The organism is Bradyrhizobium diversitatis (assembly GCF_016031635.1).
GTDB classification, from domain to species: Bacteria; Pseudomonadota; Alphaproteobacteria; order Rhizobiales; family Xanthobacteraceae; genus Bradyrhizobium; species Bradyrhizobium diversitatis.
The window spans coordinates 115,105-172,775 of the sequence record NZ_JACEGD010000007.1 but is presented as its reverse complement, the minus strand read 5'-3'; the positions used below and the strand labels follow the sequence as shown (position 1 = coordinate 172,775).

47 protein-coding genes and 1 pseudogene (2 of these 48 only partly in view) are annotated in these 57,671 nt (G+C 59.1%); 28 read left to right on the top strand and 20 right to left on the bottom strand.

The features are described 5' to 3' along the window. The 3 genes from nifA to H1B27_RS08895 all read left to right on the top strand — a co-directional run. On the top strand, positions 1–637 hold the 3' portion of the coding sequence (gene nifA, locus H1B27_RS08905; RefSeq protein WP_197965777.1) for a nif-specific transcriptional activator NifA. 1,130 nt of this gene lie to the left of the window's left edge; 637 of the gene's 1,767 nt are visible here — the last part of the coding sequence; the start codon falls outside the window, past its left edge; its stop codon occupies positions 635–637. Between the two features lie 186 nt (positions 638–823). Continuing rightward, positions 824–1,666, top strand: coding sequence for an electron transfer flavoprotein subunit beta/FixA family protein (locus H1B27_RS08900; protein WP_197965776.1), 843 nt, complete (start codon positions 824–826; stop codon positions 1,664–1,666). A gap of 118 nt (positions 1,667–1,784) precedes the next feature. Then, positions 1,785–2,033 (top strand): hypothetical protein, encoded by a 249-nt coding sequence (locus tag H1B27_RS08895; RefSeq protein WP_197965775.1) that lies wholly within the window; start codon positions 1,785–1,787, stop codon positions 2,031–2,033. 3 nt (positions 2,034–2,036) lie between these two features. On the opposite strand, the gene H1B27_RS08890 is transcribed toward H1B27_RS08895, so the two are convergent. The 4 genes from H1B27_RS08890 to H1B27_RS08875 all read right to left on the bottom strand — a co-directional run bounded on the left by H1B27_RS08890 (position 2,037) and on the right by H1B27_RS08875 (position 4,708). Beyond that, complete coding sequence (locus H1B27_RS08890) at positions 2,037–2,219, bottom strand: hypothetical protein (protein WP_197965774.1); 183 nt, start codon at positions 2,217–2,219, stop codon at positions 2,037–2,039. 415 nt (positions 2,220–2,634) lie between these two features. Beyond that, positions 2,635–2,958 (bottom strand): hypothetical protein, encoded by a 324-nt coding sequence (locus tag H1B27_RS40000; protein WP_246515293.1) that lies wholly within the window; start codon positions 2,956–2,958, stop codon positions 2,635–2,637. Between the two features lie 328 nt (positions 2,959–3,286). Next, a complete protein-coding gene (locus H1B27_RS08880) occupies positions 3,287–3,547 on the bottom strand; it encodes a hypothetical protein (protein ID WP_197965773.1) in 261 nt (86 codons plus the stop codon). 633 nt (positions 3,548–4,180) lie between these two features. Then, a complete protein-coding gene (locus H1B27_RS08875) occupies positions 4,181–4,708 on the bottom strand; it encodes a transglutaminase-like cysteine peptidase (RefSeq protein WP_246515291.1) in 528 nt (175 codons plus the stop codon). Positions 4,709–7,943: 3,235 nt separating this feature from the next. Between H1B27_RS08875 and H1B27_RS41365 the strand changes: the two genes are divergently transcribed. Further along, positions 7,944–8,363, top strand: a complete 420-nt coding sequence (locus H1B27_RS41365; RefSeq protein ID WP_446479872.1) for a DUF7694 domain-containing protein — start codon at positions 7,944–7,946, stop codon at positions 8,361–8,363. A gap of 117 nt (positions 8,364–8,480) precedes the next feature. Here H1B27_RS41365 and H1B27_RS08870 read toward each other — a convergent pair whose 3' ends face one another. Together H1B27_RS08870 and H1B27_RS08865 are read right to left on the bottom strand one after the other, a co-directional pair. Continuing rightward, the gene (locus tag H1B27_RS08870) at positions 8,481–9,164 is read right to left on the bottom strand and encodes a hypothetical protein (protein WP_197965821.1); all 684 of its coding nucleotides are present in this window, start codon (positions 9,162–9,164) and stop codon (positions 8,481–8,483) included. Between the two features lie 53 nt (positions 9,165–9,217). Beyond that, positions 9,218–9,967, bottom strand: coding sequence for a P-loop NTPase family protein (locus tag H1B27_RS08865; RefSeq protein WP_197965771.1), 750 nt, complete (start codon positions 9,965–9,967; stop codon positions 9,218–9,220). Positions 9,968–12,667: 2,700 nt separating this feature from the next. On the opposite strand from H1B27_RS08865, the gene H1B27_RS08860 reads away from it, so the two are divergent. Beyond that, complete coding sequence (locus H1B27_RS08860) at positions 12,668–13,393, top strand: helix-turn-helix transcriptional regulator (RefSeq protein ID WP_197965770.1); 726 nt, start codon at positions 12,668–12,670, stop codon at positions 13,391–13,393. A 272-nt stretch (positions 13,394–13,665) separates the two neighbouring features. Here the strand turns inward: H1B27_RS08860 and H1B27_RS08855 are convergent, their stop codons facing one another. The 5 genes from H1B27_RS08855 to H1B27_RS08835 all read right to left on the bottom strand — a co-directional run bounded on the left by H1B27_RS08855 (position 13,666) and on the right by H1B27_RS08835 (position 19,782). After that, entirely contained in the window at positions 13,666–14,619 is a 954-nt protein-coding gene (locus H1B27_RS08855) for a hypothetical protein (RefSeq protein WP_197965769.1), read from the bottom strand. 437 nt (positions 14,620–15,056) lie between these two features. Continuing rightward, a complete protein-coding gene (locus H1B27_RS08850; protein ID WP_197965768.1) occupies positions 15,057–16,160 on the bottom strand; it encodes a branched-chain amino acid ABC transporter substrate-binding protein in 1,104 nt (367 codons plus the stop codon). Between the two features lie 601 nt (positions 16,161–16,761). Then, positions 16,762–17,472, bottom strand: a complete 711-nt coding sequence (locus H1B27_RS08845; RefSeq protein ID WP_197965820.1) for a MerR family transcriptional regulator — start codon at positions 17,470–17,472, stop codon at positions 16,762–16,764. 56 nt (positions 17,473–17,528) lie between these two features. Next, complete coding sequence (locus H1B27_RS08840) at positions 17,529–17,807, bottom strand: hypothetical protein (protein ID WP_197965767.1); 279 nt, start codon at positions 17,805–17,807, stop codon at positions 17,529–17,531. Between the two features lie 1,009 nt (positions 17,808–18,816). Further along, on the bottom strand, positions 18,817–19,782 hold the full coding sequence (locus tag H1B27_RS08835; RefSeq protein WP_197965766.1) for a LysR family transcriptional regulator: 966 nt from the start codon (positions 19,780–19,782) through the stop codon (positions 18,817–18,819). A 454-nt stretch (positions 19,783–20,236) separates the two neighbouring features. On the opposite strand from H1B27_RS08835, the gene H1B27_RS08830 reads away from it, so the two are divergent. The 15 genes and pseudogenes from H1B27_RS08830 to H1B27_RS08760 all read left to right on the top strand — a co-directional run bounded on the left by H1B27_RS08830 (position 20,237) and on the right by H1B27_RS08760 (position 34,020). Then, entirely contained in the window at positions 20,237–20,395 is a 159-nt protein-coding gene (locus H1B27_RS08830; protein WP_197965765.1) for a hypothetical protein, read from the top strand. 53 nt (positions 20,396–20,448) lie between these two features. Continuing rightward, entirely contained in the window at positions 20,449–21,084 is a 636-nt protein-coding gene (locus H1B27_RS08825) for a NodA family N-acyltransferase (RefSeq protein WP_197965764.1), read from the top strand. Continuing rightward, positions 21,081–21,737, top strand: coding sequence for a chitooligosaccharide deacetylase NodB (gene nodB, locus H1B27_RS08820; RefSeq protein ID WP_376708976.1), 657 nt, complete (start codon positions 21,081–21,083; stop codon positions 21,735–21,737). Before H1B27_RS08825 ends, nodB begins: the two co-directional genes overlap by 4 nt. Before the next feature lie 15 nt (positions 21,738–21,752). Next, positions 21,753–23,087, top strand: coding sequence for a chitooligosaccharide synthase NodC (gene nodC, locus H1B27_RS08815; protein ID WP_197965762.1), 1,335 nt, complete (start codon positions 21,753–21,755; stop codon positions 23,085–23,087). 5 nt (positions 23,088–23,092) lie between these two features. Further along, on the top strand, positions 23,093–23,740 hold the full coding sequence (gene nodS, locus H1B27_RS08810; RefSeq protein ID WP_210343283.1) for a nodulation methyltransferase NodS: 648 nt from the start codon (positions 23,093–23,095) through the stop codon (positions 23,738–23,740). A 179-nt stretch (positions 23,741–23,919) separates the two neighbouring features. After that, positions 23,920–24,879: a nodulation factor ABC transporter ATP-binding protein NodI gene (gene nodI / locus H1B27_RS08805; RefSeq protein WP_246515301.1), complete on the top strand. Its 960-nt coding sequence runs from the start codon at positions 23,920–23,922 to the stop codon at positions 24,877–24,879. 3 nt (positions 24,880–24,882) lie between these two features. Next, positions 24,883–25,671, top strand: a complete 789-nt coding sequence (locus H1B27_RS08800; protein WP_197965759.1) for a nodulation factor ABC transporter permease subunit NodJ — start codon at positions 24,883–24,885, stop codon at positions 25,669–25,671. A gap of 187 nt (positions 25,672–25,858) precedes the next feature. Continuing rightward, positions 25,859–26,606: pseudogene (locus H1B27_RS08795) on the top strand (sulfotransferase domain-containing protein). A 503-nt stretch (positions 26,607–27,109) separates the two neighbouring features. Next, complete coding sequence (locus H1B27_RS08790; protein WP_197965819.1) at positions 27,110–27,904, top strand: SDR family NAD(P)-dependent oxidoreductase; 795 nt, start codon at positions 27,110–27,112, stop codon at positions 27,902–27,904. A gap of 304 nt (positions 27,905–28,208) precedes the next feature. Further along, positions 28,209–28,814 carry an LOG family protein gene (locus H1B27_RS08785; protein ID WP_197965758.1) on the top strand — a complete coding sequence of 202 codons (606 nt, stop codon included), beginning with the start codon at positions 28,209–28,211 and terminating at the stop codon, positions 28,812–28,814. A 1,720-nt stretch (positions 28,815–30,534) separates the two neighbouring features. After that, the gene (locus tag H1B27_RS08780) at positions 30,535–31,266 is read left to right on the top strand and encodes a Fic family protein (protein WP_311976934.1); all 732 of its coding nucleotides are present in this window, start codon (positions 30,535–30,537) and stop codon (positions 31,264–31,266) included. A gap of 318 nt (positions 31,267–31,584) precedes the next feature. Next, entirely contained in the window at positions 31,585–31,767 is a 183-nt protein-coding gene (locus H1B27_RS08775) for a hypothetical protein (protein WP_027532989.1), read from the top strand. 419 nt (positions 31,768–32,186) lie between these two features. Further along, positions 32,187–32,489, top strand: a complete 303-nt coding sequence (locus tag H1B27_RS08770) for an HU family DNA-binding protein (RefSeq protein WP_197965757.1) — start codon at positions 32,187–32,189, stop codon at positions 32,487–32,489. A gap of 953 nt (positions 32,490–33,442) precedes the next feature. Further along, a complete protein-coding gene (locus tag H1B27_RS08765) occupies positions 33,443–33,610 on the top strand; it encodes a vWA domain-containing protein (RefSeq protein WP_197965825.1) in 168 nt (55 codons plus the stop codon). A 17-nt stretch (positions 33,611–33,627) separates the two neighbouring features. Beyond that, the gene (locus tag H1B27_RS08760) at positions 33,628–34,020 is read left to right on the top strand and encodes a hypothetical protein (RefSeq protein WP_197965756.1); all 393 of its coding nucleotides are present in this window, start codon (positions 33,628–33,630) and stop codon (positions 34,018–34,020) included. A 343-nt stretch (positions 34,021–34,363) separates the two neighbouring features. On the opposite strand, the gene H1B27_RS08755 is transcribed toward H1B27_RS08760, so the two are convergent. The 3 genes from H1B27_RS08755 to H1B27_RS08745 form a co-directional block, all read right to left on the bottom strand. After that, the gene (locus H1B27_RS08755; protein ID WP_197965755.1) at positions 34,364–35,155 is read right to left on the bottom strand and encodes a hypothetical protein; all 792 of its coding nucleotides are present in this window, start codon (positions 35,153–35,155) and stop codon (positions 34,364–34,366) included. Beyond that, positions 35,152–35,370 (bottom strand): hypothetical protein, encoded by a 219-nt coding sequence (locus tag H1B27_RS08750; RefSeq protein ID WP_197965754.1) that lies wholly within the window; start codon positions 35,368–35,370, stop codon positions 35,152–35,154. Before H1B27_RS08750 ends, H1B27_RS08755 begins: the two co-directional genes overlap by 4 nt. 583 nt (positions 35,371–35,953) lie before the next feature. Next, positions 35,954–37,210 carry a pectate lyase family protein gene (locus tag H1B27_RS08745; protein WP_197965753.1) on the bottom strand — a complete coding sequence of 419 codons (1,257 nt, stop codon included), beginning with the start codon at positions 37,208–37,210 and terminating at the stop codon, positions 35,954–35,956. Between the two features lie 611 nt (positions 37,211–37,821). On the opposite strand from H1B27_RS08745, the gene H1B27_RS08740 reads away from it, so the two are divergent. Beyond that, positions 37,822–38,028, top strand: coding sequence for a cold-shock protein (locus H1B27_RS08740; RefSeq protein ID WP_197965752.1), 207 nt, complete (start codon positions 37,822–37,824; stop codon positions 38,026–38,028). 403 nt (positions 38,029–38,431) lie between these two features. On the opposite strand, the gene H1B27_RS08735 is transcribed toward H1B27_RS08740, so the two are convergent. Both H1B27_RS08735 and H1B27_RS08730 read right to left on the bottom strand, forming a co-directional pair. Beyond that, complete coding sequence (locus H1B27_RS08735; RefSeq protein WP_197965818.1) at positions 38,432–39,799, bottom strand: M16 family metallopeptidase; 1,368 nt, start codon at positions 39,797–39,799, stop codon at positions 38,432–38,434. Continuing rightward, positions 39,799–41,214: a M16 family metallopeptidase gene (locus H1B27_RS08730; protein WP_197965751.1), complete on the bottom strand. Its 1,416-nt coding sequence runs from the start codon at positions 41,212–41,214 to the stop codon at positions 39,799–39,801. The genes H1B27_RS08735 and H1B27_RS08730 overlap by 1 nt, the downstream gene beginning before the upstream one ends. A gap of 1,065 nt (positions 41,215–42,279) precedes the next feature. Between H1B27_RS08730 and H1B27_RS08725 the strand changes: the two genes are divergently transcribed. The 4 genes from H1B27_RS08725 to H1B27_RS08710 all read left to right on the top strand — a co-directional run bounded on the left by H1B27_RS08725 (position 42,280) and on the right by H1B27_RS08710 (position 48,002). Further along, entirely contained in the window at positions 42,280–44,376 is a 2,097-nt protein-coding gene (locus H1B27_RS08725; RefSeq protein WP_197965750.1) for a prolyl oligopeptidase family serine peptidase, read from the top strand. 1,110 nt (positions 44,377–45,486) lie between these two features. Further along, positions 45,487–46,068, top strand: coding sequence for a GNAT family N-acetyltransferase (locus H1B27_RS08720; protein ID WP_197965749.1), 582 nt, complete (start codon positions 45,487–45,489; stop codon positions 46,066–46,068). 1,251 nt (positions 46,069–47,319) lie between these two features. Then, complete coding sequence (locus H1B27_RS08715; protein WP_197965748.1) at positions 47,320–47,844, top strand: PilN family protein; 525 nt, start codon at positions 47,320–47,322, stop codon at positions 47,842–47,844. Next, positions 47,844–48,002 carry a hypothetical protein gene (locus H1B27_RS08710; RefSeq protein ID WP_197965747.1) on the top strand — a complete coding sequence of 53 codons (159 nt, stop codon included), beginning with the start codon at positions 47,844–47,846 and terminating at the stop codon, positions 48,000–48,002. The genes H1B27_RS08715 and H1B27_RS08710 overlap by 1 nt, the downstream gene beginning before the upstream one ends. Positions 48,003–48,170: 168 nt before the next feature. Here H1B27_RS08710 and H1B27_RS08705 read toward each other — a convergent pair whose 3' ends face one another. From H1B27_RS08705 to H1B27_RS08695, 3 genes are all read right to left on the bottom strand, one after another. Continuing rightward, the gene (locus H1B27_RS08705) at positions 48,171–49,079 is read right to left on the bottom strand and encodes a LysR family transcriptional regulator (protein WP_197965746.1); all 909 of its coding nucleotides are present in this window, start codon (positions 49,077–49,079) and stop codon (positions 48,171–48,173) included. A 589-nt stretch (positions 49,080–49,668) separates the two neighbouring features. Beyond that, entirely contained in the window at positions 49,669–50,856 is a 1,188-nt protein-coding gene (locus H1B27_RS08700) for a diaminopropionate ammonia-lyase (RefSeq protein WP_197965817.1), read from the bottom strand. 85 nt (positions 50,857–50,941) lie between these two features. Next, the gene (locus tag H1B27_RS08695; protein WP_197965745.1) at positions 50,942–52,483 is read right to left on the bottom strand and encodes an acyl-CoA synthetase; all 1,542 of its coding nucleotides are present in this window, start codon (positions 52,481–52,483) and stop codon (positions 50,942–50,944) included. A gap of 312 nt (positions 52,484–52,795) precedes the next feature. On the opposite strand from H1B27_RS08695, the gene H1B27_RS08690 reads away from it, so the two are divergent. The 3 genes from H1B27_RS08690 (at position 52,796) to H1B27_RS08680 (ending at position 57,311) form a co-directional block, all read left to right on the top strand. Further along, positions 52,796–53,407 carry a TetR/AcrR family transcriptional regulator gene (locus tag H1B27_RS08690; RefSeq protein WP_197965744.1) on the top strand — a complete coding sequence of 204 codons (612 nt, stop codon included), beginning with the start codon at positions 52,796–52,798 and terminating at the stop codon, positions 53,405–53,407. 367 nt (positions 53,408–53,774) lie between these two features. Beyond that, on the top strand, positions 53,775–54,158 hold the full coding sequence (locus tag H1B27_RS08685; RefSeq protein ID WP_197965743.1) for an acyl-CoA dehydrogenase family protein: 384 nt from the start codon (positions 53,775–53,777) through the stop codon (positions 54,156–54,158). Between the two features lie 45 nt (positions 54,159–54,203). Next, on the top strand, positions 54,204–57,311 hold the full coding sequence (locus tag H1B27_RS08680) for a MexW/MexI family multidrug efflux RND transporter permease subunit (RefSeq protein ID WP_197965742.1): 3,108 nt from the start codon (positions 54,204–54,206) through the stop codon (positions 57,309–57,311). A 131-nt stretch (positions 57,312–57,442) separates the two neighbouring features. Here H1B27_RS08680 and speD read toward each other — a convergent pair whose 3' ends face one another. Then, positions 57,443–57,671, bottom strand: the 3' portion of a protein-coding gene (gene speD, locus H1B27_RS08675; protein ID WP_197965741.1) for an adenosylmethionine decarboxylase. Its footprint extends 188 nt past the window's final position; the window shows 229 of its 417 coding nt (coding positions 189–417); the start codon falls outside the window, past its right edge; its stop codon occupies positions 57,443–57,445.

Below are 57,671 nucleotides of genomic sequence, written 5' to 3'. Positions count from 1 at the left end.
GGCAGTAGCAAATAACGGGTTCCGCGCTGACCTCTATTACCGTGTCAGCGTCGTTCCCTTGCTGCTGCCGCCATTGCGCGAAAGGCGCAGTGACATTCCGCTGCTGGCCGCGGAGTTTCTCAGGAAGTTCAACAGTGAAAACGGCCGCACGTTGACGTTCGATCAAAGTGCGACGGACATCCTGATGAATTGCGGGTTTCCGGGTAACGTCCGCGAACTCGAAAATTGCGTGCAGCGGACAGCAACCCTCGCCCCAGGCCCCTCAATCTGCAGAGAGGACTTTGCCTGCTGCCATGGCCAGTGCCTTTCGGCGATGCTGTGGAAGGGCGGATCGGAAGACGTGCCGCTGCATGCGCGGCCGGCCGGCGCAGGGACCCCAAAGGCGAACAGCGCCGGGGTTGAAGCTGGTCGGTCAGTTGCGGGCGTTGTCCCGCCTGTCCGGGACGAGCAGGCTGGGCTGGGGCCAGCCGGCGCGGCACTCGTAAGTACCGGACAGATGACCGATCCCGAGCGCGTCATCGCGGCCATGGAGCGATCGGGTTGGGTTCAGGCAAAGGCGGCGCGCCTGCTTGGTGTTACTCCCCGCCAGATCGGCTACGCGCTGAGGAAATACGGCATCGAGATCAAGCGCTTCTGAGCGGTGTGGTGTCGCTGCGCACACAGCGCTGTCGCGATGACGACGAATGTCCGAAATGCACCTGCACGTGTTGGAGCACGTCAGGCCCCCAGAACTCCCTGTTTTCATCGACTCATGCCTTGAACGGCCAAATGGTACGACATTTGCTGTGCTCTCTCCGGATTTCGAAAGTTCCTGGAGGGGCACATGCACAACGTCGTCTGCATCAAGCAGGTCCCTGATTCCGCACAGATCCGCGTGCACCCTGTGACCAACACGATCATGCGCCAGGGCGTGCCAACCATCATCAATCCTTACGACCTGTTCGCGCTCGAAGCTGCGCTCGATCTGCGCGACAAGTTTGGTGGTGAGATCACCGTCCTTACAATGGGCCCACCCTCGGCCGAGGACACTCTACGGAAAGCCCTGACTTTTGGCGCCGATCGCGCGGTGCTGCTGACCGACCGTTGCTTCGCGGGTGCGGATACCCTGGCAACCACCTACGCACTCGCGACCGCCATCCGCAAGATCGGCAAGGATTATGGCCAGCCTGACCTCATATTCACGGGCAAGCAGACGATCGATGGTGACACCGCGCAGGTCGGGCCAGGTATCGCAAGGCGGCTTGCTGTGCAACAGCTAACCTATGTCGCCAAGATCATGACCATCGATCTCACCGCCCGCACAATCGAAGCGGAGCGGCGCTCCGAGGGCGGCACCCAGGTGCTGCGCGCAAGCCTGCCGTCGCTCATCACCATGATGGAGGCGACCAACCAGATTCGCCGTGGCGCAATGGCAGATGCTTTGCGCGCAGCCCGAGCGCCGATTGTAAAATGGAACGCCCAGGAGGCGGGCGTCGAGGATATCTCCAAATGCGGTCTCAAAGGTTCTCCGACCGTTGTAAAACGCGTTTTCGCGCCCTCAGCGCGCGCTGAGAAGGCAGCCATCGTGGATGCTGCCGAGCAGCCGGCGCAAGCGTTGATCGACGCCATTTTCAAGCAGAAGCCCAAGCTTGAAACCGAGCTTGCCGCTCTGGCCCGAGGCTTATGATTCGGGGAGAGGTTCGGGCGATCAGCAATGACGAGCAGCGGCCGTCGACGAGCTTGCGCCGGGCAGAGTAGGTGGGTGGAAAGAGCGTTAAGCCGAAAGTTGCAGGCTAAGACTGGCGATGATCCTGCGATTCCACTGCGCCGTTGAGCATTTGGACGTGTGGAGTGCAAGCGGAAATGGCTTCTCCTTCGTGATCGCTTATGCGAGCCGCGCAGGCCACGGCTTTCACGGACGTCCCGGCTATGTAGCGTCATGGCGCCCGCTTCATCGAAGTCGTAGCGCAATCAAGATCGCTGGCTCGCCCTTCACAACGTTCGCCGATGCCGAGCAAGCCTGCAACTCGATGCTGAAACATCTGACAACCTGAAGCTCACAGCCAATGCGCTGCACCGAGCCGGAGCGTCAACGACATGGCGTCATCGGCCCCCACCAGGTCGATCTGAAGATGTTTCGCACATTTGCGGCCAAGACGTTCCGACCTGCGGCCATTGACCACGTTGCTCGTCGGCTCCGGCTTCTCGGTGCAATTGGAGACATCGGGCACCGAAGCCATTCAGGCGAATCCCTCCACATGGGTGACGGTCAGCCCGAAGATCGGCATGCCGGGTCGGCGATCTGTTCTGGGTGAGGCTTTGCGGCGCGCCCATGAGATCAAACACCCGGGGCAAGCCTGCCGACATCCAAAACCTGCTGAGCTTCCCTATCGATCACGCGCTCAAGCCAGTGATATGGCTACAACCGTTGAGCCAGGACCGGGAAGCGACGGAGCTGTGCATCCGAGAGGCAACTGCACGCAACTGGCGCGTCAGCATCCAGACGCACAAGTTTATCGGCGTGCGGTGACGCTCGCTAAAGAAGCTGCCACAAGGTCCATGTTTGCTACCGCGGAAATGCTTGTGAATTCGGACCACTTCACCGAGACGCGGGCTCCGCGGCAAACCGAGCAGGAGCCGGGCGACACAAGCCGCTTATTGGCTTCTCACAGGGGTCTTGAAAAATCCTTCTTTTGCCAGGCGAAGATGTCTGTCCAGTGTCGTGTGCAGTGACGCACGAAGCTCAAGCGGGATCGAGTCGTCTGTGTCGATCAGTTCCCGAATCTTCAGAAACATGCGGTCGATTGAGTTGAGCGTGGTCGTCATTCGCCCCGGTATCATCGGTTCTTCCTTAGCAACAGCCGCAGACGTCAAGCGAATAGCCAGATGCTCTGGCGGCTCAATGATCTCGGCGGTGGCAGGCCAAACCAGCTTTCGCCGCACCCGCAAGCCTACAATCTTACGCAGCGTAAGGTTCAAGCCCTTTCGATGGGCAGGTGGAGCTTATTTCAATCTGAAAACAACCAAATGCGCTCCTCGCTCACCGGCATTGAGGGGACAAGCGGCTCCATAGTCATGGCTGCGGTCGAGACCACGTCTGCGGGCATTTCTACACGCGCCGTCAAGTTCCGACCGGGCGGGCCTCAGGTTTGCAACGCGTCACCGATTCTTGACAGACATCAGCCCGTCCCGCACGCCAGTGTGCTTGAAATCGGACATCAGTGTCCGAACCGTTTAGAACCTGGAACGAGACACCAAACGTGTCTGATTCCGCGAGAACGGAATCAGGTATGTCGACGGAATCACGTCAGGGGCGCCTGATTGTCAGACCTGCATCCTCTATTGCTTGGAGAATCTTGCTCGCAATGGCCCGCGCGTCAGGCTGGCCCTCACCGATCAAGTCAGCCGCCAACACGCGGGCAATGACATCGTGCGCGTCTTCACGTTTGAGCGCCTCGGGCTCGGCATATTCGCCGCAGATCCTGCAGGCGAGCACTGGCCGACCGTTCCAGGGATCGTGAGTTGCAACTTCGTACCATTTGTCGGCCTCACATTTCGGGCAGCGCATCGGTGAACTCTCCTGGTACGGTTCAGCGCAATTGATCCGCTCAAAGAACTGCGTTTCGCTCCAAACCACGCGTCTCGTTTGCTGCTCACAGCAGCCCGTCGGGGCTGAGAAGCCGATCTCCTCGAGATCCTTCGGGGATACAATGCGCGGGCACAGGGATAGCAAATCCGTTCCATCAGTTTTGGGGAGGACAATACTGACGGCACTGCAAACAGCGGCCCATGCGAGCGTCCGATCGGCCCTGATGTTTATTCATTGTGATGATCCATATTTCCTGGAGCGGCCAAAAGAGGCGTGATGTCCGCCGGCCCTCCTTACGAAGCTCCGCAGATCCAAGGCGCCCGACCACGTCAGGCAAGTATCCAAGGAATAGGGAGAATGGATGAACAAGATCGGGCCTGGAGAGATAGCGATCCCGCCAGCGGCACGATGCTGGCTGATTTCAGGCGATATCGTCATAGCTGACGGCCCCGATTGGAGCGCTGGACCACAGATCAGTTACGGCGCCGGTCGAAGATCGGCGAGTGGCGCGCTGAACGAAGTGACCCAAGGGGTCGGTCGTCTGCAGTGCGCCGGTGGCGCTGCAAGCCGGGAACATTTCCGATCTGCTCCGTACTACAATTGGTAAGTCGCCTACTCGCCGCGCTGTGCGACAGTACGCCAATATCGCGGATTGTCTGGCGACTGAAGTCGAACCCAGTGATAGGGAGCGCGCGACCACGATCGGATCTGCGGAGTTAAATTGTCCAGCACAAGGTCGCCGCTCTTAGTCCTTACCACCAGAACCAGATGATGTTGGCCCGAAGCGGTCACGACCTCGCCGAGCAGTAGGGTTCGCGACGGCCATCCCCGCTGTAGAAGCTTGTGGCGCTTGCTGACAGCGTAGTCGTTGCAGTCGCCGCGCTCCGGATCGATGAGCCAGGCTTCCACCGGCGGACCGGGTTCACTGGCTTCCGGGATAATGGCCCTGTTCACGCTCTGGTTGGCTTCTTTCAGATCTGCCCACCGTGCCTCGGTCAGGCGGATCGGACCGCCGCGAAACAGGAGGCGGACGCGGCAGTCATCCTGATAGCGCAGGCAAAACATTGTGTATGCCATGGGAGCGAGCGCCGGACCGTCGAGTTTGAGGTGCGGAGACGCCGACACCGCGATCGTCGGCATACCCGACAATTTTCCATCGGCCGATCGAGCGGTCGTCATCGTTTGAGAGGCGATTGTGGCGACTGCGCCTGCAGCCAGCATTAACGTCCTGCGCATGCTGTAGCTGACGGACGCCCGATCAGACCCGAGGTCACGAGCACGAAGGGACAGATCGACTGCCGTGGAGGTGAGCGACCCAGGGACCGACGGAACGCCGCCGTCCGCAGCGCGTGCGCGGTGACCCCAAAACTGCAAAACATGTGCGACCCTTGTGACTGCGCGGGAAGAGATCGAGGACGGCGAAAGGTCCGCCCCCTGGTCCGAAAACCGTACAATCTGACGCCACGTACGATTCAAGCCCCCTTGAAGTCGTGCGAGTGTGTTCGGGCTCACGCCGTTCGGCGGACAATTCGCTGCGCAGAAGTCATCACCAATGGCAGTCTGCACGGCAGCCCAACCGCGGACGACTCTTCACGTGTCAGCGCGGAGAGTCCGTTCAGACAACCGGGACATGCGCTAGTTTTGCCTCTCAGGCATTTCCGCCAACGATCTTCGTGACATCAATAACGTCCGCGCTGACCGAAAATGGCGCCGCTTCCCATATTGCAGGATTGTGACCTACGCCCGAGAAGTTCCTACGTATCACCACGGATGTCGGACGCCGCTTCACCTGGTCTAGCGGTTGCATATCCATTTCCATGAAACGCAAAGGCCCATCGGTCGGTCCAAGACACTGGCGGCAGCGAGCTCAAGCGACGCTTGCCAAGGCGGAGTCGTTCGAATGTCAACAGTCAAAAGCCAAGCTGCTTAAAATCGCCGAGGAATATTAGAGGCTGGAACGGTGGGCCGACGAGCGCGAAAGATTAAGAGATGTCGATGAGGAGCAATGAGCAGCGTCAATCTGGCGGCGTTCCGCGAAGATCTCTCTCGACCCTGGCCCGCAGCATTTGAAGTGACCGTGGGCCCATGCGCTCGCACCGCTGACACCCCACGCGCATAACCCATGTTGCCGTCGACCTCGGAAATGGCGAGCATATCTCACCGGCTCGATTGAATCCTTTAAGGGGATCTAGCGATGCGCCGATCATGCGTGCTAGCGCCCAGGAGCGGCATCGAACTTGACAGTCGGGTCGGATCGCGTATGTGGAAGTGAGCACGCGCGTCGTCCCGCCAATTCATACGCACGACGGATTATCGTGCAGTCTTCAGGGTGGCACGTGTTTTGCGGAAGCCCCTTGAGGGATAGGCTCTCCAGTGCCTATTCCTCGCCGGCCCGACGCGCCTTTTGACCCGGGAAGGCGCGTCGGGCTTTTCGTGCTGCGCAGCCGAGCGACGCACAATGAGCCGTATCGACCAGCATATGATATCCTTGGCCCGTGTTGAACAACGACACACGTCATGTTGGCTTCGTAGGATTTGGGACATTGTCGGATACGCGAGAAATTGTGGATGGCCCCTCACGCAGCAGTACCGGCCACAGCTCGCGGCAACACATTCAATGATCCTCGCGAAAATCTCTCGGCCAATCGCCGCGGCACATCATTTGCAGCAATCATCGTGGGCATGGACATGGGCTCCCCCAGCGCCACGTCGATGTCCCCAACCTCGCCAGGTTGGGCCCGACGCACCTCCAGCCTGCCCCGAGGGCGTCGGGCTTTTTTTGTTGAGGCAGTGCGATCGTTTTCATCCATCCATCAACCGCCGACATCACTCCGGCGACCATGGCGCAGCTCGAGCCGAGCAACGCCGCAGCTCCCGATCTTACTTCCAAGAGCGCGGCTGAGTGTCTCAAGATGGGAGTTGTGATCACGGATCGAAGATCAATGCGAACGACCTGACGCGGTGAGGCGCCCATCGACGATCGGGGTTCCGAAGGAGATTCGTGCGCAACTCTCGTCGGCGGATTTGCGTCGTTCTCCGGGTACTTGGCTAATCCAAGAGCCGGCACAGGCTTACCGCTGCGGCAAGACACGCAGCGATGAACGCCTCCGGAGCGTCAGCCCAGTAGGCGATGAGCATAGCCCACAAGCTCACCGAAAACGCGATGGCCCAAATCATTTGTATCTGACCTTGGCGCGGGCGAGCGCGGCGCGCCGCGTTGTCGGCGCATTGAGCGCAGCACGCGCCTGCAGCCGGTTGAAGTCGCCCATCAAGGAGCTCCGGCGAGCCAGCAGATGCTCGCCCAGAGAACCGCGGCCAGAAAGATGGCAGCAAGCGACAAAGCTTGTGGCGTGACCGACCTCAGGGGAAGATCACAACGCGCTGCTCGCATGGCCTCCTGCGCGTTGATCGGAGGTCGTCTTGGTTCGCGCCAGTGCATCATCAGTACTCATCTATGCCATGGTGGATCGAGGCGAGCGTCGGATCCGTGCGAAATCGAATGTCAACATGATCGGGAGAACCTGCCCCTTGCTCGCAAATTGATGACCGGAATGCCCAGCGCGCGGCCAGCCTCATCGGCAGCCGATTGGGACGTTAAGCCAGGCCGAGCCTTGGCCGGTCTCGGATCGCCCGAGGCAGGTATCGGTTCGATCGTGATTGCGACGACCGTCAAGTGCATCTCGGACAATTGCCAAGCCGCGAGTCGTCCGCGTGTTGATCGGCGGGGGTCGAGCACGTGTCATCGGGTGATCCCGCGTTGGTGGGCTGTGCGCAAGCTTCCGCTGCCGCATGTTCCACTCAGCAATCGGCGTGCCGCAGGAAGCGGTGCTGTGGGCGTTCGTTGACGCGAGAAAGCCCAGGATCTTGCGTCGCCGCAGCAAATGGTGTCGCGCTTATGGTCCGGTTTCCGACATCTTCGTCACGAACCGGACGTGAATGCTCAGCGGTGCGCGGGCTGTCGTTTCCCGTCGTTTGCGTCAACCAAGCTCGTTTGAGCCAATATTGAGGTTGCTGGAATCCCGCTGTTTGGAGTCCACCACATTTGGATTAACGCGTTCGCAGCCCACGAGTCGGTTGTTGCTCCACGCGTCCCGGCGGAGATATTCAAATCCGCAGCTGTCCAGCCTCTTTCGGAACGCGTCGCCGAACGCCACTTTCCCACAGACTGATCATTCGAGTGAGGATGATGCAGCGACGAATGCAAGCGCTAGCTTGACTGACTTGGCAAACTCAACGGCTGCGGCCACATAGATGACGTATTGGGATTGTTTCAGGCTGACTTATGTGCGGTCGCATCGGGTAGAGCCGATGAAGCACCGGCGGACAATTTCGTGTGCGCCGACTTCAAAGCAGTTAGCAAGGCCAAGGAGGACGCGTGAGAGCGCAGATAATAGATAGGCTGGAGGCCGGCCGCGTACAGCATGGGCAGTTCGCCAGCGCGCCAGGGTCAGGTCCTTGTGGTCTCTTTTTTGTTCAAGGACCTTGCGGCTGTAAGCTGCAAATCGCAGCATTGGTCCGCCCGGGATGGGAGCACGTCTCCGTCTCGACGCCGCGGCGTTGTCCGAACTGGGAAGAGATGTGCTTCGTCAAGGACCTGTTTTGGGATGAAGAGGAATGCGTGATGCAGCTGCACCCGCCATACTCGCAATACGTGAACAACAGCAGGTACTGCCTGCACCTTTGGAAGCCCATTCGGGAGAGCATTCCAAGGCCACCGGCATCCTTCATAGGCGTCGTCGGCCTCGGACCGTCCGATGCGGCGTCGCTGTTGGCAAGAATGAGAGCACGATCGTGATCGGCAGTGTACGCGGTTGGCACCCGGCCCCATCCACTCGGACGCTGGAGCTCATCGCTCCACGTCTCGGGGGTGTTTCAAGGTGGAGTGAGATCGCAGACCATGCGGGTCACCGACTCATCGCCTTGCCCCGAGACGAGCGCTCCGCATGAGGCTCAACTCGATGTCGCGGAACAGGGTGTAGTTTCGCCAAATCCATTGGTGCAGCTCCGTGGTCGAATCCTTCTCGTGGCGCAAATACCCCGTAAAGGAAAACGTCAGGCGATCGATATAGGTTTTCAAAAATTGGGGCAGTGCGAAGATGCGCAGCACAGGACCGCGGTCCATTGCTTCGGGCAATTCGCCGCGCAGCACGAACTGATTATGGACCGTGATCAGCGCAGGTGCCCGGATCTGGTGCCGCAATACCTCATAGCTTCGCGAGGAGACGCGATCGGCGCTCCCGACAAATAGGATGATTGGTGCGACCTGGTTGCGTACCGCCTCCCTCACGAACTCAATCTCGATGCACATTTTGAAGAACTCGTCGAATGCGTGGAAACCGAGATCAATCACCTTCGCGATCCCGTCGTCGAGGATGAGCCGGTCCATCAACTGCATCTTGCCCCAGGTGTCGGTCACATCTGCCGTCTCGGTAATTTTGGGCAGGTAATCGACCAGCGACGGCTCCCTCAAATTGATATCGAAGGAGAGCACGGATCCGTTCTTGAGCAGCAAGAACTCGCTCAAGAGCCGCGCGATCAGAGTCTTGCCGACCTGCAGGCCGGGAGAGCAGATGATGTAGACCGGCGTAGGTGGCATCTCCAGCGGCATCACACGGGTTCGTATATTCCCCAAGGTGCATACCAAAAGGACTACGTTTCACTGCTGCGGGGTACTGCTGTGGTGCCAGTCAGATCGGTCAAGTCGATGCGGTCATACTCGGACCAGACATTGGCCAGCCAGTGCCGGACGTAGCCCCGCAGCACAAAGGAGTAGTTCGCGATCTCATCGAGCGGCCCCTTGTTTGCGACGAAATTGACGAACGAAACGGAAGCGACCTCGACCTGCTCATAGGCCATCTCGTTGAGTTTCGGGATCGTCAGTTCGGTGGCGCCCTTGATGCGGTGAAAATACGAATCGTAAGTCGACTGATCCCACTGAAAGAACTGGGTATCGTTGATGAAATTCTTGACCAGGAAATACTTCGCGCCGTTCATGAAATTGGCTGTTTCGGCGATCTCATCCAGAGAAGCGATCGAAGGGCCAAGGATATGGAAGACGGCAAAGGTGATCTGCCCGGACTTTACTGAGTCCAGGAACCCGATGTCGCGCAATGAGTTCAGAGCGACCGATAGCAAGCCTGCGCGGACGTCGATCACGGTGACCGACAGCCCTGAGTTCAAGGTGTCGAAGATCCTCATCTGGTCCGCCGTCGTCGTCATATCGACGATCTCAGTGATGTTGGAATGGAAGCGCTTCAGCGTACCTCGCGGTGACTCTGTGTCAAAGGCGCGGGTCTGCACCTTGTTCACGCTGAAATAATCCAGAAGCGTCCGACATACGGTCGTCTTGCCGACCCCACCCTTGTCCGCCCCAACCACAATCACAACCGGCTTCGCCATCGAATTCCCTTAAGACATGCGCTACGCCAACCGCGAGGCGCGATCGACGATCTTTGCTTTGGACGTGAACATGGCAGAAAGAAGAGGCAGTCGAAGTTTTGCAAAGTTTTGCGAACGATGTCTGACGTGGCGACGCTCTACGTCAGGTTCACGGTCATCTAACAGCTCAGAGAATCCGGACTGCGACCCTCGCCGTCGATCTTGACGTTGCGTCAGGTTTGAACTCCGAACGCCAAGCACGTTCGGCGTCTTCCGCTTGCTTGCAACGGAGCGGATGCAAGATATCGGAGGCGAACGAGAGCGGGTCTCGCGAGTGCCAGAAAAAAGTGGATCAGCGGCAGGACCAGCTTACCCGAAAGAGGGGATGTGCGCTGTGCCACGGTCGAGTCAGAGATATTGGAAGTTTCGACAGCTTGGCAGTTGAGCTGCATCGCGCAGCCAAGTGTGCAGCATGAGCGTCGACGTAAGTCATCGCGGATTGTACCATGATCGCACATCATGCTAGGGCCGTCGCGAGGCGGGCCTCGCCGCACACGGTTCGCTGGTGTGTCGGTCATAACTTGGCCGTCAATTCGCGAGATGACGTTTGCGGGCGGGGCCAACAGCTGAAAGAGGGAAGAGGGGTGATCCAGGCGGAAATGGATGTCGTCGAGCACATGCTCGCCTCACTAACCAGATGCGCCCTGCAGAGTCGGGTTGCCCCTACTAACCATCAGGTTGCGCATCATTTCGAACTCGCCTGCGAGAGAGTAGGACTCCTCATTACGCCGGCGTCTGCCATTCGAATCTTCAAGCGCCTCGCACACGAGGTTCGGGAAGCAGAATCGATTCTGGAATTCGTCGGTCCTCGTACCGGTGAGTTGCAATGAATGGGCTAAAAGAGTTGATGTGAGTTTGCGAGCGGAGTCATTGTCCGTGCACGCAAAAAGCCCTCGGCGTACGTCGGATGTAAACGGCGCCGAGGGTGTTGTTCGCGGGTCGCGCATTCGGGTTGAGGCGCATTCCCTTTGGCGCGACGTAGCGCTCCAGAACGAGTGGATGCTGCGCGCCACAATCCCGTCGTCACACGTTCTGTGTCTGGTGCAACGCGACGGAGGCTGTTGGCAACAACCATGTGCCACGTTCGGTCCACCGTCTGACACGATCGCGCCTTGAAAAGCCCAATCGAGGAGTAGTGCCGTCTCCGGCAATGGAAATGACGTGTTGCCCTCTCGCTTATTCCAATCGTCGATAGCCAGCGCGTGGCGCCAGATTATCCGCAACCGTGCAGATCGGCGGCAGCGCGTTCCTCGAGCGATGAGCATCTGTCGCACAGATATTGAAGGCGACGGCCATTCAGCCGCGTGTGTGGTCCAGCATCCCGTTAGGGCGAGCTGGCCGACGATCCGCAAGTCGACCAGCCAGCGGCCGCGTATGCTGTGCCATCGAGGGAGAGCGCGATCGCTGATCGCAACGCAGAGCATTGGTGCCGGACCGGCATGTTCGATGGTTGTTGGCTGGAACTGAAATAGGCACCCCCCTCTGGCGGTCGGCCGGGTTCAGCAGCTCTCGACCATAGGCTGCGCCGCGCATGGGATTACAGGGGCACCCCTTGCGCGCCTGTCTTGTGCCGCAGACCGGTACGTCTCTCGTTGCTGCCAGCATTTTTACTAACCTTCATCGCCAAGGGTCGCGGCTGTAGCAAAGCGCAGTGTCGCGTTCGGACGAATGTCAGGTTTGCTTCGGTCCCCTGACCCGGCGAACGGCGAGGAGTGGCTCAACAGACCGGTTTAGAAGTGAATTCATGACTGCCGGGAATTGGTACGACAATTGCTGTTCTCAGGCCAGCTCGGAAGTTCCGGAGTCTCGCATGCCCCGTTTCGTCTCGATGAAGCAAAGTTGCGACCGCGCGCGGGTCCGCGTCCGAGCTCCAGCTCCGGCGCGATGGCGTCTTTCCGAACACTCTAGACCGCACATTTCGATCGCAGTGGGATCAGCGGCGGAGTTGAGGGAACACGGGTCGCGACAAGCTGAGACTCTCGACCATTGGCGCTTGACTTGCCGTGCGGTTCTTGCGCGAGGCGCTCGTCTTCGGCAGCGGCCATCTCGTCTGGCTCACCGAGCGCGTCTTCGCCAGCATCGAACAAGAAGAGCGGAAGCGCTTCGCTCTACCGTGGATCCGGGCTGCCGAGACTCAAATATGAAGATCGAGGCTCCGCCACCGCTATGGCGCCTGCCATTACGCAGCCGCAATGCCTTAGAGGTCAGTCGTGCTCAAGAGAGCGAGGTGCTCGCCGACAGCGCGATAGCGGCCGCCGTCCCTGTTCGTGATAGCCGGCGCCGCGGGCCGCGACGAGCTCAACCGCAACGAGACCACCTGGCGCCGAATAGGACGCCGCACCGTCCTCCTCGTCAGCGCGGGCCCGGAAGCCACATCACGGAGGTGTCCACACGGCAGTTGCGATGTGCCCGCGCGCTTAAGCCGTCGATACACGTCCGCGGCCTTCTCGACCCGTCGCTGCTTCGAGGCGCCTATCCCTTCCGAGCGCGTTTCGGGAGAGCTTAACCAACTCGGGAACTGCATGCCGCAACGCTCGAGCGCTCGCATTGCAAAGACGCGAAGCCCACCGGTGAAGGCGATTGAACGACGCTCCGCCCTCAACAAGCTCCGCGCAACGACGCAGTACGATATTTGGGGCGCGCGGCCTCGTGAGGCGCTACATGGATCTTTTCAATTTCATCGAATGCGCCAAGGCAACGCACTCCATCAAGGTCTTGTTCGACCTTCTCGTAAGCTGCGCGAGCGAGAAAGGCTTTAGTGAAGTCGCCTATGGAGCCCTCACTTTCGCGGAGGCATGTGGTCTACCCGAATATCTGCCCTCTGGGGTGACGGTGACCTTCCCGTCCGATTGGTGCGGCCGGTACGTTGAGCGCAAGTACCGTGTCATCGATCCGGTGGTACGACGGGCACCAACGCTTTCGCGGCCGTTCTTGTGGGATCAACTTGCCAAGAAATGTCAATTGCAACCCAGCGAGCACCGCGTACTCGCAGAAGCCAAAGAGGCAGGTCTGAAGCACGGTATGAGCGTGCCGTTGTACGGACCATTGGGCCAAGTGGCTCTGGCATCCTTTGCGTCCCCGTTCGACGATGCTGATCCGCAGTGCCAGATGAGTCATCTCAACGTACTAGCCTGGCACTTCCACCTTGCCCTTGCCGAGATCTCGCGCCCCTCCGCTAGCGGCTCAACTTGCGAAGTTGCACTGTCTGAGCGGGAAAAAGATTGCTTGCGATGGGTGGGCGAGGGCAAGTCCTCCTGGGAAATAGGCAAGATCCTCGAGGTGAGCGAGAATACTGTCAACTTCCATCTCAAGAACGCGATACGAAAGCTCGGTACTTCAAACCGGACCCACGGGATTGCAAAGGCCATTCGCCAAAACCTCATTTGAAGGCCCGGCCGCCCCTGCACCGACCGGATCAGTCGGTGAGAGACGACCGTCCTTGATGTGCAACCCACAAACGTGGACGTCGCCTCGAGCCGTACGTAGCGGTGGCGAGCGGTGCTCGTGGACGACCGCTTTCGCAGCGTCCCCACCGCCAAGCAAGGGTTGAGCAGACGCCGAGTATTTCAGTAAGCACAGGCTTAGGTTCGCGCGGGCAGTGACGGATCGGTCCTGATCGTGCCCTGTGCAGATAATGCTGGGCGGCGGCGCAACTGCTGTCACTTCTGGGGGGGCGGCAAGGTCATTCCCGCGTTGCTCCAGCTACCAAATATCGGTCCTGACAGATCCTTCGGCAGGCCGACCAGCACGCCAATGGGACCAGCGTAGCCGTGGCGATAAGCCATGACCACAGACCGGTCATCGCTGGAGGTAAACTGGAATCTCCCGGTAAAATGTCGACTTCGCAACACCGCAATGTTTGTGCTCCGACACAATGGGCAGCTGATTGGCGGAGGACCAGCGGCGTCGCGGTCAGAAATCGGTGCAGTCGATTCGATGAACTCAGATCGCTTGGAGTGGTTGTCGAGTTCCCCTCGCTCGGGAGCGCTGATCGTACCGAGGTCGGCCTTCACGTTGAGGTCATACATCCAATCGATCTCCGCGTCGCGCTGCTGACGCATCTGCATCGCCGCACAATGCGCAGCTTGTGCTTGTCGTTGCTGCTCGGTGAGTGCGGCCACGCGGAAGTTGTCGCCGTTATCGGCAGCTCGCTTGATCTCATCGGCCAAAACGCCCTGACTGGCATGATAACGTCGATCCGCATCCTGGCGTCGCATCATCTCGTCCAGCACCTCGGGGGCGAGACCGTTCATCTGCTGGACTTTGCTCTCGCTAACATACGTCTCGCTGCCTTGTGCATCAACATAGATGAGGCTGGAATAGACCGGCGCCGCTTCAATCGTCCACACGGGAGGATACGGTCCGTCAACAAACCCGAACACAGTGTCGTTTAGAGTCCCGCCGCCTACGTAATAGTGAGCCGGTGTCTCCCGATACTCGAGTTCGTGATGCGGTGCTAAGCCGCTCGAGCCACGATGATCGATGACGTCTTCAATGAACAGCACGCCAGGCGTACCCGGATGCGCATCAATGTATCTCTTGGCTTGCTCATAACGAAGAGTGCGACGCTGCGTTGTTTGTGGCGCGGGTCCATATACGTCCGCGAGAAACATGACGGTCGCGTCAATGGACCCCAACTCCGCAGTATCGGTCGGAACTGGGCTTGGAGCCTCTGGCGTTCCAAATGGCTTCGTTGCAGACATCGCAGCTGGGGACGATCGATCATGGACCTCACCTGGCGCGGCATGTTCCTCCACAGCGGCAAGCAGGTGGGAGTCGTTCGCATTGGCTTGAGCTTGAGCGAGAACGAGCATGCTGCAAGCTACAAGTATTTTTCGCATTGAAGAGCCTCCGTTTTGGTGTGGTGCAGCCCAGGTCAACAAGCGCGGAAAACCGCAGCAGTTGACCAGCTGGATTGACTTTCGAGAGTTCCGAAGAAGTCTTGTTAGGGGTACGAAAATCACGAGCAGTGCGCTCGTCCCCTTGACATGTGCATCACTGCATCGAGCGGCTGAATGAACCCATCGAGCCGTCATCAGTTGCGATCATTTCACTCGGCCTGTTCGACGATATTGTCTTGCCAGCGATAGACAATGAAGCCGGGAGCCGAATTGTCTCCCTTGGCGTCGAACCGGACGACCCCGATCACCGTGTCGATAGGCTGCGAACGAAGCGTAGCTGCCACTTTCAGTGAATCGAAAGTGCCGGCGCGTTTTGCGGCTTTCGCCCATGCCTGCACAGCGGCATAGGCGTAAAGCGAGTAACCTTCCGAAGACCGGTTGGAGGCCTTCAGTCGTGCCACGACGCTCGCCGCGTCAGCATTCTTGGTAGGATCCGGCATGAAGGTGAACAGTGTTCCGTTTCCGGCTTTGCCCGCGATCAGCGAAAAATCGTGGGTCATCAGCGGATCATTGGCCATCACGGTCATACCTGCACCTGCATCTCGGGCCTGACGCACGATCAGCCCAATCTCATTGTAGTAGCCACCGATGTAAGCAAGCTTGATTCCGTCCGCTTTCATCCTCGAAACCAGGGCCATGTAGTCCTTCTCCCCGGCCACATAGCTTTGTCGCTTCACATCCTGAATCCCAACCTTCCGAAGATGAGTCGCAACGACATCGGCAATGCCTTTGCCAGCGGTGCTCCTGTCGTCAAGTACGGCAATCTTGGTATCGGGGAAATGCCGGCGGATATATTCGGCTGCCACGACACCTTGCTGGTCGTCGCGCCCACAGATTCGAAACACGGATTTGATGCCACGCTCTGTGAGCGCGGGATTGGTCGATCCGGGCGATATCTGAACAAGTTGCGCCTCGTCGTAAACGTTCGAAGCCGGTATCGACGAGGAAGAACAAAAGTGGCCGACGACCAACTTGACTTGATCTGATGCAAGACGATTGGCGACGACGACCGCCTGCTTGGGATCGCACGCGTCGTCGGCGATGCTCAACACCACCTTCGTTCCTGGAAGGAGGCCTGACGCATTCAAATCATCGATGGCGGCAGCAGCACCGTCTCGCATCTGTGCTCCAAGCGCAGCATTGCTTCCGGTCATCGGTCCTGCCACAGCAATATTGATGTCGGCCGCAGATGCAGCGGACATCAAAGCAAGGAGTGGAATAACTGCGAGAGAAATGGCGCCATGAATTGACATTACGAGCTTCCCATGCGGGCTTGAGTTTGCGGCCGGCCTTGCCTGGATTATTTATTTTTGCTGAGGCGTCGCACAATGACAGCGGTAGGACCGGCGGCCTTTGCTGTGAGCCGTTCTCCGCCGGGTGCTGGCGCGCGCGGCGGGCGAGAGACGGGCGAAGGATTGCCCCCAGGATCCTTTCTTGCGGCAGGCACGCGGGCAGGGTCAGAAGAAAGCGGGCTCGGACCACATTCGCGGTCGACGTCAACGAAGTCGCGCTGATCAGATTCCGGTAGGGCCATGACGATCCTTCATTGCATGCCGAACGCGAAGAACGCGCACCTTGAAAAACCAGGCGTACGGGGCCAGGGCAACCCTCGTTCATGAGAGCGTTCCCCGCGCTGATCCAGCGTCAGCCAGATTCAATTATACAATCTGACGTTACGTCCGATTCAAGCCCGTTCGAGATAGGCATCTCTCGAATGGTCGTGAGTGGTTCTCGAAGGAGCGACAGCGCAAGGTCGATGCGAAGGCACGGAAGAGCCCGAGCCGGAAACGCCGCAGTCGCAAGCTGCGGCCACCAATCATGAAAATAAAGGACGCATCTAAATCGGCGGCTGCGTTAGTGCCGATCCTGCAATGCGGCCATGGCGAGATCGAGGTACTGCATCAAGCTGTGGTTCCAGCCGGCCAGGTTGCGCGGCGTGCTCAGTCGCGCAAGAACTTTCAGCATGGTTGAGGCCGCCGGGTCAGTCCCCGCAATTTCTGTGATGAGCGAGCGCGCCTTGAGCGCCACGGCAGCGGCCCGCTCGCTGCAAGGGTGCTCGCCACGATCGAGACAATCGCGTAGCTCATCCCGGATCTTTCGCCAGCGCTCCTCTCGCTCAACGCCGACCGCGCACGTGCATCGCGGAGTCTGGGGGCGTGCTTCGGCGCGCGAAGCCGCACTCAGAGCAGCAGGCAGCTCATGCACGCTAACTTGCGTGTCAGAGTCCGTCGTCATGTTCCGCAAACGATCACGCAACTGGGTCGTGCGCGTGACCTGAAGCTCGATTTGCTCCAAATGCTTGCGCAGGAGGTCAGTAAGTGAAGTCTTGCCCCCCATTGCTGTGCGAATATCATTCAGCGAGAAGCCAAGCTCGCGCAACGCACGAATCTGGGACACTCGTTGAATGCTTTCGCGTTCGTACATTCGGTGACCGCCGTCCGTGCGTTCTGACGCACTGAGCAGACCCGTGTGCTCGTAGTGATGCAGCGTGCGTACCGTGACCCCGGTCGCCTCCGCAAGTTCTCCAATGCGCCATCGACGCCTTCGTGGTGTAGCTTTGATCATGATGTTCAATTGGCAAGCCTACAACCTGACGTCACGTGAGAATCAAGCTACTTGAATCAGCTGGTTGAACAGTCGTCTATTCTGGCGCAAGCAGGTTGGCTCTCCTCAAATCGCCGATCAACCGGGTCGGCAGATGGCAGGGCGTCGAGCAAGAGCATAAGGGACGCCAAACCGGATTGGCTTGCTGCTGTACGCTCCAGAACAAGTTTGGCGATTGTGATCCGGTTTTCAGGCGTTCGCATAGATGCCGGCAGCGACGCGATGGTTTTATCAAAGATCGCGCCGAGGACCGTGAGATCTTCCGGATCGTAGACACCACTATACCGCAGCAACATTCGGCTCCGTGTTTGTGATCGGGTTAGGTGGCCGAGGCGCTTGACTGCGCCGTTGGGCGAAAAGACGACAGACCGGCGGAGCTCAGCGAGGAAGGCGCGATACGCACTCAAGTGACGCGGTTGTGCAACAGCGATCGACTTTACCTTGCCCGAAATCGAGGCAGCCGATGCCAAGCGAATCTGGGCAATCGATTGCTCTACGGAATCGACGGGCTGACTGGCGCGCGAAGCTGACGATGAGTTGTTCGGGTCAGAGCACCGCGGCGCGTGAACGATGACCGCGAGACCGCTGGAGATACGACAGGATTATAGATGGCCCGGCCATGGCAAGCGGGAACGACGCTTGAGAGCGGCGCGTTTGGGGTGCATCACTGAGGGAGATCCGGCGCTCTTTTGCGCGAGCGGCCAATGGCTCCGAGCTGTTATCGAGTGCCCGTGCGGATACTTGGGCCAAGCTGCCTGCTGACGTCCGCGCGGTGGTGAGTTAAGGGATGATTCCGGCTGCCGCAGGCGCGAGACCGTTTTCGTATAAGAGGTCTGTAACAAGCTCGACTTGCACATCCGTGCACCCCCTCAACGTATTCGACATCTGAATCGGCCGCACATTGCGCGTTGCCGATCGTGCCAATTGATCCGCTAGCAGGCCATGATCGGCATCGATCAGCACGGCGAGAGACCAGCATCTTGGCTCTTTGCTCGAAGCGCTCGCGGACGACACGTTGCATGGCGATGAAACCGGCAGGAGTGCGCCGCTACCATCAAAGTGAGGCGCCGTCAAACTTTCGGGGCGAGGAGAGTGACTTCGAGGCAGCACACTTGGCACCGTCAGCAACCGAGTGTCGTCGCATTTGTTCGGCCATTCGCTCTTTTTCCGGCATCACGCACAGCCGTGATCGCGGATCCAAATTTTCAAACGCGAAGGTGCTATAGAAGAAAGTTCGGTTCCTTTGCAGCTGTTCACCAGCAGGTCGCTTTCAGCTTAGATCTGAACTGCGAAATAATCTTCCATTCACTTGGAGGGCGAATAGTCTGCCAAAGCCTTGCGATTTCCCGCGGTCGCGCGCGCAGAAGGCATGCGCGAGGCCTGCTCCAACAATATTTTTCGCATCCAGATGCTTGCCGGATCGGTATTGTGAAGGGCCGGCCATTGGACAGCCTCGCTGAAAGACGGAATTGGCAGCGGAAGTGCGACGATTCGCAGAGGGGTCGTCTTTCCGAAATGTCTGGCCAGCAATGAGGGCATCGTGCCTATGCGATCAGTGCCCAAGAGCATAGGTGGAATCATGCTGAAGCTCTGCACGACCACCTCAAGGCGCCGCTTGAGACCGTGCTCAATCAAGAACCATTCCTCGATCGAAGGCCTTCGCGTACGCCCGAATTTGGCTGCTACGTGTCCCATCGCCATGTATTTCTCGAATGTCAGGTTGCGTGAGAGCTGCTTGTTGGTCCGGCACCCCACGCATACGAGTGTCTCCTCGAACAGCGTCGCTCTTGGATGCGAGCGCGACATGTACATTTCCGGCAAGATAAGGAAGTCAATCTCACCGCGCCGGAGAAGCTCATCGGGGTCATCCGCGAGCGGCAGAAATTCGAACGCCACGCCTGGAGCCTCCCGTGCGACCCTCTCCACGATGGCCTGAAAAAACACGACCATGACGAAATCAGAAACGCCGATCCTGAACCGGCGATCGGATTGAGCTGGATTGAACGCATCCCGCGAAATAATGGAGAGCTGGATGTGCAGCAGGGCTTCGCGAATTGGGCCGGCGAGTCCTTCCGCGCGTGGCGTCGGGACGAGTTCTCGGCCCCTCATCGCAAATAGATCGTCGCGAAAGTAGGATCGCAAGCGGCCAACCGCCGCGCTCATGGCCGGCTGGCTCAAGTTGATTCTGCGCGCAGCCGCCGTGAGGTTGCGCTCCGTCATCAGAGCGTCGAGCGCCACGAGAAGGTTCAGATCAAGCCCTTTGAAACGCATGGTCGGAAGTATCCAATTCGTGGATGTCTACCATAGAAACAATCGATTTTACCAATTTGGTGCGGTGCGGGATACCAGAAACGTCGGATCGGAGTCAGGCGTACTACAATGATTGTTGTTCGTTGCCCCAGCCCCGTGAGGGATTTTCTCACGTCCTCTAAGCATCCACCGCGGCGCATGTCGACCGCGACGACGCCGTTCCCCGAGCCCCGTAAGCCGCATTGCGCCGGCACGAGGCGGCAAGTGCGCCCAGCCTCGCGTAGGCGCCTCGTGCCGATAAACCTTCGTATAGCTTTTCCAAACCTTCCTCAATCGGCCACTGACCCTCATACGGCTGCCGCCATACGGCTCTCGTGCCGTAAGTGTAGGAGCAATCGGAAGGTGCCGAACGTAGATGCCACCCGCCTCGGCGACGCGTCCAAGTGGATCGCGGCTCGAAGGGGATCTGCCCAAAATGCCGCCGAAATATCTGCCCGATCTCATGCAGATGGCGTCGCTCTTCAATGTCATCTCCATCGTGAACGCGGCTCCTCCAAACAGTGAGCGCTGGATCCAGGCAACGCGCGCCGACGTGTCCCGCCGGCTCATGAATACGCCCGGCGAGAATGAGTGAATCGCCTGCATAAAATGCCACATCAGATCTCGAACGTCGCAACGGGGACCACCATGAACATTGCCATATCCAACGATACAGGAGTGTTCTCCACGCATTCCAAAGTGCGGTGGAGAGTGTGCTGGGAAAACGAGCTGCAACTTGCTGAACACATCGAGCTGTCCGAGTTCTTTCGCAAGACGTACGGGCCGACCGGTGAATTCAATGCAAAACCGTTCGAAGGCGGACGAAGCTGGGCCGGCGCGAGGCCTGAGATTCGTGTCATTGGCTACGATGCGCAGGGCATAGCAGCTCATATCGGCGCACTGCGCCGCTTCATCAAAGTCGGAGACGTCGATCTGCTCGTGGCTGAGCTCGGATTGTACGGCGTACGTCCGGATCTGGAGGGGCTAGGGATCACGCACTCAATGCGGGTGATGTATCCGGTGCTGCAGCAGCTCGCGGTCCCGTTTGGCTTTGGTGCAGTACGGCACGCGTTACAGAAGCATGTGACCAAGCTGGTCGGCCGTCAGGGTCTCGCAACGATTTTGCCGGGAGTGAGCGTGCGTTCAACTCGGCCGGATATTTATCTGGACTTGCCGCCAACCCGTACCGACGACGATTTGGTGGTTCTGGTCTTCCCAATCGGACGTCCGATAAGCGAATGGCCGGCCGGGACCATGATCGATCGGAACGGGCCAGAGCTGTGACTTGTCTCGGCGGCTTGTCGGAAGCGCGAAGCGAGCACGTCATCGCCACCGGAGATCGTAACGTTTACCTGACCTTTGACGACGGTCCGGATCCTCGCTGGACGGCTTCTATCCTTGATGTTCTCGCGGAGCACGGGGTGCCGGCGACGTTCTTCGTCATCGGGGCGTGCGCGGCAGCTCACCCGAAGCTGCTCCAACGAATCATCGCGGAAGGGCATGAAGTCGGAAACCACACGATGACCCATCCCGATCTCTCCAGATGCGAACCAGCGGAGGTGCAACATGAGATTCGGTCGGCGAGCGACGTCATCAGGACGGTTTGTCCCGAGGCGTCACTGCGGCACATACGTGCTCCGTATGGCATCTGGACTGACCCGGTACTCGCGATGTCAACCAAAGCCGGATTGGCTCCCTTGCACTGGTCAGTAGACCCGAGAGACTGGTCTCGTCCCGGGGTTCCAGCAATTGTTGACGCAGTGCTGGCGTCGGTCCGGCCCGGTGCTGTTGTGCTCTTGCACGACGGATGTCCTCCCGTCGAGCGCGAACAAGCCATCGATTGCGGTCGCGATCAGACCCTCGAGGCGCTTTCGCGGCTTATTCCAGCATTGGGCGAGCAAGGGTTTGCCATCTGCTCGCTTCCTCAATCTCATTGAAAAAGAGCCGCCCCCATGAATCTGCTTGCCACAACAAGCGTTCTCGCCGTGTCGTCCTATGCCCTGCTGTCCGCCATCTACAGGAGCGTGCAGACCCGCAACGCGCTCCGAACAGAGGTGCCGTCCCCGACTGACTACGCTTCAGAGGCCGGCCCGCTGCCGAGCGTCGATGTGATCGTTCCCTGCTTTAACGAGGACCCGCGCACGCTGTCGGCGTGCCTGGAGTCGATCGCAAGCCAAGACTACGAAGGGCAAGTGCGGGTGTACGTGGTAGATGATGGCTCCGAAAATCGTAAATACCTGTGGCCTGTACAGGACGCCTACACGGATGATCCACGGTTCAATTTCATGTGGCTGGGAAAGAACGTTGGCAAGCGCAAAGCGCAAATTGCAGCGCTGCACCGCTCGTCCGGCGATTTGGTTCTCAACGTCGATTCTGATACGACGATCGCCGTCGACGTGCTGACCAGGCTTGTACGGAAGATGCAAAATCCAGCCGTTGGCGCTGTTATGGGGCAGCTCACAGCCAGCAATCGAAGCGGCACTTGGCTGACCAGGCTGATAGATATGGAGTACTGGCTCGCCTGCAATGAAGAGCGTTTGGCGGAAGCTCGCTTCGGAGCCGTCTTGTGTTGCTGTGGCCCGTGCGCCATGTATCGCCGATCGGCGCTCGATTTGGTCCTCCATGAGTACGAGACGCAGTATTTTCGAGGTAAGCCAAGCGACTTCGGCGAGGATCGCCATCTCACGATCCTGATGCTCGCGGCCGGATTTCGAACGGAATACGTTCCTGACGCGATCGCAGCAACCGTCGTTCCGGATAGGCTGGTGCCATATCTGCGTCAGCAATTGCGGTGGGCACGGAGTACCTTCCGGGACACGGCGCTTGCGCTACCCCTGCTGGCAAGCCTCGACTTCTACATCACGCTGGACATTGTCGGGCAAAACCTCCTTCCGCTTCTGCTCGGCGCTTCAATACTGACCGCGCTTGCGCAAATCGCACTGACGAGCGAGTTTCCGTGGCCGACAGTCCTGATCATCGCGTCGATGACCATGGTTCGCTGCAGCCTGGCAGCATTTCGTACCCGACAGCTTCGCTTTCTCGCTTTCGCTCTGCACAAGCCGATCAGCATGTTCCTGTTACTTCCTGTGAAGGCATATGCGTTGTGTACATTGAGCAACAGCGACTGGTTGTCGCGCAAGGTCGCCAATATGCCAGAGTCAGGTGAAGGCCAGGCCAGCGCGCCGAGGCAGAGCGCCAGGTTAGATGCCACAGGCCATTCGGGTATTGCACCATCGATGGGCGAAACGGCGACACGTGCACATGCGTTTGACGTCGACGGAACCTGACAGGCCTGGAGGCGACGTCTGACTGTGCGCGTCAAAGAGGTGAAAAGCTCGTGAGCCTAGACAAGAACTATGAGTTGCTGGAACGAGAATTGGTCGCCGATGATCCGTGGCGTCTGGACGCGAATCCGTTCGAGCGGGAGCGATACACGCAAATGCTTCGGATGTCGCTCTCCCGCCAAGGCATCACAAGCGCGTTGGAAGTTGGGTGCGCTGCCGGCGCTTTCACCGAGATGCTCGCGCCTCACTGCAAACGGCTCACGGTCGTCGACGTCGTGCCGCAGGCCATCAGCCGCGCACGTTCCCGGACGGAGAGATGGTCACACATCGGCTGGAAAGTCGCCGACCTCCAACACTTTTCACCACCAGAGCGGTTCGACCTTATTGTTGTAGCAGAAGTCCTCTATTACCTCAGCGACACGCTGGAGATGCGCACAGCAGTCGACAACCTGGTAGGAATGCTCGCGCCAGGCGGGCTTGTGGTGTTCGGATCGGCGCGCGACCATATCTGCCGACGCTGGGGTCACGTGGCCGGTGCAGAGACGGTCATCGCCATGTTGAATGAAGCGCTGGTCGAGGTCGATCGTATCCAATGCCAAGGTGAGTCGGATAACGAAGATTGCTTGATCGCCAGCTTTCAGAGGCCGGCTGCATAAGCAATCCGTTTTTGCAGGCTGACATATCACTATGTCAGAGTTGTCGTATCGCAGACGGATCGCATTGCGATAGTTGAAGGCGGATCAGCGAGCTGGCCGCGCCGACGAATTATAGCATGAGGAATAGAAGAATGCTCGGCCGCGTCGAAGCAGCGCCAATCTCGAGGCGAACAATCGCGATGGAGCCGGCGCCGGTCACGCCGGCTGACAGGGGGGCCGAGCGCGTGTCGAACGTGGCGATCGATTTCACGGCCGTGAAAAAGTCCTATGGCGAGAAGGTGGTCGTCGACCAGCTGTCGTTCACGGTGGCATCGGGAGAGTGCTTCGGCCTGTTGGGACCGAACGGTGCGGGCAAGAGCACGATTGCGCGTTTGATTCTCGGGATGTCCTCGCCCGAGGCTGGCAAGATAACTGTGCTCGGCGAGAAAGTGCCGGCACGCGCTCGATTGGCGCGCAGGCGCATCGGTGTCGTTCCACAAGCTGATAATCTTGATCTCGAGTTCACCGTACGCGAAAACCTGCTGGTGTTCGGGCGCTATTTCGGGATGACAGCAAAGGATGTCGAGAAGATCACGCCGTCCCTTCTTGAGTTTGCTCGCCTTGAGAGCAAGGCGGACGCGCGGGTGACCGAACTGTCAGGTGGCATGAAGCGGCGTCTTACGCTGGCGCGAGCGCTCATCAACGATCCAGAGATCCTTATCTTGGATGAGCCGACCACGGGGCTCGATCCGCATGCGCGGCATTTGATTTGGGAGCGGCTGCGCGCGCTGCTGTCGCGCGGCAAGACCATCCTTTTGACGACTCACTTCATGGAGGAGGCGGAGCGATTGTGCGATCGCCTGTGCGTCCTCGAGGCAGGACGCAAGATCGCTGAAGGGCCGCCACACACATTGATCGACGAACAGATCGGTTGCCCAGTCATAGAGGTCTACGGTGGTGACCCGAACGAGCTCTGCGCACTCGTCAAGCCGCTCGCTCAACGCACCGAAATCAGCGGCGAGACGCTCTTTTGCTATGCGCCGGATCCAGAGCAGGTGCTCGCACGGCTGCGTGGGCGGACCGGTCTTCGTGTGCTTCAGCGGCCACCGAACCTTGAGGATGTCTTCTTGCGGCTGACCGGACGGGAGATGAGGGACTGAACGATGTGGGAGCAGTATGCGGCGGCTCTGCCCGCCAATGCGTGGAACTGGAGCGCCGTATGGCGACGCAATTATATGGCTTGGCGCAAAGCGGCGCTGGCATCGCTGCTTGGCAACCTCGCCGAGCCCATGAGCGCCTTGTTCGGTCTCGGATTCGGCCTGGGTCTGATGATCGGCCAAGTCGATGGCATTTCATACATCGCCTTTCTGGCAGCCGGGATGGTCGCAACAAGCGCGATGATTTCCGCGACCTTTGAAACCGTGTATGGGGCCTTCGCTCGGATGCACGCCCAGCGCACCTGGGATGCGATCCTTTGCACGGAGCTCACACTTGGCGACGTCGTTCTCGGTGAATTGGCGTGGGCAGCGACAAAGGCCGTTCTGGCAGGGACAGGAATTACGATTGTAGCCGCTGCGCTGGGCTATGCGGCTTGGCCGTCCATCCCTTACGCGCTGCCAGCTATCGCGCTCACTGGTGTTGCCTTCGCCAGCCTCGCCATGGTCGTGATAGCGCTCGCGCCCAGTTACGACTACTTCGTGTTTTATCAGACTCTCTTTCTCACACCCATGATGTACCTGTGCGGCGCGATCTTTCCCGTAACCCAACTGCCCATCGCGCTGCAGCGCGTAGCAGAGGCGTTGCCGCTAGCACATTCGATTGACCTCATTCGGCCGGCAATGCTGGACCGGGACGCCAGCAGCGTCGGCCTGCATGTTGGCGTACTTTGCATATACACTATTGTTGCGTTCGTCGTATCGGCTTTGCTGCTTCGCCGCCGGCTGATGCGTTGAACAAACCATGCCCGACATAGTGTGAATCAGTTCTGCGGAAAGTGGCTGGTGTGGAAGCCAGCGGCAAGGATGCTCGTATCTCGCCGATATATCAGCCTGATAGATCGATAGTATCACGTATGGGCTAACCTGGTCTTACTGGTTAGAGGCCGGACTGTCTCGACCGACTCGATCAGGAGCTGTCACGATGTTGAAGTCGGAACGATCGCCTGAGCCATTCGTCATCCTCGCGATTCGAGGAGCGGCATCCACTATCTGGAAGAATTACTCAATGAACATCCAAACGTGGTGAGCCATTGGGAATTTCTCAATGAGCATGATCCAAATTGGCCCGACAAGACGCGGCTTCTACGTACCGATCGTGAGCTTCTGGTGTGTGCCTACTCGCGTTATCCAACGCGGAGCGGCAAAATCGACGTGACTCATGTTGGGTGCAAGACCAATGAACCGCAGTTTTATGACCGTCCGGGGGGACGATGGCTGAGCTGGCCCGTGGCCCGCGCCTTAGGGCCGTCGTGTGCCGTAGAAATCCGCTGGAATCGCTCCGCTCACTTATGCAGGCGAGGCAAACCGGTGAATGGCTGAAATACGGCTCTGATAGCGCCGGCAAGCCAACGCCGCTCGTCAGCCTAAGCCTCAGCACACGCGAAACCTACTTCGAGACCACCGCTGAGTTCCTCGACCGGATCAGGCCGTCGTTCGCTTCGACCAACATCCTTGAGCCGAAGTATGAGAGGCGTCTTCGCGAGCCGCACCTGTGCTTGGAATTGGTTTGGGAGTTCCTCGGGCTTCATGTGAGGCCTGTTTCCGGTCGCGCCAAACGTCAGCGCCAGGAAGTGCGACCGCTAGACTAAGCCGTAGAGAATTGCGATGACTTGCGTCGCCAATTCAAAGAGGAGCCTTACGCAAGGTACTTTGAGTCTGCTGACGCCTGAGAATGGCTTGCTATACCGCGGCGCCTGCGCTCGAATACCCGCTGGTGGAAGCTGCTGCAAGAGCAGCATGGACCGCTCGGGTTGCCAGCGTGCGGGCGTCTTGAATTGGTATGCACCATTCGCCGGATGGGTGCATCATCCCTCCTGTTGCTGATGACTCCTTGAGGGTCGGGACGAACCGCGTGCGGCGGCATTCAATATCGGCAGCACCTTCCCTCACGCTTTCAGCCCAGATCTACTGAACGAAGCTTTGCGCAGCTGTGTGCGAAGAGAGCGAAGGTCCTGTGGCGCGGTCCTCGCGTTGCCGTTGTCGGAAAGCCAACGGAATTGATGTCTGGAACGCGCCAAGCAGGTCGTAAACCACAGGGCTTAGCTTCGCAATCGGCGTGAATCACTCTGTTGATAGAGATGGCCCAATTCGTGCAGCAAGTAGTTTGAGCGTAATCTGATAGGAGGCGTGTTTGAGGGCCGATCTGCCGAACAAGGATGCGGTCGCCAGACCAATGTCGGTTGACAACGAGGGCAGTTCAATCAAATCCGAGAAGGCACGCGCCCGGCGGAGAGAACGAAAGACGCTGCTCCTGACCGGAGCATCGCGTGGGATAGGTTACGCCACCGGAAAGCTGTTTTCGGAAGCCGGGTGGCGTATCATTTCTTGTGCGCGCCAACCGATCGAGGCTCGGCGATGCCCTTGGGAGGCCGCATCCAATAATCATATCCAGCTTGACCTCAGCGACCATCGCTTGCTGCCGCGCGCCGTCGCCGACGTCAAAGAGCGCCTCGCGGGCGCGCCGTTGCACGCCCTGATCAACAATGCAGCGATGTCACCAAAGACGTCGAGCGGCGCACGACTAACATCGTTGGCGACCTCGATCGAGACCTGGATGGATGTATTCCATCTCAATTTGGTGGCTCCAATTCTGCTTGCGCAAGGGCTCTTTGCCGAATTGAAAGCCGCGTCTGGATCAATCGTCAACGTGACTTCTATCGCAGGCTCGCGGGTGCACCCTTTCGCCGGCAGCGCATACGCGACCTCGAAAGCTGCTCTTGCGTGTCTCACACGCGAGATGGCTCACGACTATGCGCCGCATGGAATTCGTGTGAATGCGATCGCCCCGGGCGAGATCAAGACGGACATTTTGTCACCGGATACGGAGGCACGGGTCGTACCGAACATTCCACTGCGCCGGGTGGGGACCCCTGAAGAGGTAGCTAAACTCATCTTCTTCCTGTGCTCGGATGACGCCAGTTATATCACCGGCGTCGAAGTTCCGATTAATGGTGGCCAACACCTCTGATTGACTGGACATGAACCAATAAGTGTACGACACAAGCTTGTCTCTCTCTGTCGGCGACCGGCGATGGAAACTGCAAAGGGACACGTCAAGGAATTTTGGTCGAAAATCTGGTCAGGATATCTGTTGCGCGAGACGAAGGTGCAACACATTTGCACTTGCTCTTGCGGTCGCGTTGCCGAAGAGCGCCGTTTGCGATCAGGAGCCCGTCTCCGCAAAGCTTGCGGGTTAGGATGCAAATTGGCTCCCGTCATTCATCGCAACACCTTGGACCAACGAAAGACTTCGCTGCAATGCCATGGCACCAATGAGCACGATCAAAACCGTCTGCGTCTATTGCGGCTCCGGCCCCGGAACCAATCCCCGCTTCACCGAAGGCGCCAAGGCGTTCGGCAAGGCGCTCGCCGAGAACAACATCCGCCTGGTCTATGGCGGCGGCTCGCTCGGCCTAATGGGCGCGGTCGCAACCTCCGTGCTCGATCACGGCGGCACTGTCACCGGTATCATCCCCGACTTCCTGCGGCTGCGCGAGAACGCGCTGACCCGTGTGCAGGAGATGATCGTCACCCCCGATATGCACGAGCGCAAGCGGCTGATGTTCGAACGCTCCGACGCCTTCGTGGCGCTGCCGGGCGGCGTCGGTACGCTGGAGGAGCTGGTCGAGCAATTGACCTGGAAGCAGCTCGGCCGTCACGCCAAGCCCGTCCTGCTCGCCAACATCGACAATTTCTGGGAGCCACTGTTCTTGCTGCTGTCGCACATGCGCCAGATCGAGTTCATCCGCACCGGCTTTTCCGTCGATATCCTCAAGGCCGATCGCGTCGAGGATGTTCTGCCGAAGCTGAAATCGGCGGCTGCCCAGATCGCCGAGGCGGAAAAGCAACTCGCCCCGGACATCGCGCGCAAGCTGTAATCATTTCTGCGGAAACGTCACCACCTCGATCCGGTTGCCATGATCGGGCAGAGGAAAGTGATGGTGCGCATATCTGCCCCATGCTGCTGGGCCCGGGTGAACAGGAAAACGGCCCGGCTGTGGGTGACCTCGCAACCAGAATAGCGCAGCTCAGGGCGTGGCACCCGGGACCAATCCAAACTACGACACCTGAACTGCGGCCGCCTTGTTCTCGCGCAAAACGCCATCGCCCATCTTACAGATCACGATCGCGTCTAGCTGCGAATTGTGTCGGCAACTGCATTGCGCGAAGCACGAGCCAGTCCTGGAACCAAAGATGTGCTTGTGAAACGCACATGCGCTTTGTGGCGCTGAAGGGGGCGTGTCGTTGAACTCGAAACGTGGCTAATATCTCGATCCATCGAGCATGCTTGCCCGTGCAGGCAAGCCGGGAGCGCCGGCCGAGAGCCGGCGGGTGGCATGGCGCTCACGAGAACGTGGCGAAGAGCAAGAGAGCGCCCCAAAGCATCAAGCTGAGGCTAAGTGCCGCGAGCGGCCATCGATTCGAGGTCCTTAGGGGCTGGGAGGCATCAGGAGATAAATAGCCGTCGCCCTCACTCAGGTGTAGTCTTGGTGTGCGCCAGTGCATCATTCATCTCCTATTTGTGTGCTTCAATTGTCGGTTGATGGCCCGAACTCGTCGGCCAGAGCAAGCGCGAGCCGCGACCGGTCACGATCCGGGTGTTGACAAGCTCCGATGCGATCATCAGACGTCACATGTCCACTGAGAAGTCTCATGCGGCGCCGCGCCTGGTTTTCGGACTCGATTGTTGCCCGAGAGTGCCGCGATAAGTGTCTCGTCGGCTCGTTCCCGCTCCTCAGCGGCCGGTGTTGCGCGCAGCCAGACGATCAGGCTTTTGCAGCACCAGGCTGGAAGTCAGCTCGGCTCATGTCGAGAGACTGGAACATCACAGAGCGGGTTCGTCCTGGCTGAACTCCGCGGTCGACCGAGATGATGTTCTCGCTGGGCAGCCTGCGGGCGAATTGCCAGATCCACGGAGGATCACTTCGACTGCTTCGAAACCTCTCACAGCTCGGCATGGCGTTTTAGACACTCTACCTTGGTCCGATCCGGTTCCGTTCGTCGGAATCCCCAACGAACAAGCTCGGCTGCATCGCTCGCGCGCCATCTGAAGTGGAAGTAGCGGCCGGTTCGGCGGTTCATGGTGAGTCGGGTTCCTCTCAGTGATGCGTTGCGCCCAAGGCTGATGAAGCCGGTGACGGGTCATAGTCAGCGTAGCTGACCGCCAGCTGACGAACGAGAGAGTTATGCGAGCGCGAGCGGCTTTAGGCGGCACACGTTAAGAATCATGTGAATGTAGGCGTCTTGCGCGCGCAGCTGACGTTTCCGCGGAGAATTAAGGAGGCGCGTCCTCGTGCGCCGCTAAGATCGTTTCCGGTCCTTCTGCCCGATGATCTTCCGGACAGAGACCTTACGTGAATTCACCAAACGCAACCTGCCGGCGCGCGCACGTGAGGTTATCGCCGACTTGGCCGCCGACGTGCTGGCGCGCACGGCCTGTTAAAGGACTCGCGCTCAAGCTTTGAGATCGAAGGCGAGCATCCGCCGCAGGAGCGCATTCAACGCTGGGGCAGAGCCATTGGCGAAGCCGGGCGCAAGCCGATCGACCTCGACGAACTGCTGCGCCTGCAGCGCATCGTCATCGGCGACGATCGCTTTGTGCTGCTGGGCCTGCGCAACGAGGGGGGCTTTGTGGGCGACCGGGACCGCGACTCGGGCACGCCCTTGCCGGACCATGTCAGCGCAAGGCACGAGGACCTGCCGTCCTTGATCGAGGGGCTGGTCGCGTTCGACCGCAAGACAGCGCCGGATCTGGACGCGGTCCTTGCCGCCGCCATCCTCGCCTTCGGGTTTATCTATATTCACCCATTTGTGGACGGCAATGGCCGCCTGCACCGATATCTGATCCATCATGTTTTGGCGGAACGCGGCTTCAATCCGCCCGGTATGGTGTTTCCAGTGTCCGCCGCTATCTTGGATCACATCAACGATTACCGGCGCACTCTTGAAAGCTATTCGGTCCGCCGGCTGCCCTTCATCAAATGGGAGCCGACAGACAAAGGGAATGTTCGCGTCCTCAACGAGACGGCCGATTTCTATCGCTTTTTCGACGCCACGCCTCACGCCGAATTCCTTTATGAATGCGTGGCAAGGACGATCGATATCGATTTGCCGGCGGAAGCCAGATATCTGGAAGCTTACGACACCTTCAGGCGTAGCGTGACGGAGATCGTCGACATGCCGGACGGCACCATCGACCTATTGTTTCGCTTCCTGCGCCGGAACACGGGTGTTCTGTCGAAACGTGGCCGGGAAAAAGAATTCGCCAAACTGACCGACGATGAAATCGCCAAGGTCGAGGCGAGTTACAGGAATGCGTTTCCTGAGTAACTGCATCCTAGTGCAGGCGCACACACAGATGATTCAGCGCCGCGACAGACTCCCAGTGCCCACATTACTCCTATCGCATGCGAGGCACACCCGGCGGTGGTACTATGACGCGCGCACAAACATCGCGCTGCTATCACGTCCGGAAACCCTTCGACGTCTCAATGTGGTTGGCTGAATAAGGCAGCGCTTTTGCAGGTATCAGGCCGGAAGTGAATCGCCATAGCGATCTATAAATCGCACGAAATTCGACGCGTCGCAACATTGCTAATTTGATCTTTCGTGCTAGAAGCCCCGCTCTACAACGAGTGGAGATTTCCAATGGCGAAGAAAGTGAAGAAAGTAGTCCGCCGCGAGTACACGAAGGCGGACGTCAAAGAACTTCGCGCGCACTCCAAGGCGAAGGTGCCCGTAGCGAGGATCGCGAAGTCTATGAAAAGGACGGAAGGTTCTCTCCGTCAAAAGGCAATCAAGCTCGGTATCTCTCTAGGGCATCGCCGCTAAGATAGAGTGGAATAGCTTGGTGCGTCTCTCCCGACACCACCAGTACTCGCGGACCCTGAGTTTCCTTCGCAGGTGACCTGTCAGCGCGAGCGTTACGAAGTTTGAAACAGAATGAGGCTCGCTCTGTCATCGCGAATGAAGTTATGCGATCATCACTCGTCTGCGAGAACCGAGATGGACTCGCTGATTGCCGCGCCAACTGCTAGGGCACGCGCCGTCCCCCTATGACGAGTGAGCGAATGCTGGAAACAGAGATCAGACTGATCGTTGTCTTTTCGCTTTTCCATAGGTCTTAAGCCGGTCGACTTCATCACCTGAGTGAACGAAAGCATTCGTGTAGTTTTGACGTGCTCGAACAAGAGCAACAGAACCGGCGAACTTCACGCGTTATATCGTTCCGCGCTACAAAGGATTTCATCGTGACCAAGATGACCAAGAACCAGCTCATCGACGCAATTGCTCAAGGAACGCAGGTTTCCAAAAGTGACGTAAAGGCTGTCATCGAGCAGTTGGCGATCGTCGGCTACAAGGAGTTGAACGAGGCTGGCGAGTTCGTCATCCCCGGCTTCGTCAAGATGTCGGTCGTGAACAAGCCTGCTACTGAAGCCCGCAGCGGAATTAATCCTTTCACGAAGGAGCCGATGGAATTCGCAGCCAAGCCAGCCAGCAAGTCGGTCAAAGCGTCGCCGCTCAAGGTTGCTAAAGATGCAGTCGCGACATAATGAGGTCCCTTGCCGTGGATCGCGCTAAGTGGCGGTGGTGCGAGGACGGACGGCGCATCGAGGTTGCCACTGCCGGCGTAGGCATGCCGTATGAACCTCATCGGCCAACAGCTGGCTATCGGCCGAGTGATAAATCCTGACACGCCTGGCAGCGCGCCGCCAGTTCGGAGTCCGGGACGACAGCCACGATCAGACCTTTCGGATCGTTTGCGAGAACGAAGCGGATTCTCGCTCGTCTTGCCGCCCGTCCAGGCGCGGGCGAGGCATGGCCGTAAGTGGCACGGACGTCAAAATCGTCGCGATCGGTAACGCCAAGGTAAAAGGAAGGCCTGATCGACGCCGCGGCGCGTGAATTGGTGCGATCCGAACGTTGCTTTCACCGAGCCGGGGAAGACGCCCGATTGCGCATCCGGCCATAGAACGGCGCCGAAACTGAAACCAGGCCGCAAACGGCAACAGCCTTGGTGCGGCGGATGGCGCCTAGAAGCTATTCTGATGCTGTGCGGCCTAACGACACGTCGATGATGATGATGGTTGTCATGATGGTGCCGTCGGCGTCTGCTCGGCAGCAGCATCGTCATTTGGGGTAATCGGCGGCAACCGGCAGCCGCCTGGATCCCGCGAACTCATGCCGATGTTGATGATCGGTGCCGATCGGCCGGCGGTTCCTGACGTCCGGGCCAACGGCCTATCATCGGGGGCAATGCCGTGGGAGTACTCGGCACTGCGCGGAGCGAGATGGCGGCCCATACGGCGTTAGAACCCGATGTACCCCGGACGTGGTCTGCACCCAGTCGCCGTCTTGTATGCGGTGTGGCTCCTCGGACTATGACCAGTATCCTCGAGGGGCTGTTGCAGCTTGCGATCCCGAGGCGTAGCTTGGGTTCTGGCTTATTCTATTTATACCAGTTCTAGTTTATGGCATTCAGGTGGTCATACTTGCTCGGATGCGCATGGTTGTTGACGATATCTGCGAGTATGTGTCCCGGTACGACACCGACGGCCTGACCAATGTCGTCTCAAAAATCCTGAAAGCAGCCACTCAGGGAGAGACGTCGTCCGACAGTGTACCGCAGGTTCGCCGCGACGCGCTGTCGAAGCCGCTGACGATGTGGCGATAGTTACAAGAGGGCGGGCGGTGAACTTCCAGGTCACAGTTCTTAAGATCCTGGTGAGCTATCCGGACGGGTTTGCCGTGATGGCGGACCTAAAGCGCGACATGGCAATCCTGGCGACCAGCGGGAGCGATTGGGCCGAACGCACTCGACGACTGGGTTCGCTCGTGCCCGACCTTGACATCTTCTCGCAAGCCCTGATCGAACGTATGAACGGCGGCTGGCGCATAACGGAAAAGGGACGCGCCGTCTTGGAGTTCATGGAAGCGCGCCCCAGCCGTCCGGAGCCCGCAAAAGATCCACCTGAATACTCCATCCCCGCGGCCCCGCTGCCGGTGCTCGCGCACTCAGGTCGGCGCGGACGGCGGCAGCGCCGCCGCTCCGACCACGTGCGAAGAAGCGCAAACGCTTCCTGACCCGCTCGCACAAGCGGGACATTCGGCCGGACCGCAGCCTCAGAGGATCAAGGCTGGCGTCAGCCCGCGCCGATAATCCAGTATACGCGCTGGGTCCCGTTCGTTTTGAGGGCGTCAAAACAGCCGTCCTCAAATCTTCCTTGGTGATGAGACGAGCGCGCGCAGATCGCAGCAGCACAAATGCCTCAACTGACGCATGGCTTGAGGCATGGCTTGCCCACTTCCTGCAGGTCCTCAGACAACTTGAAAAGCGAGGCTCCGCCTGATCAAACCGGTCCGAGCTCCCGGAGAGACGGAAGCAAGTTGTAGCGCAATCCGCGCTGTTTGGTCCAAACCTTCGGCTTTAGGGCACATTGACCGGTGGCATGGATGCGGTTGGATGCGGCACGAAACCAATCTTGTGCTGACCGCGCGCCGCCAGCATAATCACAAAGGCCACAAAGAGAATCACTAGGCCACGCATCCAAAAAAGACTCCGATGTTTGTAGCCGATATATGAACTCGCAGACGTGGGTGCCATAGCGGCGCTCCTGTGCGCGTAGTCCGCCGCTATCGACACGACCGTACCGGCTAGGAGGCTGACGTCATCAGCCTGGAGCTCTCGGTGAACACCATTGGAAAACTCGCCGCTCGCAAGCTCTCGAGCGCCGACTCTTCCTCCGACAGACGTCTGCAGACGTACTGCCGGTCTTGTTCGGTGAGCTTGGTTTTCAGCAGTCTTCTGTGGCGATGGATGGTGTTCCGATGTGTGCGCATGCGAGCCAAATTGTCTTCCATCATGGCCGTCATCCATCCAATGCCCGTCGATGATGCTTTTCGCCCAGCCGATCGGACTGAAGCTTGCGATCCATTCAAGGTCGGTCGGCTCCAGCGAAGCGACCGAGAGCGCTTTGTTTCGCGCTCGACAAGTAGTAGAGATCCAATTTCTCAGCCCGGTCAGCCTCACATGCGTGCAGGACTCATGCCGCTTGATCCAGCCCCGTTCGACCGCGAATGTCAGGCCCGTTCGGAAACCGCTGCCGGTGCCGCTGGCATCGCAAAGGAACGGACCATTGATTGGGCTCGATGCCGCCAGCGATCGCTCGCGTGCCGCCGCTTCCGGATCAGCGAACGGGTGGCCTGCACCGAACTTCATCCCGCCTCGCCCGGACCTGAAAAGATCGAGGCGGGCGGCGTGGTACGCGGAATCGGCAGCGGACGCTCCGTCGGCCGTGGCGACCGCCCCAGATTTCCGCCCTTCACGTCGTAGCTGCCGGCCAGCTTCAGCAACCGCTGCCTGGTGAACGGATCGGCCCGCTCGGCGAGATCACGGGCCTGCTGCGCCAGTTCTCTGTAGAATTCCTGCCCCATAATGCATTCTCACTGGCCGCCCCGGATCCAAGGACGTGAAGTCAAGCCGTCGCTTCGAAAAACTATTTATCCAATTACTCAGGCCAGCTCTCTCGACCTGAGATATTCCATTGTTTTCGCCGCAGCACCGCTAAATGTCCCGCATTCACGATGGAAAAATGCGTTCTTTGGCTGCAACGGCAGGAATAGGGCGCCGCATCCGGAAGTTTTTTTGTGTTCGCCCGTTGAAGCGGCGCGGCGCAGCAAGAGCTGCTTTCGTCGACGTAAGCCGGGCATTTGTCTTTGGACCAACGGCAGCTGCCGATGAGGTCTCAATCAGTTCAGACAGACCGTGTTTCGTGGGCCGAGACTTGGGCGAGCAGGAGGCCGAACGAGACCCGCGAAAGCTTCGAGGCGGTTGCACTCTTGCAAGAAATCCATGCGTCCCGGAGTGAGGATCGACTGGCCTGAACGCTTAAGGCGCTCCTTGAAGCGAAGCTGTCACTGACCGGCAATTGGTTCTGCCGGAAGAGCGAGAATTCCGCGGGACCTTCGGCCAGATGTGTGCGCGCGGTTTCAGCTTCGCTGGATCCTATCGGAAAAGTCAAAGGTGTCCGGGACCCGCGTTGGCGGTGACCAATGCCGGGACATCATCCGCCTGGAGGGGACGATGAATAGCCGCCTTCGGAAGAGCGCCAAAAGATCCAATGACGCTTTCATCCAGCCGGAATCCATTGATGCGCGGCGCGGGCCTTGCGATGTTGCCCACACACATGCGTCCAAGCATGGCTAGGCAGAGGTCTTGCATTTCCCGATTTACGCCTCCGAGCGCGCCAAAGACATGCCCACTCTCGGCCCTGATCGGGGTTTCAATGTTGTCGAAGTAGTTGCCCTCAATCAGGCCTTGAACAGACGGTCCGGCATCCAGGGCGTGGAAGAATCCATTGTGCTGCAGCAGCTCGGTGTTGTGGAAGTAGTTGTTCACCAGATGAATGACCGACCGTAGACCGTCAATGTGCGGAGCCCGTCCGGAGACCTCATGGAAGTAGTTGTTGGCAACCGTGATCGACTGAGGACTGCCAAGGAAAAGCAGGTTCCAGTAATGCGCTCCGTTGCAATACGAGGAGTAGTTATCCCTGCCATCAAAATCGTTCCACGAGACCGTGATATTCGTCGTCGCCCCAAGGCCGCCGGCAATCATCTGGCGCCCGATGTTATGAAAACGGTTATGATCGATCCAGACCCGGTTCGCTCGCGAAATCGCAATTGCATCGCCCGCGAAGACAATGCCGGGATTGATGTCACGGATGGTCAGGTTGCGGACAACGACGTTGCTCACACCATTCAGTCGCAGTCCCTTGCCCCTAATTGTAGCGTTTGATCCGACGCCAATCACGGTCTTGTTTGATCCGACCTCCAGGGGACGCTTGCCCGCTTTGTCGAAGCTGACTTCCATTTTGAGCTTGCCGTCGCAGTGCGGATCGAGCCCATCCAGGAGGAGAAGCGATTCACCCTTGTATGGCGTCTGACAGGTGCTGCTGTATTGGCAACCTGGACCCTCGCCACGCCCTTCCGTGCCTGTGAAGTCTATCGTCCCGGCGATCAGGACAACGCGCGGGCTATCGTCATTGCAGAGTCCAGAGCTGTACGAACGACACAATTGATAAGTCAGATCTTTGAGTGAGCTGACCTGAACCACTTCGCCTCCCAGGCCGCCCGTCGTTCCAGCACCAAAGCCCTGTGCGCTGTCCCGTCGCGGATTGCTCGCTGCGATAGCACAGGAGATCCCAACAATTCCGGCGAGTCCAGCGAGCATTCGCAATGACCGTTTCAGCTGGCACACCGCTTGCCTCGTAGACATCGACTCTCCATCGGCAAATGAAACAAACGTTGAAACGACCCGTCGTCTGATCCAACGGCCAGCCGCGCGGATCGAGTCTTGGTGGCATTGCTGGAATCCCGGCTCGACGGTGCCGATCCTGTGAGCCGTCTAAATACATTAGCCTAGCATGCCGCAAGAAGAATCTGAAAAGTAGCGCACACTTTCCGTGGTGTGGCGGTGGATGACGCATTCCCATCGAAACTCAAGTACCGATGATCGAGCGGCTCGCCCGAGGCCCTAGAGATCTCCTGGTCAATGGACCGCTGCCAAACGTCAGTTGCAATCAACATCACTTGGATAAGGCGGTCCAGCGAGTCTCGTGATGTCGTCTGCACAGGACAAATGAGTACAGGAGAGAGGGGCCGAAGTCATCGCCCTCGTATCTTGTCGTATCAGTGTTGTCGGGTTGAAGACATCCGTACGTGGCACTCAAGAACGACAGACAAGGAATTCCGCGAATTCGCGCGAAACACCCCGGCCTTCTACACCTATCTACAGCGCGTTGGAACCGGCACGCGAGTTGCTGAGGTGAGCAACGCGGCTGCTCGATCGCAGCGCGTGATTCAGTGTCGTTTTTGGGAGCAAAGACAGTGGCAATTGGAATCGTGAGATGGTTCAACCCGAGTAAAGGCTACGGCTACATCGCGCCGGACGACGGCGGCCGTGACGTGTTCGTTCATATCTCTGCGGTGCAGAAGGCTGGCCTGGTCTTACTCCCACAAGGAGACAAGATCAGCTACGAACCAAAGATCGGCCGCTCGGGGAAAATATCAGCCGAAAACCTGCGCCTCATCTAGCAGTTCTGCTTTGGCAAGCGGGGCGGAGGCCCAGGTGCCATAATGGCGTGCGCCTTATGCTTTCATGACCTGCCTCACGTTTTCAAAGTAAGTCTCTGGCGACCCTTGTCCCACAGGGATATCGATCATCGTTTTCGAACAGAAGGGCCGGCTCCGAGCCGGCGTCAACACAGTTGCCAGTTGGGAAGCTTCGCCAGCAGATGTCGTTCGACGTCTCTGTTGTTCTTTGTCGGGCCGCGCTTGAGGCGCAGGCGAAGCCGGGTCAGCATATCGGGTCGGCGATAGCCGTTTCGCGGGACTACCGCAGCAGGGTTGTACCAGCACGGGCGCCGGGAATCACCAAGAACGGCGCGGGTCATGAGGTCGATGGCCGGGACAAGCCCAGCCATCGATGTGCGCCCAATCAGTCTGACTTCGGCGCCGGATCGGCGGCAGGCAGCGCCGCGGCTTGCGGTGTGCGGCCGACTATGACAGTGAGGAGGCCTTGGCCCCACAGCCGCTTGGCGGCCGCATTGGCGTCGTCCAGCGTGACCGCATCGACAATGGCGTTGCGCTTCTCGATGTAATCGATCGGCAGCTTATCATGCTGGTATTGCAGCAGCGCATCGGCCAGCTTGGAGGAAGTGTCGAGCGCCAGCATCTGCGAGCCCTTGAGGTAGGACTTGGCATCTTCGAGCTCCTTTTGCGTCGGTCCCTCCTCGGCGATGCGGCGTACCTCCTTGTCGATGGCGTCGATAGTGTCGCCGGCGCGGTCGGCGCGCGTGCCGGTATTGCCGATGAACAGCGCCGAATGCTCCATCCAGTGCAGCGATTCCGATACCGAATAAGCCAGACCCCGCTTCTCGCGGACTTCATGAAAGAGCCGCGAGGACATTCCGCCGCCCAGGATGTGACTGACGACATAAGCCGCCATGAAGTGCGGATCGTCGCACCTGAAGCTGGGACCGCCGAAGGTGATCACAGTCTGAGGCACGTCGAGCGGCACGAAGGCGCGCTGCGGTGGCTTTGCCGCCTCGATCTCCGGGACCGGTGCTAGATTGGCCTTTGCTGGCAGGGCGCCGAAGGTCTCGTCGAGCAGCTTGCCGAGAGTATCTGGATCGACGTCGCCGACGACCGCGACCTTCAGCGTGTCCTTGGCCAGCACGCGGCCGACATAATCCTTCATGTCGGCGACCGTGATGGTCGGCACGCTCTCCAGCGTGCCGTTGGTCTGCCGTCCGTACGGGTGCTCGCCAAAAGCCATCTCCAGGAATTTGCGGCTTGCGAGGGAGGTCGGGTTTGTAGTCTCGCGGCGCAGGCCCGAGATGACTTGGGAACGGATGCGCTCGACATCGGCCGCGTCGAAATGCGGCGAGGTCAGTGCGGACCGCAATAGGTGAAAGGCCTCGTCCCTATTGTCGCGCAGCATCCGCAGGCTGCCCTGGAACCTGTCTTGGGTGGCACGGAAGCGCAGCTCGATGGCGCGGCGATCAAGACGCTCATGAAAGGTCTTGGAGTCGAAATCGCCGGAACCTTCGCCGAGGAGGCCGCTGACCAGGAAGGCGACGCCCGGCTTGTCCTTGGGATCCTGCGCCGAGCCGCCGGCGAAGGAATATTCCATGGCGATCAGCGGCACGGTCGCGTCCTGTACGAACCAGGCTTCTATGCCGCCCGGCGAGACCAGGCGCTGGATCTTTGCGGCGGCCTTGGAGGGCGAAACCGGAGCCAAAGCGAGCGCTGCGCCGGCGGCCAACGACAGGACGATGCGTCGGGCGTAAAGGATGGGATCGATCACAAACGTTTCTCCTCGCGCTTGGTGGTAGTCTTGGCGTTAGTCTTGGCGGTAGCGGTGTCCTTGATCAGATAGCCGGTGACCGAGCGCTTCTTATCGAGCCAACTTTGCGCAGCCGAACGGACCTGTTCGTCGGTCACGCCGCGGATTCGGTCCGGCCAGCTTCGAATGTCCTTGATCGAGAGCCCGGTGCTCAGCGCGCCGCCATACCAGCCCGCTAGCGCCGCCTGGTCGTCCTGGGCGTAGATCGCTCCTGCAATGAGCTGCGTCTTGACCCGCTCGAGGTCCTCGGCGCGGATTGGGCTCGCAACGATGTCGGCGATGACACCGTCGATGACCTGCTCGATATCTGCGAAGCTGACACCGGACTTCGGCGAGGCCGAGATCGCAAACTGGGTCGGGTCGAGCGAGATGCTGGAATAGCTGGCGCTGGCGGACACCGCGAGCGGCTTGTCGACGACGAGCGCGCGGTAGAGATAGGAGTTGCTGCCGCTGCCCATCAACTGCGCGAGCACGTCGAGCGCGGCGTTCTCGCCGGCCGCGGCCGTCGTCGCCGAGGGCACCAGGTAGTAGCGGTGCAGGACGGGCTGCTCGACGCGCGGGTCGGTCAGCGTGACCGTGCGCGGGGCTGCCGGTTCCGGCTCTTGCGGGCGGACGCGCTGCGCCGGGATCGCGGGCTGGGCCGGGATGGGACCGAAATTGCGTTCGACCAGCGCGCGGACTTCGGGGAGTTCGACGTCGCCGGCAATCACGACGATCGCGTTGTTCGGCGAATAAAAGCGGCGATAGAAGGCGAGCGCGTCCTCGCGGCCGAGCTTCTCAATCTCCCGATGCCAGCCGATCACGGGCCGGCCATAGGGATGATTGAGATAGAGCGCGGCCATGATCTGTTCGCTCAAGCGCTCATTGGGACTGTTGGCGACGCGCATGTTGTACTCTTCGAGCACGACGTCGCGCTCGGACAGTACGTTCTCGTCCTTGAGGATGAGGCCGTTCATACGGTCGGCCTCGAACTCCATCACCGTCGGCAGTTGCTCGCGCGGGACGTGCTGAAAGTAGCTGGTGTAATCAAGTGAGGTGAAAGCGTTTTCGTTGCCGCCGACGCGAAACACCGTCTTGGAAAATTCGCCGATCGGGTGCTTTTCCGTGCCCTTGAACATCAGATGCTCGAGAAAGTGGGCAAGCCCGGATTTGCCGGGCGTCTCGTCGGCGGAGCCGACCTTGTACCAGATCATCTCCGTGACCACGGGCGTGCGATGGTCCGGGATCACCACGATCTGAAGCCCGTTGCTGAGCGTGAAGCTGGCGGGCGGCGCCGACGTGAGCGTCGTCTCGGCAAGTGCGCTGCCGGTAGAAAGACTGCAACTCGTGAGCAGTGCAGCAAGAAGGTATGCCGCCGATCGGTCCGAGGACATTGAGATTCGTGTAAACATCCGAACCCAAAGATCCCAGGAGAAAGCGCGGTAGAGCGCCCGGCTTTTAGCTCCAATATTGCCATCGACATAGTTCGTCAGTTGCTGGATCGGCATGGCTGTTCAAAAGCTCCATTGCAGTTCGTCAGGAAAGAGGAATTGGTGGTGAGCGATTGTCATCTCTCGGCTGCTCTATACTCCCGGATGTTCCAATCGAGAGTCTGCGCGCTTCTGCAGGACCATGTCGGTCCAACGCGATGCGAATCGTCCAAAGCATTAGCCGTGCCAAAGAGGAAACTTCGCAAATACTAAAGGGCAGTTCGAACAAGCGATGTTGCGTCTCCAACATGGTCATGTATCGGACAACGCCAATGTTGTTCATTTGCGTTCTGGATGCGTCGCCCTCTATCCTTGTACGATGCGCTCACTTCTGGTCTTGAATAGGCGGAGATGCGCAGCGAAACCCTTTGACAGACGTGATGCGAAGATTGTGCTGAAACGCCGGCGTTCTGACGCGAGTCGATGCTCCCATTGCATACGGCACCCATTCAGGGTCACGGCACCGGACGGATAAAGATTGCTCATCACTGAAGTGACTTGGTAAACCACGCATCCTGGTAAACCGCGCAATGGGCCCCCCGCGGTCGCACCGCAGAAGATCATTAACCAGCAACGACGCGCTGCCGTCGGCGTCAATTACCAACATTGGTAGTTGACGGCGGTGCAGAATGCCGCGCGCGTCGCTTGTTTATGCCTACATCCATTTTGCAGCGTATCTGCTTGGGTCGACTATCCTTGCGGCTTCTTGGCCGGAAATCTCTCCAATGCATGCGTCGCCGAATGAAAGTTAGGATGAAAGCGCCAAGGACCAACTGCTGCTCGTCGACGAGCTGAAGGCGCGGTGCCAACGTCAATGACCCAATCTGCGGAGCAGCGGTCACGTCGAAAGAAGGACTTGAATCGCATGCCGCGTTAGGTTGTAGGCTCGGTGTGGCGATCAAACCAATTGATGCAAGTCTCGATGGCGCATCGAAAAGTGCGCACCAATGCCAGCCATGGGAGTGAACGGTGTCGAAAGCAAGATCGACGACAAGGGCGCAAGCCGGAAGGCCAACGCTCTCCGCTCCCGATGACGATCCCTATCTCTGGCTGGAAGAGATAGAAGGCGGACGGGCGCTGAACTTTGTCGAGCGGCAGAACGGCAGGACGTTGCGGGCCTTCGGCGGAGCGGCCTTCAAGCGGGATCGCGATGCACTGGCTTCGATCTATGATCGACCGGACAATATTCCCTATGTCGGGCGGCGTGGTGACCATCTCTACAATATCTGGAGGGACGCCAGCAAGCTACGCGGCCTGTGGCGAGTGACCACATTGGACGAATTTCGCAAGCCGAATCCTTCCTGGGAAACCTTGCTCGATATCGACCAGCTCGCGGCAAAGGAAGGCGAGGACTGGCTTTTGAACTCAATTGCCTCGCTGCCAGGAGATCATCCACGAATCATTGTGAGCCTGTCGCGCGGCGGCAGCGATGCCGTCGTCTTGCGCGAATTCGACCTTAATGCGAAAGACTTTGTGGCCGACGGCTTCACGTTGCCGGAAGCCGAGAGTGGCGCCACTTGGATCGATCCCGACACGCTGCTGTTGTCCAGCGCACATGGCAGCGGCATGGCAACGACAGCGGGTTATTCGAGGACCGTGCGATTGTGGCGCCGTGGCGAGCCTGTGGAGCGCGCCGCCGTGGTGTTCGAGACCACACCAGATCGCATGTGCGCCTGTTGCGAAGTCGATCGGACTGGACAATGGCCGCGTGTCTGGTTCTTCGATCACCTGGACTTCTTCAACGTCGACGTCTGGCTCGGAACCGAAACCGGGGGGAGTGTGAAGCTCGACCTTCCCTCCGACATCTGGCTGCGAGTGCACCGGGACTGGTTTGTGGTCAAGCTGCGCTCAGCATGGACCATTGCCGGCGTCACCCACGGGCCCGATACGGTGCTTGGGATGTCGTTGTCTGCCTTTCTGGCCGGCGATCGCAACTTCACGATCGTTTTCGCGCCGGGTCCGCGCCGGGCTCTGCAGGGATTGTTCTGGGCCGACGACAAACTCGTCCTTTCCATCCTCGACGAGCTACGCCCAGTATTCGAGACTTGCACGCCCTCGTCCGGCGGCTGGAGCCACGAGAATTTGCGCGGGCTGCCCGGCATCGGCGTGGTCGACGTGTGGCCCTTCGATAGCCATCCATCCGAAAGCAACGGCGACCTTCTCGCCACCGTGCAGGATCCGCTCACGTCACCTTCGCTGATGTTGATCGAACGCGGCATCTCCAGCCCGATCGTGCTGAAGCAGGCGCCAAAGACGTTTAGCGCCGAGGGCCTTGTGGTCACGCAGCACGAGGCGATCTCGATCGATGGCGAGCGGATTCCCTATGTACAGACCGGTCCAGCCGCGGACAGCGGCAACGCGCCGGTCCATATGAGCGGCTACGGCGGCTTTGGGCTCTCAGTGAGGCCGTACTACAATCCGGCCCTTGGCAAGCTTTGGTTGGAGCGTGGTGGCACCACCGTACAGGCGAACCTGCGCGGTGGGGGCGAGTTCGGCACACGTTGGCACGATGCCGGACGGCTTGCCGGCAAGACACTATCGCATGATGACTTCGCGGCCGTGGCCGCCGATCTGGTGCGCCGGGGCGTGACTGAGCCGAGGCGGATAGCCGCCGAAAGTGGGTCGAACGGCGGCATCCTCATCAGCAATATGCTCACGCGCTATCCTGCGCGGTTTGGCGCATTGTTTTGCACGATTCCTCTGATCGACATGCGTCGCTACACAAAGCTGCTTGCGGGTGCGAGCTGGATCGCGGAATTTGGTGATCCCGACAAGCCTGAGGAGTGGGAATGGCTCAAGACCTATTCCGCTTATCATGCGGCCAAACCGGGCCAAAGCTATCCGTCGATTCTGATTGCCACCACGCGGCGGGACGATCGGGTTCATCCGGGACACGCCCGCAAGATGGTAGCAAAGCTTCAGGTGATGGGCTACGAGGCCTATTTCTACGAAGCAGCCGCGGGCGGCCACGGCTATGGCAGGGACCACAAGGAGCATGCCAGTTTTCAGGTGCTTGGTTTTCAGTTCCTGAAGAGGAAAATCGGCTGGTTGGACGATGAGGTCTAAGCGAGCTTCACCCTTAACCTATGGCGAGCGCTGATCGAGCGGGACTGAAATGTTGGGAGCAGACAAGAGAAGCAGTACCGTCACTGCTCCAGGCTCTGGCGAGGTGAGAACGACGTGAGAACGGCGCAACTAGCCGAGAGCGACAGGTTCAGCATCATCGCCGCGCCTGCACAGGCGTGTGTGCTTCCTGGTCGGCAAATTCGCCGCCGAATTTCCCGAGATCGTCCGGCACAACGCCACCACGGCCCACACTGCCGCACGTCACAGCTGGCCGCCTTGAGTGATGCGCGCGGAACAGCTTCGAGCAAGACAGCACGACTTCGAGCGGAGAACCGGGATCGAGGAGAAATGGTGTCTCGACCAAGGCTCCCTCGGCACCTTCTTCAGCTTCCCCCCAAATTCGTTGGACGCCTGCAACCGCCAAGGATGAATTTGTTTGAGGTGCGATCAACACAGTTGCACTGGTCGGACACGTCGGTAGTGGCAGGCGGTGATGTTTTCACGCAGCAACAAACGATCCGTTCGTCGCAAATATAAGAAAGTTGGTTTTCCAACCAACACAAAAAAGAGTGCGTCTTCGACTCGCGCCGTAGTTCATTCTCTGAGACTATCGGCCAATGGTATCCGACGTGCGCGTTGTTGACCTAACTGACATTGCGTCCACATGCTGACTCCGCTGATCGCCGAATACCCCATAAACGATTGTGGCGTCGCATTAAACAGCCGCGGGCCTGCTCGCATCGAGCAAAATGCGACCTGCGTCAATCGGTCGCCAGTCTGACCGAGCTCATTTAGCTCGCCAAGTAAAGCAGGATACCACCGAACGACACATAGGGTCGCCATAGGATGCGGAGTGTGTCTGGTAGCCATGTTGCGTTGGTCGAATAACGCTTTAGCCGTGAGGCCGGCTACGATCGAAACCTCGGCCAATCGCCGAGAAGGCGGATTTCATTAAATCTTGAGCCACCGTCAGCAAGCGAGGATATAGCGACCTCTCAATGGTGTGAACGAAGGCGTCATTGGACCTTCAAGTTATCAGCATATCTACTTTGGGTTGTTAGCTGCGGCAGCTCCGTTCCTGCCGCTGAACTACATGGTGGAGGATGTGACATGGTGACGACTTGTGAGGTGTCGGTCGATGATGCCGCAACGGTGACTCGGATGGCTAGTGCACTGCTTGCCGAACTTGGGGCCGGTCACGTGGACGCCGGAGTAGATACTCAACTGGTTGCCGAACTGCTTGCCATGAAAGAGCGCATCTCGGGGTTTCTTGCTTTTGCGGAGGAACGCCCCGTCGGCCTCATCATGCTATCGGAAAGCGCCGCCCTCTTTGCCCGCGGAACCTATGGCATTATCACTGAGCTCTACGTGGTGCCGGATCAACGATCATCTGGTGTTGCGATGGCGCTCATCGACGCAGCCGTTACCCTTGGGACAACAAAAGGGTGGGGCCAACTCGAAGTAGGGGCGCCAAGGCAGCCGATGTGGAACCGCAGTCCCAGGTCAGCATTGTACTTGAAGCTCGGCTTCTCAGAGATTGGCCCGCGCCTTAAATTGCCATTGCACGGCCTAGCTTGCCCACGAGGGCAGGGTAGCCCTGCGGCTCCAACCCGGCAGGAGCCTCGGCGGCGCCGCGCACCGCGACGCGGTATCCCGGATTCAACCGTTCCAACATTGCATAATTGTGTGTAGCACTTACGCGGATTGCGGCGGCTATATCGCGTCGTCAGGCGCGCTTGATCTCTCACCGGGCAAGGCAGACATGCCCATTGGTGTCGCCCTCGCTAAGCCCTTCTACGTTCTTGATTCAAGGCTGCGAACGTGAAGTGCGCTTAGCCGCGCCATCCTCACAAGGGCCAGAACTCCGACGGCGACTTCTGTGTCTGACAACTATATTTCGGATTTGGCCGGCCTAGACGGTCGGCATCGCATCGATGCCTGCGCTGGCGTATGCGTAGGATGTCCCCGTGGCGGCAGGACGTGTCCTGATGCAGTACGCATCTTGGGATGACAGCCCATGCACCGGTAGGGTCCGGCGATGATAGGCGGGTCCAGGCCCGTTATCAAAAAGCTCGCCAGCAAAATGATTGCCGATAGTTCGCATTCTTATCGACAGTTGTTCGATTTCCCTCAGCCGATCAATCATGCTGCCAGATGGCGTTCTTCTTCGGGCGTCCGGTCCCTCGAACGGAATCGAGTAAAGCGGAGGGGCACATCCCGAAGACGAATCAGATGCGAGTTAACGATTGCGCCACGCGCCATCGAGCCTCGTCAACGTAAGCCCCCCCATCGTCGCGATGAAATTACGCTCGAGACGCGGCTTGCAGCCTGCATTTTTCCGTTCACGATGCAGTTTTTGTGCGTGAGTCTGCGTTTTGCGCAAGAAAGCGTTGAGCGAGCGAGCCGGCGACGAGGAGCGCTGGATTGCGGTCCCACGATCTCTTCATGCAGCTGACCATTCGCGGCTAAAGCGCAAGCAGCAGCAGCATTTGACTGCGCGCGAAAATGCCGGCATTTCCAACAACGGGCTGAACTCGACGGATCTTCCGCGCAAGCCAATTGGATACGCAAATATGCGATAGCGACTATTGAGCCCCTGGTGTTGAACTGCTCCAAGCCTTTTTGCGGCGACGACGGGCGGCGAGGAGACAGGCGCTCCCAATAGCACTTGTCGAAAGGAGATCACTGGAGCTCGGCGAGCGCGATCTTTGCAAGATGGCACTCCCTTTGGCACCGCTCACTCGTTGGGTCGCAACTCCGGATCGTTCAGTTTCAGGGAAGTATGGGCTACGGGGCTCGCCTCGTCGGTTGTCTCGTCTCATGAAAACAAGCGATCGGACAAAGTTGCACAAGGATGCGCCCTCGGTCGCCGGGATCTCTTGACCATCGCCCTTTATCGCGTCACGAGACAAACCAACACGGATGAGAGTGGCAGGCTGAGGGATGACGAATGTGATTGATCAAGTGAGCAGTTTGGAACCACCGCCCGTCTTACACAGGTCGTCCAGACGGTTTGCGTCGTTTTTCGCGCTCGCGGCCGTATCCATCGCTCTGTGTGCCGGGGCAGCCTATTTTTGGACCAATGTCCAAGAAAGTTTCGAGAAGCCGTCGGCTCGTGAAGTCGTCGCAACGACAGGCCTGTCAGCGGAAGACAGGGAGGCACTTTTGGGGATTCGGTCCGAGCAGCAGAAGGCAAGTGATCAAATTGGAGAGATCAATCGTAATATCGGCGCGCAACAAGATGATTTGAAACGCATGGCGGATCAGATCGAGGCGCTGACATCGAGAATTGAGTCGTTGCAGAAACCGACCGTCCCATCCTCCGTTCTTCTGGCTCCTTCTTCTCCGCCGCCAGCTGCACCGGTTCCGAGGCCGGCCAAGCGAGCGGTCCAACCCGCTAAACCAGAAGGGCCGGTCTCGGTCGGGGGCGCGCCACTGATCTCCGAACCGAGCACCAACGAGCGTTGATGTCGGGCGATGCCTTTCTGGTGGACGGTTTTGCCGAAACAAGGACTGGCTGCGCGACGTCGGTCAACGAAATGGAGATCGAGGAGGGCTTCAATCGGGTCCATGTCTTCCGAGAAGAGGAGGTCCAGGCCTTCACCGACTTCGGTATGGACTACTGATCAAGTTCGGCCGGATGGACAAGGAACTTCCCACGCGGCTCAAGCACTGCAGATAGTCCAATCAGGCTACGTCCTGCGCGGATGCGTACTCTCGAGCCGATGTCTCGATACATCATCGACCGCCACGTGCTGTGGTTAACGAAGCCACGTGTTCGAGTTCAGGCGATCTCATGCGATGCGGGACGCCTCCTGCAAAAAAATGCTCCGCATCCAAATGCTCGCCGGATCAGCGTTGTGAAGAGCAGGCCATTGGACAGTCTCGGTGAACGCAAAAACCGGCAACGGAGCTTGGATCATTCGCAACGGCATTGTGTTCTCGAAATGCTTGAACATCCGCGATGGCATTGTCGCTATACGATCAGTTCCCAACAGCAGAGGAGGGATCAGGCTAAAGCCCGGCACAGCGACCTCAATGCGAATCTTGAGATCGTGCTCGAGCAAGAGCCATTCGTCGTACGACGGTCTGATCGTTCGCCCGAATTTGGCCGCAACCTGTCCAATCGACAGGTATCTCTCTAACGTAAGCGGCTTATTTAGCTGCTTGTTCATGCGGCAGCCGACGTACACGCATCTTTCGTCAAACAGCGGCATTTTGGGATGCGTGCGCGACATGAACAATTCCGGACAAACCAGGAAGTCGATCTCACCGCGCCGGAGAAGCTGATCGGGGTCCTCTTCGGGCGGCAGCAAGTCGAAGGAGACGGCGGGAGCTTCCTGCGCGACGCGGTCCACGACCTTTCGAAGAAACACGGTCATCATGAAATCGGAAAGGATGATCCTGAAGCGACGATTCGATTCCGCCGGCTTGAATCCATCGGGCGAAATAATGGAGAGTTGGATGTGCGACAGAGCCTCGCGAATGGGAGCAGCAAGCGCTTCGGCTCGCGGCGTAGGAACAAGCTTGCGACCCATCATCGTAAAAAGCTCGTCGTGAAAATAGGTGCGCAACCTGGCCACGGCGGCGCTCATGGCCGGCTGACTCAGATTGATTCGCCGCGCCGCCGCGGTGAGGTTCGGCTCCGTCATGAGAGCGTCGAACGCGACGAGAAGATTTAGGTCAAGGCCGTTGAAACGCATGGCGCGAAGTTATCCATCGTGTCGATGTGCTCCATCTAAACAATCGATTTTACCTACTCACGGGAGTCGCGGCAAACCTTGGATGGAGAGTTAGAGTCGAGGCATAGCAGGATGATGACGAACTTCTGCACCTGTTCCGAGAGAAGTTCAAACTATATGCGAACGTCTAGTTTAGCACAGGGTCATTGCAGGCCCGTATCGCCAGAGACTGCACAATGTGCGAAGCGACAGGCGTTCGCCGGGTTGGATACGGCAAACCTTGGTATAGCTTTCCCAACCCTTCGTATATCAGCTTCTTGCTTCCGAAGAATCGAGGAGCCCTCCGACTTCGCTTTGGGTTTGCCGTGAAACGCGAGCAGGCGACTGCAGTTACGAACTGTATCTGCAAGCCGGCGAAGGAATCGCGAACCATTCCAGAGTGCAGAGCGGTGTTTGAAATCCCCATGCAGCGGTCGGTGATTGCAAGGCATGTGAAAAGACGAAAGCGCTGTCGCCTCGCGACCGCCGGACGCAGCGCGGTCACGGGTGGACACTGCAAACATCATAAAGGTCGGACAACTCGGCATGTTATGTGCGATCCTTCGCCGGTTCAGCCGGTCACGTGCTCGGGGCGAGTGCCCACGAGCTTCTCATAGAGCGCTGGATCAGTCGCGCCCTCGGTATTGATCAGGAAGACACAGGCATTTGAATCGAGCCCGATCTCCGCACGCAACGCTGGTTCACCCGCCACCTTTGCCAATCCGGCGAGACCTACCGCGCCACTTTCGCCGGCGACGATCGCCGGATCGCCATCGACGGGAAAAGCGAGCTCCTTCATCATCGCAACCGCCTCGTCGTCCTCGACAGTCATAAAGGCATCGGCAACACGCGTGAGAATGCGCCAGGCAACAAGTGATGGCTCGTAGCATTCAAGCATTGCCATGACAGTTGGTCTGTCGTGTGGCACCTGCACGATCTGCCCGGCCCTGGCACTCTCGAGAAGGCAGGCGGCTTGAGCTGGCTCGACCACAGTGAAGAAGGGCCTGTCGTTTCCGAATACAAGCGAAAAATGAGCGGCAGTCGCCGCGGCGATCCCTCCGACACCGGCTTGGATAAATACGTGGGTCGGAGGCTTCGGCAGTGCGCCAAGGGCCTCACGAAGCAATGCTGTATAACCTTGCATGACGAGGTGGGGGATCCGTTCGTAACCCAGCCAAGATGTGTCGGAGACCACAATCCAGCCCCGTTCGGCGGCGATTTTCGATGCCGACGCAACGGAATCATCATAATTGCCCTGAACACGTTCGATACGGGCACCATACCGCGCGATAGCTCGGCAGCGCGCCTCGCTGACTCCAGCATGAACAAAGACGACGCAGTTCGCGCCGACGAGTTGGGCTCCTTGTGCGACTGACCGGCCGTGGTTGCCGTCGGTGGCACATGTCACGGTCATACCCGAGGCGAGTGTGGCGACCTCCCGCGAGCGCCACTCAGAAATGTCCACTGGACGGCCCCATCGTTGCGAAGCGAGCTCAAGGACGATCTGTATTACGGCATAGGCCCCACCGAGTGCTTTGAAGCTACCGAGACCCAGCCGTTGTCCTTCGTCCTTGACGTAAATGGATCCGACACCCAGACGACGCGCAACGGCAGGAAGTGAAACCATCGGGGTAGGGGCCGTCCCCTCTCTATGCTGGAGAAAGCGCTCTACCGCCAAAGCAGCCTCAACGCCGAGAGCATCGGCGTCGGAAGAATCGAGCGGCGAGCGATAATCACTGAGCGTATTGCGGAGCAACATGGCGTTGTGTTTGTTGACCAGATTCAGCGGCATACATACGAAAGCGAGGCTGCAGAGCGGTTCATTCCATTCAAGGCGCTTGATGTCAGGCTGCCTTCTCCGACCAATACCGATTGCGCAACTCCTGCTTCATGAGCTTGCCCGTCTGTGAACGGGGAACTTCATGCACAAAATCGATGCTGCAGGGCGCCTTGTAGCCTGCAATACGATTTTTTACGAAGGCGATGAGTTCTTCCGCCAAGCGATCGCTGCCCTCGAGGCCCGGCAGCAATTGCACTATCGCCTTGACCTGTTCGCCCATATCTGGATCGGGGATTCCTATGACGGCTACGTCCGCGATCGCAGGATGAAGCACCAGAACGTTTTCGATCTCTTGAGGATAGATGTTGACCCCACCTGAGATGATCATGAACGCCTTGCGATCGGTCAAAAAAAGATACCCCTCCGCATCGATGTGTCCGATATCGCCGACTGTCGTCCAATACGGATGTGCGGGATGTTGCGAAGCCCGTGTTTTTTCCGGCTCGCCATGGTAGACAAACGGCATCCTATCGCGTTCAAAATAGATGAGACCGGTCTGACCGGCTGGAAGTTCACTACCGTCCTCGTCGCAGATGTGAATCTTGCCAAGCACGGCGCGACCGACGGAGCCGGGCTTCCGGAGCCACTCGTCGGGTCCAATCACGGTCATCCCGTTCATTTCCGTGGCGGAGTAGTACTCCCACAACACCGGCCCCCACCACTTCATCATCACTTGCTTGACTTCGACCGGACATGGGGCGGCAGCGTGAATGGCGACCTGCAGGCTAACTGTGTCGTATCGATCCCGAACTGACTCAGGCAATTTAAGCATGCGCACGAACATGGTCGGCACCCACTGACTGTGGGTCACCTTGTAGTCTTGGATGGCAGCCAAAGCGGCTTCGGCATCGAATCTGTCCATCACGAGTGCGGTGCCACCCAGTGCCTGGACGGTCGCGCAGGTTCGCAGTGGCGCGGCATGATAGAGTGGCGCAGGGGACAGATAGATTGTCCTCTCATCGAAGCCAAAATTCGACGAAAACATCTGCACCATTGTGTCGCCAGCGTCGGAAACCTGTCGCTCCGGCAATGCATGTCTCACGCCTTTTGGCCTCCCGGTCGTGCCGGACGAATACAGCATGTCGGCGCCGCGCGGTTGAGACGCCGGGATCGTGGTCCGAGCGGTTCTCAATATCTGCTGGTACGGTTCGTAACCTGCCAGATTTCCTTCAGAACAAACCCGGTGCCTTAGGTTTTCGTGGTTGTCGATTTTTGATGCCGTCTCGAATCCACCACGTCCGACGAACAACGCCGCCGCGCCGGAATTTTCGAGCATATAGTCGACTTCACTGGAGCTCAGCCGACAACTGATCGGCATCAGATACAGGCCGGAGCGCTGAGTGGCCCAGTAGATATCAAAAATCCAGGAGCTGTTGTCAGAGAGCACTCCCACAACGTCGCCAGACCGCAGGCCGGCGTCGAAGAGCCAGTTTGCGGCCCGTCGAGACCGATCCTCCAATTCGGCGTACGTCACGATCTCACCGGTCGCCGTCATGATGAGGGCAGCGCGGTCGGGATTTGTTAGCGCGTGGGTGCCCGGATACATCAACACATCCCTGGATGTCGCCTTTCCAATGGAGAGGCGAAATTTTGGATACGAACGGAGTTGCCGCGACCGAGCACCCGAGGGCGCCCACCCCTGCTCGGGGGCTGCTGGCTGCATCGACAGGCCAGGCGAGCTCTGCAGCTCCCGGCCTTGAACTGATTGCGATTCAAGCCTAGTTTCTAAACTGACATTGACGTCATGTTACCGGGTTCCAAGCTGGTGGTCAAGCAGCCGCGGTGCTATGGGTGGCAAATGCTGGAGAGCGATTCTGCGTTAGAGCCGTTAGCCCCTGCCACGGCGAAGGGGGCGGCAATGCGTCAGCGCCTGCTGAACGCCTCGGCACGCGTATTCGCGCGCAAAGGATACGAGGCCACCCGCGTCCAGGACATCGTCAAGCTTGCTCGAACGTCTTACGGCAATTTCTACCGGCACTTCCGAAATAAGGACGAGATTCTGCTGGCCGTATTGCGGCCATTGGTCGACGAGATCTACGTTGCGAGCAAGCGAACATCGGGCCGCTCGTTGAAGGCAACCGAAGCAGAGTTCGTTGAGAATACGATCGCGTATCTCAAGATCTATGCCCAGCATCGCAAGCTGTTGCGCGTCATGCGCGAGGCGGCGGCTCGCGGCGAGAAAGCCACGTTTCTGTCTCTGTATGTCACGGAACGTAGCCGCTTCGTAAGGCGCACCGCGACCTGGCTGACACGGCTTCAGGGATTGGGCGAGCTTAGCCGCGAACTCGATCCTGAGATGGCTGCTGAAGTGCTCGGCGCCACGATGGAGCAGGTTGCCTACATGAAATTTGATCTCGCGTCGGAAGATCCAAGCGATGCGGCGATCGAGCACATAGGGTCACACTGCGCAAAGGTCTGGTATCGAGGCGTGTTTGGTATCGCCAAAGACGACCCCGCTGCTCCCAACTAGCATCCGTTCTGCCATCGATACGAGCGCGAGTGTCGTAGCCAAGCAGGCGCGACGCCGCTTGTTCATGAATCTGACCGGAGATCGCGAACAGGGTTCGACGCTGACAATCACCCACAAAAGATCAGGTGGACGGGCTTGGCCCTGTGCTCCGCAAGGTCGGCTTGACGAGGCTTCTCTTCAGTAATATGACATCAATATCACTTTTAGCGCCGGTCCAGAAGCGCGGAAATTCAACAGGGGAGGAGCCGGTCAATTCGGCAGAAAACATAATGAAGACAGATACTTCATTGCCTTTCCCTGTTGTGCTTAGCGCAGTCGTGCTCCCTATCTTGCGGCCGCCTTGGCGAATAATCGATAGGCGCGCGTCGTGATCCTGACGGAAACGCAAGCCGCTATTCGCGACGAAGTACGCAAGTTCGCGCGGGAGAGCGTTGCGCCCTACGCTCGCGATTACGAAGAAGCCAAGCAATACCCGTCGCGGTTGTTCGAGGAACTCGCGAGCCTCGGGCTTATGGGAATGATGGCGCCCGAATCGGTCGGAGGAGCAGGCGCCGACTATGTTTCCTACGCACTCTCACTTATTGAAATCGCCGCGGCTGTCGAAGGAGGCGCCGAAGGGTCTGAAGCGGGCGACAAGGTCGTCGCCATCGGACCGCTCGGCCTGCATTCGCGGCGTTCCCGATTCGTCCGAACTCGCGCCGGCCATTCCAGCCTCGCGCTACTGATAACGCGCTCGCGTGATCCGGCCTGACCCCGGGTCACATCCATTCAAGCAGACGAATTCGAGATCGCCGCGATGGCTTTTACCGACATTTTCATCAAGCGCCCAGTCCTGTCGGTCGTCGTCAGCCTGCTGATCCTGCTGATCGGCCTGCGAGCGGCGATGGTACTGCCGATCCGGCAATATCCGAAGCTCTCGAACACGGTCATCAACATCACGACCGTCTATCCCGGAGCGTCTGCGGACCTGGTCCAGGGCTTCATCACCACGCCAATCGAACAGGCGGTCGGTTCCGCCGAGGGCGTCGACTACATCACGTCGTCCTCGGTGCTCGGCAGCTCGACGATCCAAGTCTACATCAAGCTGAACTTCGACCCGAACCAGGGGCTCACCGAGGTGCTTGCCAAGGTGAATTCGGTCAAATATCTGATCCCGAAAGAATCCAACGATCCGGTCGTCACCAAGACCACCGGCCAGACCACAGCGGTGATGTATATCGGCTTCTCCTCTGAGGAGCTCTCCGGCTCGGCGATCTCCGACTACCTGACGCGCGTCGTGCAGCCGGTGCTGTCGACCATCGATGGCGTGGCGTCCGCCGATATCCTGGGCGGCCAGACTTTTGCGATGCGATTGTGGCTTGACCCGGTGAAGATGGCCGGCCACGGCGTGTCGCCGGCTGATATCGCGGCCGCGATCACCGCCAACAACTTCCAGTCCGCGGCGGGCCAGACCAAGGGCTACCTCATCGTCTCGAACATCTCCGCCAACACCGGTCTGACCGACGTCAACCAGTTCAAAAAGCTGATCGTCAAGGCCAAGGACGGCGGGTTCGTCCGGATGGAGGACATCGCAACAGTCGAACTCGCCGCCCAGAGCACGGATGCGAGCGTTGCCTTCAACGGCGAGCACGCGATCTTCATCGGCGTGAACGCAACGCCGCAGGGCAACCCGCTGACGCTTGTGAGGGGCGTGCGCGCGCTGTTCCCGGAGCTCGAGCGCAATTTGCCGCCGTCGATGAAGATGAAGGTCGCCTATGACTCGACCAAGTTCATCCAGTCCTCGATCGACGAGGTCGAGAAGACGTTGGGCGAAGCCGTGATCATCGTCATCGTGGTGATCTTCCTGTTCCTGGCCTCGTTCCGCTCCGTCGTTATTCCGGTCGTCACGATTCCGCTGTCGATGATCGGCGTCTGCACCCTGATGCTGATACTGGGCTTCAGCTTCAACCTGCTGACGCTGCTCGCCATGGTGCTCGCGATCGGCCTCGTGGTCGACGACGCCATCGTGGTGGTGGAGAACATCCACCGTCACCTCGAGGAGGGCAAGACGCCGGTGCAGGCGTCGCTGGAAGGCGCGCGAGAAATCGTCGGTCCGGTCGTCTCGATGACGATCACGCTGGCCGCCGTGTACGCCCCGATCGGCTTCCTCGGCGGTCTGACCGGTTCGCTGTTCCGCGAATTCGCCTTCACGCTGGCGGGCTCCGTGATCGTGTCCGGCGTCATCGCGCTGACGCTGTCGCCGATGATGTGCTCGGTGCTTCTCAAAAGCACCGAAGAGGGCCGGTTTGCAAAATTGGTCAACAAGGTGTTCGGCGCGGTGACGCGCTGGTACGGCCGCAGGCTCGATCGCTCGCTCGACTACAAGGCCGTCACCGGGCTGTTCGCAGTGACGATCCTCGGGCTGGTCGGCTTCCTCTACATGCACACCTCGAAGGAGCTGGCACCTGAGGAAGACCAGGGCATCGTGTTCGCTGTGACCAAGGCGCCGAAATACGCCAATATCGACTATGTCGATTTCTATGGTGAGAAGCTCGACAAGGAATTCCAGAAATTCCCCGAGACCGATCTGCGCTTCGTGCTCAACGGCATCAACGGCCCTCAGAACGGTATCGCTGGCATGCTGCTGAAGCCGTGGGATGAACGGAAGCGTTCCTCGATCGAGTTGAAGTCGCTGGTCCAGGCCGAGCTCAGCAAGATCGAGGGGGTCCAGGCCTTCGCCTTCAACCTGCCGCCGCTGCCGGGCGGGCCGGGCGGCCTGCCGGTGCAGATGGTGATCAATTCGACGGCGGGCTTCCAGGCCGTGTATGAGCAGATGGAGAAGCTGAAGGACGCCGCGCGCAAGAGCGGCATGTTCATCGTCTCCGACAGCGATCTCGCCTTCAATCAGCCGACCGTGAAGGTGAACGTCGACCGTGCCAAGGCGCAAGACCTCGGCATCAACATGCAGAACATCGGCAGCGCGCTCGCGCTCCTGGGCGGCGGCAATTACATCAACCGCTTCAATTTGGAGGGCCGTTCCTACCAGGTGATCCCGCAGGTGCCGCGCGTTCAGCGGCTCTCGCCGGAATCGCTCGGCAACTACTACGTAGCGACCAGCAACAGCCAGCAAGTGCCGCTGTCGACCGTAGTGTCGATCGAGACCACAACCGCTCCGAATTCGCTGACCCACTACAACCAGCTCAACTCGGCGACGTTCTCGGCGGTGCCGATGCCTGGCGTGACCGTCGGCCAGGCCGTTGACTTCCTTGAAGGCGAGGCCAAGGAGCTGCCGCTGGGCTTCAGCCACGACTACCTTGCCGACAGCCGGCAGTATGTGCAGGAAGGCAATCAGCTCGCGATCACCTTCGGTTTCGCGCTGATCATCATCTTCCTGGTGCTGGCGGCCCAGTTCGAGAGCTTGCGTGACCCGCTGGTGATCATGATCTCGGTGCCGATGGCGATCGTCGGGGCCCTGATCCCGCTGTTCTTCGGCGTGGCGACCATGAACATCTATACCCAGGTCGGTCTGCTCACCCTGGTCGGCCTGATCACGAAGCACGGCATCCTGATGGTGGAGTTCGCCAACGAGCTCCAGGTCAACGAGCGGCTCGACCGCCGCTCGGCCATCGAGATGTCAGCCCGCATTCGCCTGCGGCCGATCCTGATGACGACGGCCGCGATGGTGACCGGCCTGATCCCGCTCCTGACCGCGACCGGCGCGGGCGCGGCCAGCCGCTTCTCGATCGGCCTTGTGGTCGTCGCCGGCATGTCGGTCGGCACGCTGTTCACGCTGTTCGTACTGCCGGCGGTCTATGTGGTGCTAGCGACCGACCACCGCGCCAAGGCTGGGTCCGTGCGGAACAAGCGGAGCGAAGCTGGGTTGCGGCTCCAAGGCGCTGCGGCCGACCTGAGGCCGCTCGATTGAAAATGCAAAGCGGGAATGGCCATTGCCAGGGGCGCATTCGGGCCGGAGCAAGCACTAGTTGTGGCGGAGATGATGGCACCACCACTGGGCAGCCGCTTGCGCCGTTCGATTGAGGCCGCGACCTCGATGACTCACCCGGAGGGTCGACTACCTGCTCCAACCGGTTCGCTTGATGACACACCTCTCCGAAAGCTCCGAACGTCCGACCGTTCGGGCTGAAAGGCCTCAACCAGAACCGGCACGGCGCTCGCAGGATTGCTGTCGCCACATACGAAAACGTCAACGGCCGCGTAGGACCTCTCAGGCCAAGTATGTAAGGTCATGTGCGATTCAGCCAACAAGGCTATTGCCGAGACGCCG

What these genes read in the sequence shown, in the direction of transcription:
- H1B27_RS08790 (WP_197965819.1), top strand. Translation starts at nt 27,110, where the DNA reads ATGTCGGTTGACAACGAGGGCAGTTCAATCAAATCCGAGAAGGCACGC.
- H1B27_RS08850 (WP_197965768.1), bottom strand. Translation starts at nt 16,160, where the DNA reads ATGTCAATTCATGGCGCCATTTCTCTCGCAGTTATTCCACTCCTTGCT.
- H1B27_RS08830 (WP_197965765.1), top strand. Translation starts at nt 20,237, where the DNA reads ATGCCGCCGAAATATCTGCCCGATCTCATGCAGATGGCGTCGCTCTTC.
- H1B27_RS08875 (WP_246515291.1), bottom strand. Translation starts at nt 4,708, where the DNA reads ATGCCGACGATCGCGGTGTCGGCGTCTCCGCACCTCAAACTCGACGGT.
- H1B27_RS08880 (WP_197965773.1), bottom strand. Translation starts at nt 3,547, where the DNA reads ATGCGCTGCCCGAAATGTGAGGCCGACAAATGGTACGAAGTTGCAACT.
- H1B27_RS08700 (WP_197965817.1), bottom strand. Translation starts at nt 50,856, where the DNA reads ATGTTGCTCCGCAATACGCTCAGTGATTATCGCTCGCCGCTCGATTCT.
- H1B27_RS08900 (WP_197965776.1), top strand. Translation starts at nt 824, where the DNA reads ATGCACAACGTCGTCTGCATCAAGCAGGTCCCTGATTCCGCACAGATC.
- H1B27_RS08710 (WP_197965747.1), top strand. Translation starts at nt 47,844, where the DNA reads ATGTCGGGCGATGCCTTTCTGGTGGACGGTTTTGCCGAAACAAGGACT.
- H1B27_RS08800 (WP_197965759.1), top strand. Translation starts at nt 24,883, where the DNA reads ATGTGGGAGCAGTATGCGGCGGCTCTGCCCGCCAATGCGTGGAACTGG.
- H1B27_RS08690 (WP_197965744.1), top strand. Translation starts at nt 52,796, where the DNA reads ATGCGTCAGCGCCTGCTGAACGCCTCGGCACGCGTATTCGCGCGCAAA.
- H1B27_RS08750 (WP_197965754.1), bottom strand. Translation starts at nt 35,370, where the DNA reads ATGGGGCAGGAATTCTACAGAGAACTGGCGCAGCAGGCCCGTGATCTC.
- H1B27_RS08745 (WP_197965753.1), bottom strand. Translation starts at nt 37,210, where the DNA reads ATGTCTACGAGGCAAGCGGTGTGCCAGCTGAAACGGTCATTGCGAATG.
- H1B27_RS08860 (WP_197965770.1), top strand. Translation starts at nt 12,668, where the DNA reads ATGGATCTTTTCAATTTCATCGAATGCGCCAAGGCAACGCACTCCATC.
- H1B27_RS08845 (WP_197965820.1), bottom strand. Translation starts at nt 17,472, where the DNA reads ATGATCAAAGCTACACCACGAAGGCGTCGATGGCGCATTGGAGAACTT.
- H1B27_RS08840 (WP_197965767.1), bottom strand. Translation starts at nt 17,807, where the DNA reads ATGTTGCTGCGGTATAGTGGTGTCTACGATCCGGAAGATCTCACGGTC.
- H1B27_RS08730 (WP_197965751.1), bottom strand. Translation starts at nt 41,214, where the DNA reads ATGTCCTCGGACCGATCGGCGGCATACCTTCTTGCTGCACTGCTCACG.
- H1B27_RS08755 (WP_197965755.1), bottom strand. Translation starts at nt 35,155, where the DNA reads ATGAAGTTCGGTGCAGGCCACCCGTTCGCTGATCCGGAAGCGGCGGCA.
- nodC (WP_197965762.1), top strand. Translation starts at nt 21,753, where the DNA reads ATGAATCTGCTTGCCACAACAAGCGTTCTCGCCGTGTCGTCCTATGCC.
- H1B27_RS08695 (WP_197965745.1), bottom strand. Translation starts at nt 52,483, where the DNA reads ATGTATCCGGGCACCCACGCGCTAACAAATCCCGACCGCGCTGCCCTC.
- H1B27_RS08705 (WP_197965746.1), bottom strand. Translation starts at nt 49,079, where the DNA reads ATGCGTTTCAACGGCCTTGACCTAAATCTTCTCGTCGCGTTCGACGCT.
- H1B27_RS08855 (WP_197965769.1), bottom strand. Translation starts at nt 14,619, where the DNA reads ATGTTTCTCGCGGACGTATATGGACCCGCGCCACAAACAACGCAGCGT.
- H1B27_RS08835 (WP_197965766.1), bottom strand. Translation starts at nt 19,782, where the DNA reads ATGCGTTTCAAAGGGCTTGATCTGAACCTTCTCGTGGCGCTCGACGCT.
- H1B27_RS08765 (WP_197965825.1), top strand. Translation starts at nt 33,443, where the DNA reads ATGGTTGTTGACGATATCTGCGAGTATGTGTCCCGGTACGACACCGAC.
- H1B27_RS08870 (WP_197965821.1), bottom strand. Translation starts at nt 9,164, where the DNA reads ATGCCACCTACGCCGGTCTACATCATCTGCTCTCCCGGCCTGCAGGTC.
- H1B27_RS08785 (WP_197965758.1), top strand. Translation starts at nt 28,209, where the DNA reads ATGAGCACGATCAAAACCGTCTGCGTCTATTGCGGCTCCGGCCCCGGA.
- H1B27_RS08720 (WP_197965749.1), top strand. Translation starts at nt 45,487, where the DNA reads ATGGTGACGACTTGTGAGGTGTCGGTCGATGATGCCGCAACGGTGACT.
- H1B27_RS08680 (WP_197965742.1), top strand. Translation starts at nt 54,204, where the DNA reads ATGGCTTTTACCGACATTTTCATCAAGCGCCCAGTCCTGTCGGTCGTC.
- H1B27_RS08890 (WP_197965774.1), bottom strand. Translation starts at nt 2,219, where the DNA reads ATGGCTTCGGTGCCCGATGTCTCCAATTGCACCGAGAAGCCGGAGCCG.
- H1B27_RS08895 (WP_197965775.1), top strand. Translation starts at nt 1,785, where the DNA reads ATGATCCTGCGATTCCACTGCGCCGTTGAGCATTTGGACGTGTGGAGT.
- H1B27_RS08825 (WP_197965764.1), top strand. Translation starts at nt 20,449, where the DNA reads ATGAACATTGCCATATCCAACGATACAGGAGTGTTCTCCACGCATTCC.
- H1B27_RS08775 (WP_027532989.1), top strand. Translation starts at nt 31,585, where the DNA reads ATGGCGAAGAAAGTGAAGAAAGTAGTCCGCCGCGAGTACACGAAGGCG.
- H1B27_RS08865 (WP_197965771.1), bottom strand. Translation starts at nt 9,967, where the DNA reads ATGGCGAAGCCGGTTGTGATTGTGGTTGGGGCGGACAAGGGTGGGGTC.
- nodI (WP_246515301.1), top strand. Translation starts at nt 23,920, where the DNA reads ATGGAGCCGGCGCCGGTCACGCCGGCTGACAGGGGGGCCGAGCGCGTG.
- H1B27_RS08715 (WP_197965748.1), top strand. Translation starts at nt 47,320, where the DNA reads ATGACGAATGTGATTGATCAAGTGAGCAGTTTGGAACCACCGCCCGTC.